The 57,671-nt window shown below is 70.3% G+C and carries 49 protein-coding genes, 3 tRNA genes and 1 other RNA gene (1 of these 53 only partly in view); 14 read left to right on the top strand and 39 right to left on the bottom strand.

Annotation, left to right across the window (positions count from 1 at the left end; all coding sequences use genetic code 11):
- The 5 genes from nrdF to ykgO all read right to left on the bottom strand — a co-directional run.
- Positions 1–545, bottom strand: partial view of a class 1b ribonucleoside-diphosphate reductase subunit beta gene (gene nrdF / locus ACWIE7_RS03270; protein WP_230930312.1) — the 5' portion only. The gene continues 472 nt to the left of window position 1, outside the view; the window shows 545 of its 1,017 coding nt (coding positions 1–545); it begins with the start codon at positions 543–545; its stop codon lies beyond the left edge, outside the window.
- Between the two features lie 55 nt (positions 546–600).
- Positions 601–2,751, bottom strand: coding sequence for a class 1b ribonucleoside-diphosphate reductase subunit alpha (nrdE, locus tag ACWIE7_RS03265; protein WP_452099275.1), 2,151 nt, complete (start codon positions 2,749–2,751; stop codon positions 601–603).
- Complete coding sequence (gene nrdI, locus ACWIE7_RS03260; protein WP_452099274.1) at positions 2,748–3,194, bottom strand: class Ib ribonucleoside-diphosphate reductase assembly flavoprotein NrdI; 447 nt, start codon at positions 3,192–3,194, stop codon at positions 2,748–2,750. The genes nrdE and nrdI overlap by 4 nt, the downstream gene beginning before the upstream one ends.
- A gap of 50 nt (positions 3,195–3,244) precedes the next feature.
- Positions 3,245–3,475, bottom strand: coding sequence for a redoxin NrdH (locus ACWIE7_RS03255; RefSeq protein WP_230930366.1), 231 nt, complete (start codon positions 3,473–3,475; stop codon positions 3,245–3,247).
- Between the two features lie 667 nt (positions 3,476–4,142).
- Positions 4,143–4,265 (bottom strand): type B 50S ribosomal protein L36, encoded by a 123-nt coding sequence (gene ykgO / locus ACWIE7_RS03250; RefSeq protein WP_010541956.1) that lies wholly within the window; start codon positions 4,263–4,265, stop codon positions 4,143–4,145.
- 175 nt (positions 4,266–4,440) lie between these two features.
- On the opposite strand from ykgO, the gene nadE reads away from it, so the two are divergent.
- Positions 4,441–5,310, top strand: a complete 870-nt coding sequence (nadE, locus tag ACWIE7_RS03245) for an ammonia-dependent NAD(+) synthetase (RefSeq protein ID WP_454068572.1) — start codon at positions 4,441–4,443, stop codon at positions 5,308–5,310.
- Positions 5,311–5,350: 40 nt separating this feature from the next.
- Here the strand turns inward: nadE and ACWIE7_RS03240 are convergent, their stop codons facing one another.
- From ACWIE7_RS03240 to prfB, 11 genes are all read right to left on the bottom strand, one after another.
- A complete protein-coding gene (locus tag ACWIE7_RS03240) occupies positions 5,351–6,448 on the bottom strand; it encodes a serine hydrolase domain-containing protein (RefSeq protein ID WP_454058238.1) in 1,098 nt (365 codons plus the stop codon).
- Positions 6,449–6,547: 99 nt separating this feature from the next.
- A tRNA-Ala gene (locus ACWIE7_RS03235) sits at positions 6,548–6,620 on the bottom strand.
- Positions 6,621–6,768: 148 nt separating this feature from the next.
- On the bottom strand, positions 6,769–7,506 hold the full coding sequence (locus tag ACWIE7_RS03230; protein ID WP_454068571.1) for a DsbA family protein: 738 nt from the start codon (positions 7,504–7,506) through the stop codon (positions 6,769–6,771).
- Positions 7,507–7,728: 222 nt separating this feature from the next.
- Positions 7,729–8,102: a transfer-messenger RNA gene (gene ssrA, locus ACWIE7_RS03225) on the bottom strand.
- Positions 8,103–8,225: 123 nt separating this feature from the next.
- A complete protein-coding gene (locus ACWIE7_RS03220) occupies positions 8,226–9,059 on the bottom strand; it encodes an EamA family transporter (protein ID WP_454068570.1) in 834 nt (277 codons plus the stop codon).
- Between the two features lie 11 nt (positions 9,060–9,070).
- Entirely contained in the window at positions 9,071–9,580 is a 510-nt protein-coding gene (smpB, locus tag ACWIE7_RS03215) for an SsrA-binding protein SmpB (RefSeq protein ID WP_230930305.1), read from the bottom strand.
- Positions 9,581–9,688: 108 nt separating this feature from the next.
- Entirely contained in the window at positions 9,689–10,591 is a 903-nt protein-coding gene (gene ftsX / locus ACWIE7_RS03210) for a permease-like cell division protein FtsX (protein WP_230930304.1), read from the bottom strand.
- Positions 10,591–11,280, bottom strand: a complete 690-nt coding sequence (ftsE, locus tag ACWIE7_RS03205) for a cell division ATP-binding protein FtsE (RefSeq protein ID WP_454068569.1) — start codon at positions 11,278–11,280, stop codon at positions 10,591–10,593. The genes ftsX and ftsE overlap by 1 nt, the downstream gene beginning before the upstream one ends.
- A gap of 202 nt (positions 11,281–11,482) precedes the next feature.
- Positions 11,483–12,085, bottom strand: a complete 603-nt coding sequence (locus tag ACWIE7_RS03200) for a hypothetical protein (protein WP_454068568.1) — start codon at positions 12,083–12,085, stop codon at positions 11,483–11,485.
- A complete protein-coding gene (locus tag ACWIE7_RS03195; protein ID WP_454058244.1) occupies positions 12,085–12,981 on the bottom strand; it encodes a mechanosensitive ion channel family protein in 897 nt (298 codons plus the stop codon). Before ACWIE7_RS03195 ends, ACWIE7_RS03200 begins: the two co-directional genes overlap by 1 nt.
- Positions 12,978–14,099 carry a peptide chain release factor 2 gene (prfB, locus tag ACWIE7_RS03190; RefSeq protein WP_230930300.1) on the bottom strand — a complete coding sequence of 374 codons (1,122 nt, stop codon included), beginning with the start codon at positions 14,097–14,099 and terminating at the stop codon, positions 12,978–12,980. Before prfB ends, ACWIE7_RS03195 begins: the two co-directional genes overlap by 4 nt.
- A 167-nt stretch (positions 14,100–14,266) precedes the next feature.
- Between prfB and ACWIE7_RS03185 the strand changes: the two genes are divergently transcribed.
- The 3 genes from ACWIE7_RS03185 to ACWIE7_RS03175 all read left to right on the top strand — a co-directional run bounded on the left by ACWIE7_RS03185 (position 14,267) and on the right by ACWIE7_RS03175 (position 17,855).
- Positions 14,267–15,076: an inositol monophosphatase family protein gene (locus tag ACWIE7_RS03185; RefSeq protein WP_454058245.1), complete on the top strand. Its 810-nt coding sequence runs from the start codon at positions 14,267–14,269 to the stop codon at positions 15,074–15,076.
- A gap of 117 nt (positions 15,077–15,193) precedes the next feature.
- Positions 15,194–16,600 carry an acyl-CoA dehydrogenase family protein gene (locus ACWIE7_RS03180; protein ID WP_454068567.1) on the top strand — a complete coding sequence of 469 codons (1,407 nt, stop codon included), beginning with the start codon at positions 15,194–15,196 and terminating at the stop codon, positions 16,598–16,600.
- Between the two features lie 49 nt (positions 16,601–16,649).
- Positions 16,650–17,855: an acyl-CoA dehydrogenase family protein gene (locus tag ACWIE7_RS03175; RefSeq protein WP_230930297.1), complete on the top strand. Its 1,206-nt coding sequence runs from the start codon at positions 16,650–16,652 to the stop codon at positions 17,853–17,855.
- 180 nt (positions 17,856–18,035) lie between these two features.
- Here the strand turns inward: ACWIE7_RS03175 and ACWIE7_RS03170 are convergent, their stop codons facing one another.
- Positions 18,036–18,746 (bottom strand): peptidase S1, encoded by a 711-nt coding sequence (locus ACWIE7_RS03170; protein WP_452099264.1) that lies wholly within the window; start codon positions 18,744–18,746, stop codon positions 18,036–18,038.
- Between the two features lie 132 nt (positions 18,747–18,878).
- Entirely contained in the window at positions 18,879–19,493 is a 615-nt protein-coding gene (locus ACWIE7_RS03165; protein ID WP_452099263.1) for a TetR/AcrR family transcriptional regulator, read from the bottom strand.
- A 143-nt stretch (positions 19,494–19,636) separates the two neighbouring features.
- On the opposite strand from ACWIE7_RS03165, the gene ACWIE7_RS03160 reads away from it, so the two are divergent.
- A complete protein-coding gene (locus ACWIE7_RS03160) occupies positions 19,637–20,797 on the top strand; it encodes an acyl-CoA dehydrogenase family protein (RefSeq protein ID WP_452099262.1) in 1,161 nt (386 codons plus the stop codon).
- A 96-nt stretch (positions 20,798–20,893) separates the two neighbouring features.
- Here the strand turns inward: ACWIE7_RS03160 and ACWIE7_RS03155 are convergent, their stop codons facing one another.
- From ACWIE7_RS03155 to ACWIE7_RS03120, 8 genes are all read right to left on the bottom strand, one after another.
- Positions 20,894–22,066 (bottom strand): FAD-dependent oxidoreductase, encoded by a 1,173-nt coding sequence (locus tag ACWIE7_RS03155; protein WP_454058248.1) that lies wholly within the window; start codon positions 22,064–22,066, stop codon positions 20,894–20,896.
- 46 nt (positions 22,067–22,112) lie between these two features.
- Positions 22,113–22,925, bottom strand: coding sequence for an enoyl-CoA hydratase/isomerase family protein (locus tag ACWIE7_RS03150; RefSeq protein ID WP_452099260.1), 813 nt, complete (start codon positions 22,923–22,925; stop codon positions 22,113–22,115).
- 12 nt (positions 22,926–22,937) lie between these two features.
- A complete protein-coding gene (locus ACWIE7_RS03145; RefSeq protein ID WP_454068566.1) occupies positions 22,938–24,410 on the bottom strand; it encodes an aldehyde dehydrogenase in 1,473 nt (490 codons plus the stop codon).
- 165 nt (positions 24,411–24,575) lie between these two features.
- Positions 24,576–25,673 (bottom strand): NAD(P)-dependent alcohol dehydrogenase, encoded by a 1,098-nt coding sequence (locus tag ACWIE7_RS03140; protein ID WP_454058250.1) that lies wholly within the window; start codon positions 25,671–25,673, stop codon positions 24,576–24,578.
- A gap of 224 nt (positions 25,674–25,897) precedes the next feature.
- Positions 25,898–25,974: transfer RNA gene (locus ACWIE7_RS03135), tRNA-Met, on the bottom strand.
- A gap of 386 nt (positions 25,975–26,360) precedes the next feature.
- A tRNA-Met gene (locus tag ACWIE7_RS03130) sits at positions 26,361–26,437 on the bottom strand.
- A 199-nt stretch (positions 26,438–26,636) separates the two neighbouring features.
- Entirely contained in the window at positions 26,637–29,720 is a 3,084-nt protein-coding gene (locus ACWIE7_RS03125) for a UPF0182 family protein (protein WP_454068565.1), read from the bottom strand.
- Between the two features lie 66 nt (positions 29,721–29,786).
- Entirely contained in the window at positions 29,787–30,848 is a 1,062-nt protein-coding gene (locus tag ACWIE7_RS03120; RefSeq protein WP_454068564.1) for a YlbL family protein, read from the bottom strand.
- Positions 30,849–30,927: 79 nt separating this feature from the next.
- Between ACWIE7_RS03120 and ACWIE7_RS03115 the strand changes: the two genes are divergently transcribed.
- On the top strand, positions 30,928–32,340 hold the full coding sequence (locus ACWIE7_RS03115) for a zinc-dependent metalloprotease (RefSeq protein ID WP_454068563.1): 1,413 nt from the start codon (positions 30,928–30,930) through the stop codon (positions 32,338–32,340).
- A 138-nt stretch (positions 32,341–32,478) separates the two neighbouring features.
- On the opposite strand, the gene ACWIE7_RS03110 is transcribed toward ACWIE7_RS03115, so the two are convergent.
- Complete coding sequence (locus ACWIE7_RS03110; RefSeq protein ID WP_454068562.1) at positions 32,479–33,114, bottom strand: M48 metallopeptidase family protein; 636 nt, start codon at positions 33,112–33,114, stop codon at positions 32,479–32,481.
- A 123-nt stretch (positions 33,115–33,237) separates the two neighbouring features.
- Between ACWIE7_RS03110 and ACWIE7_RS03105 the strand changes: the two genes are divergently transcribed.
- Together ACWIE7_RS03105 and ACWIE7_RS03100 are read left to right on the top strand one after the other, a co-directional pair.
- The gene (locus tag ACWIE7_RS03105; RefSeq protein ID WP_454068561.1) at positions 33,238–34,209 is read left to right on the top strand and encodes a hypothetical protein; all 972 of its coding nucleotides are present in this window, start codon (positions 33,238–33,240) and stop codon (positions 34,207–34,209) included.
- A 7-nt stretch (positions 34,210–34,216) separates the two neighbouring features.
- Positions 34,217–35,533: an ABC1 kinase family protein gene (locus tag ACWIE7_RS03100; RefSeq protein WP_452099252.1), complete on the top strand. Its 1,317-nt coding sequence runs from the start codon at positions 34,217–34,219 to the stop codon at positions 35,531–35,533.
- 50 nt (positions 35,534–35,583) lie between these two features.
- On the opposite strand, the gene ACWIE7_RS03095 is transcribed toward ACWIE7_RS03100, so the two are convergent.
- The gene (locus tag ACWIE7_RS03095; protein WP_454068606.1) at positions 35,584–37,797 is read right to left on the bottom strand and encodes an ATP-dependent DNA helicase UvrD2; all 2,214 of its coding nucleotides are present in this window, start codon (positions 37,795–37,797) and stop codon (positions 35,584–35,586) included.
- A 95-nt stretch (positions 37,798–37,892) separates the two neighbouring features.
- Here ACWIE7_RS03095 and ACWIE7_RS03090 point away from each other — a divergent pair, with 95 nt between their 5' ends.
- Positions 37,893–38,171, top strand: a complete 279-nt coding sequence (locus tag ACWIE7_RS03090; protein ID WP_230930284.1) for a mycoredoxin — start codon at positions 37,893–37,895, stop codon at positions 38,169–38,171.
- Between the two features lie 11 nt (positions 38,172–38,182).
- On the opposite strand, the gene nudC is transcribed toward ACWIE7_RS03090, so the two are convergent.
- The 8 genes from nudC to ACWIE7_RS03050 form a co-directional block, all read right to left on the bottom strand.
- Positions 38,183–39,109, bottom strand: a complete 927-nt coding sequence (gene nudC, locus ACWIE7_RS03085; protein ID WP_454068560.1) for an NAD(+) diphosphatase — start codon at positions 39,107–39,109, stop codon at positions 38,183–38,185.
- A gap of 59 nt (positions 39,110–39,168) precedes the next feature.
- On the bottom strand, positions 39,169–40,248 hold the full coding sequence (locus ACWIE7_RS03080) for a potassium channel family protein (RefSeq protein WP_454068559.1): 1,080 nt from the start codon (positions 40,246–40,248) through the stop codon (positions 39,169–39,171).
- Positions 40,249–40,397: 149 nt separating this feature from the next.
- Positions 40,398–43,718, bottom strand: a complete 3,321-nt coding sequence (locus ACWIE7_RS03075) for an ATP-dependent DNA helicase (RefSeq protein ID WP_454068558.1) — start codon at positions 43,716–43,718, stop codon at positions 40,398–40,400.
- Positions 43,715–47,032 carry a PD-(D/E)XK nuclease family protein gene (locus tag ACWIE7_RS03070; RefSeq protein WP_454068557.1) on the bottom strand — a complete coding sequence of 1,106 codons (3,318 nt, stop codon included), beginning with the start codon at positions 47,030–47,032 and terminating at the stop codon, positions 43,715–43,717. Before ACWIE7_RS03070 ends, ACWIE7_RS03075 begins: the two co-directional genes overlap by 4 nt.
- Positions 47,033–47,132: 100 nt before the next feature.
- Positions 47,133–48,362, bottom strand: coding sequence for an MFS transporter (locus ACWIE7_RS03065; protein WP_452099247.1), 1,230 nt, complete (start codon positions 48,360–48,362; stop codon positions 47,133–47,135).
- Entirely contained in the window at positions 48,362–49,249 is an 888-nt protein-coding gene (locus ACWIE7_RS03060) for a TIGR02569 family protein (protein WP_452099246.1), read from the bottom strand. The genes ACWIE7_RS03065 and ACWIE7_RS03060 overlap by 1 nt, the downstream gene beginning before the upstream one ends.
- Before the next feature lie 26 nt (positions 49,250–49,275).
- Positions 49,276–50,511, bottom strand: a complete 1,236-nt coding sequence (locus tag ACWIE7_RS03055) for a ThiF family adenylyltransferase (RefSeq protein WP_454068556.1) — start codon at positions 50,509–50,511, stop codon at positions 49,276–49,278.
- A gap of 51 nt (positions 50,512–50,562) precedes the next feature.
- The gene (locus ACWIE7_RS03050) at positions 50,563–51,582 is read right to left on the bottom strand and encodes a DUF3152 domain-containing protein (RefSeq protein WP_452099244.1); all 1,020 of its coding nucleotides are present in this window, start codon (positions 51,580–51,582) and stop codon (positions 50,563–50,565) included.
- 149 nt (positions 51,583–51,731) lie between these two features.
- On the opposite strand from ACWIE7_RS03050, the gene ACWIE7_RS03045 reads away from it, so the two are divergent.
- Positions 51,732–52,385 carry a TetR/AcrR family transcriptional regulator gene (locus tag ACWIE7_RS03045; protein WP_344996432.1) on the top strand — a complete coding sequence of 218 codons (654 nt, stop codon included), beginning with the start codon at positions 51,732–51,734 and terminating at the stop codon, positions 52,383–52,385.
- Positions 52,386–52,447: 62 nt separating this feature from the next.
- On the opposite strand, the gene ACWIE7_RS03040 is transcribed toward ACWIE7_RS03045, so the two are convergent.
- Entirely contained in the window at positions 52,448–52,675 is a 228-nt protein-coding gene (locus ACWIE7_RS03040; protein ID WP_230930274.1) for a DUF3107 domain-containing protein, read from the bottom strand.
- Positions 52,676–52,962: 287 nt separating this feature from the next.
- Between ACWIE7_RS03040 and ACWIE7_RS03035 the strand changes: the two genes are divergently transcribed.
- A complete protein-coding gene (locus ACWIE7_RS03035) occupies positions 52,963–54,549 on the top strand; it encodes a DEAD/DEAH box helicase (RefSeq protein ID WP_454068555.1) in 1,587 nt (528 codons plus the stop codon).
- 152 nt (positions 54,550–54,701) lie between these two features.
- A complete protein-coding gene (locus tag ACWIE7_RS03030; protein ID WP_452099242.1) occupies positions 54,702–55,952 on the top strand; it encodes an Rv3212 family protein in 1,251 nt (416 codons plus the stop codon).
- A gap of 23 nt (positions 55,953–55,975) precedes the next feature.
- On the opposite strand, the gene ACWIE7_RS03025 is transcribed toward ACWIE7_RS03030, so the two are convergent.
- Positions 55,976–56,437: a hypothetical protein gene (locus ACWIE7_RS03025; RefSeq protein WP_454058763.1), complete on the bottom strand. Its 462-nt coding sequence runs from the start codon at positions 56,435–56,437 to the stop codon at positions 55,976–55,978.
- Between the two features lie 390 nt (positions 56,438–56,827).
- Between ACWIE7_RS03025 and ACWIE7_RS03020 the strand changes: the two genes are divergently transcribed.
- On the top strand, positions 56,828–57,076 hold the full coding sequence (locus tag ACWIE7_RS03020; protein WP_452099240.1) for a WhiB family transcriptional regulator: 249 nt from the start codon (positions 56,828–56,830) through the stop codon (positions 57,074–57,076).
- 124 nt (positions 57,077–57,200) lie between these two features.
- Here the strand turns inward: ACWIE7_RS03020 and ACWIE7_RS03015 are convergent, their stop codons facing one another.
- Positions 57,201–57,416: a biotin/lipoyl-binding carrier protein gene (locus ACWIE7_RS03015; protein WP_230930270.1), complete on the bottom strand. Its 216-nt coding sequence runs from the start codon at positions 57,414–57,416 to the stop codon at positions 57,201–57,203.
- A 107-nt stretch (positions 57,417–57,523) separates the two neighbouring features.
- Between ACWIE7_RS03015 and ACWIE7_RS03010 the strand changes: the two genes are divergently transcribed.
- Positions 57,524–57,598: a 50S ribosomal protein bL37 gene (locus tag ACWIE7_RS03010; RefSeq protein ID WP_370452405.1), complete on the top strand. Its 75-nt coding sequence runs from the start codon at positions 57,524–57,526 to the stop codon at positions 57,596–57,598.
- Positions 57,599–57,671 lie beyond the last annotated feature (73 nt).

Raw genomic sequence — 57,671 nt, 5'->3', positions numbered from 1 at the left:
TAGAACATGAACGACTCGAGCATCACCGAGGCGATCTTGCGCTTGAGCGGATCGTCTCCGGCGTAGTAGCCGAGCACGATCTTGGCCTTGCGCTGCAGGTACGGGTTCTCCTCGGCCCAGCGGAAGGCGTCGTCGACCTGCGGGGTCGAGCAGAGCGTGGAGAAGATGGTCGAGTAGCTCTTGGCGTGCACCGACTCCATGAACGCGATGTTGGTGAGCACCGCCTCCTCGTGGGGGGTCGAGGCGTCGGGGATCATGCTGACGGCGCCGACCGTGCCCTGGAGGGTGTCCAGCAGGGTCAGGCCGGTGAAGACGCGCGCGGTGAGCGTCTGCTCGTACTCGGTCAGGGTCTGCCACGACGGGATGTCGTTGGAGACGGGCACCTTCTCAGGCAGCCAGAAGTTGGTCGTCAGGCGACCCCACACCTGGTCGTCGACCTCATCGGGGATGCGGTTCCAGTTGATCGCCGACACCCGGTCGACGAGCTTGGGCTGGATGCCCGCGGCGGGGCTGTGTGAACCCGGAGCGTGCAGCTCGGCGGTCATCGGATCTCCTCCTGGTGACGGGTGGGGGTCGGGGCGGTGGCCTGCGGCCGCTGGATCAGAGCATGCACGAGACGCAGCCCTCGACCTCGGTGCCTTCCAGCGCGAGCTGACGCACCCGGATGTAGTACAGGGTCTTGATGCCCTTGCGCCATGCGTAGATCTGCGCCCGGTTGACCTCCCGGGTGTCCGCGGTGTCCTTGAAGAACAGGGTCAGCGAGAGCCCCTGGTCGACGTGCTGCGTGGCGGCGGCATACGTGTCAATGATCTTCTCGTAGCCGATCTCGTACGCGTCCTGGTAGTAGTCCAGGTTGTCGTTGGTCAGGTAGGGCGCCGGGTAGTAGACGCGCCCGATCTTGCCCTCCTTGCGGATCTCGATCTTCGAGGCCACGGGGTGGATCGACGAGGTCGAGTTGTTGATGTAGCTGATCGATCCGGTGGGCGGAACAGCCTGCAGGTTCTGGTTGTAGATGCCGTACTTCTGCACGTCCGTCTTGAGCGCGTGCCAGTCGTCCCGGGTGGGGATGGCGACCTCGGACTCGGCGAACAGCTGGCGCACCCTGTCGGTGGCCGGCTCCCACACCTGGTCGGTGTACTTGTCGAAGAACTCGCCGGAGGCGTACTTCGAATCCGGGAAGCCGGCGAACCAGCTGCCCCGCTCACGCGCGATGGCGTTCGACGCCCGCAGCGCGTGGTACAGCACGGTGTAGAAGTAGATGTTCGTGAAGTCGATGCCCTCCTCGGATCCGTAGTAGATCCGCTCGCGGGCCAGGTAGCCGTGGAGGTTCATCTGACCCAGACCGATGGCGTGGGACTCCGAGTTGCCGCGCTCGATCGAGGGGACCGAGTCGATCGAGGTCTGATCGGACACCGCGGTGAGGCCGCGGATCGCGGTCTCGATGGTCCGCCCGAAGTCGGGCGAGTCCATGGCCTTGGCGATGTTCAGCGAGCCGAGGTTGCAGGAGATGTCCTTGCCCACGTGGGAGTAGGTCAGGTCGTCGTTGTACGTCGACGGCGTGGAGACCTGGAGGATCTCGGAGCACAGGTTGGAGTGCGTGATCCGGCCGGCGATCGGGTTGGCGCGGTTCACCGTGTCCTCGTACATGATGTACGGGTAGCCGGACTCGAACTGCAGCTCCGCGACGGTCTGGAAGAACTGCCGCGCGTTGATCTTGGTCTTCTTGATGCGGCTGTCCTCGACCATCTCGTGGTAATGCTCCGAGATGTTGACGTCAGCGAACGGCTTGCCATAGATGCGCTCGACGTCGTACGGCGAGAACAGGTACATGTCGTCGTTGCGCTTGGCGAGCTCGAACGTGATGTCCGGGATCACGACGCCCAGCGAGAGGGTCTTGATGCGGATCTTCTCGTCCGCGTTCTCACGCTTGGTGTCGAGGAACTTGTAGATGTCCGGGTGGTGGGCGTGCAGGTACACCGCACCGGCGCCCTGACGCGCACCGAGCTGGTTGGCGTAGGAGAAGGAGTCCTCCAGGAGCTTCATCACGGGGATGACGCCCGAGGACTGGTTCTCGATGTGCTTGATGGGCGCGCCGTGCTCGCGCAGGTTCGACAGCAGCAGGGCCACACCGCCGCCGCGCTTGGACAGCTGCAGGGCCGAATTGATGCCGCGACCGATGGACTCCATGTTGTCCTCGATACGCAACAGGAAGCAGGACACGGGCTCGCCGCGCTGCTTCTTGCCCGAATTGAGGAACGTGGGCGTCGCCGGCTGGAAACGGCCGTCGATGACCTCGTCGACGAGCTGCCGGGCCAGCACCTCGTCGCCGGCGGCGAGCGTGAGGGCGACCATGCAGACGCGGTCCTCGTAGCGCTCGAGGTAACGCTTACCGTCGAACGTCTTGAGCGTGTACGAGGTGTAGTACTTGAACGCGCCGAGGAAGGTCTGGAAGCGGAACTTCTTGGCGTAGGCGTAGTCGAACAGCTCGCGCACGAAGTTACGCGTGTACTGGTCGAGCACCTCGCGCTCGTAGTAGTCCTTCTCCACCAGGTAGTCCAGCTTCTCGTCCAGGTTGTGGAAGAAGACGGTGTTCTGGTTGACGTGCTGGAGGAAGTACTCGCGTGCCGCCTGATGATCCTTCTCGAACTGGATGTTCCCGTCCGCGTCATACAGGTTGAGCATGGCGTTGAGCGCGTGGTAGTCCAGACGCTGCCCCTCGGTCGCCATGGTGCCGCTGCTCTCGGGGGTCATTGTTGGTGCTGCCAAAACTCTTCCAATCCTTCTCGGACGCGGATGACGTCCTCCTGTGTGCCCATCAACTCGAACCGGTAGAGATACGGGATCTCCAGCTTGTTCGCGATCACGTCGCCGGAGCGACCGAAGTCGGTTCCGAAGTTGGTGTTGCCGCCGGCGATCACGCCTCGGCAGAGACTTCTGTTGTGCGCGTCATTGAGGAACGCGACCACCTGACGCGGGACCGCAGCCCCGTTCTTCCCGGTGATCTCGAGGCTTCCCCCGTAGGTCGGGACGATCAGAACATACGGGTCCGACACCGCCGGCATCGGTTCGGTCCTCCGCACCGGTATGCGCACCGCGGGAAGACCGAGCCGATCGACGAATTTCTTCGTGTACTCGGACACGTTGGAGAAGTAGACGATCCTCACCGGCGTATCGGCCGGATCCGGAGCCGCCATGGCTGCCCCCTAGTCACATGAACTCTGGTGTTGCTGTTCTTGTCGGAAAGTCAGGCCGCGACCGAGGCGAGGGCCTTGATGCGATCCGGGCGGAAGCCGGACCAGTGGTCGGAACCGGACACCACGACCGGCGCCTGGAGGTAACCCAGGGCCATGACGTACTCGCGCGCCTCGTCGTCGACCGAGATGTCGATGAGCTGGTATTCGATGCCGTGCTTGTCGAGCGCCTTGTAAGTGGCGTTGCACTGGACGCAGGCGGGCTTGGTGTAGACGGTGACCATGAGTGTGGGGACCTCTTTCGGCACAGGCGCCGCGGCGGCGCGAGGGGCTCTTCTCGTGGTGGCGATCCGGTCCGACGCTTCTGGCGCGGACGGCGGGTCGCCGTAATGTCTGCTGATGGTCATGGCCCCGAATCACATGGTTGGCATTCTTCGGTGCCGCAACGCCTCTAGACACTACCCCTAGTGTCTGGAAGGTCAACCGACCACAACATTTTGGTCTTACATAGCTGGAATTCCCAGGTCGTGATCCCGCCTTGTGGGACGCTGTCGGCCCCCGTCTGGAACCGACCGCGCCGGGGCCCTCACGGCGGGTGCACCACACCATCGTTGCACCCCGAAGAGCATTGCGAAACACCGTTCGGGCAACCCACAACAAGCTCCCAACGCCCCCACAAAGCCCTCACAACCCGTCCCCATTTCATCCACAGGTTGACCACTTTTCCGCCGATCCGGGACCCCACGCGGCCACCCCCGCCCGACGCATCGAGGGACAATCTCGCCCCTGTCCGAGAGCCGGCCCCGGGGGCCGGAAACGAACCAGGAGGGGCTGCCGGGAGGGGTCCCATCGGCCGTGGAACCCACTGCCCCGGGGACGACGACAAGGGCCCGTCACCGGCGAACCGGTGACGGGCCCTTGAGGGGTGCGTGAGAATTCACGCGACGCTGATCAGCCCTGGCGGGCCTTGAACCGGGGGTCCTTGCGGTTGATCACGTAGACCTTGCCGCGACGGCGGACAACCTGGGCGCCCGGCTTGTTCTTCAGCGACCGAAGGGACTTACGGACCTTCATCTGGCGCTCCTTAGGCTCTCGGGGCGGCCGCGATGGCCGCCGACACGACTGGGATTCACTGTGCGACACGTCCGTCCCGAGGGTCGGATGCACGACACACAACTGGTCCATAGTAACGGACGGGCCCAGCAGAACTCCAAATGGCGTGAACGAGGCCGCCGCATATGCTGGCCCCATGGACTCCTCCCCCACCGGAACCCCTACCGGCCTCCGTGCAGAGATCATCGCCGAGCTCGGGGTCCGCCCCGGGATCGACCCGGCCCGTGAGGTCGAGGACCGGGTCACGTTCCTCGTGGACTACCTGCGTTCGACCCCCGCCACGGGCTTCGTCCTGGGGATCAGCGGAGGCCAGGACTCTACCCTCGCCGGCCGGTTGTGCCAGCTCGCCGTCGAGCGCCTCCGCGCCGACGGGATGACGGATGCCCGCTTCGTCGCCATGCGTCTGCCGTACGGAACCCAGGCCGACGAGGACGACGCGCAGACCGCCCTGGCGTTCATCCGGCCCGACGGCTGCGTCACGGTCGACGTCAAGGCCGCCACCGATGCGTCCTCCGCGGCCGCCGCAGCAGCCCTCTCCGAGCTGCCGGAGCAGGCGGGTCCGCTCCGCGACTTCGTCCGCGGGAACGTCAAGGCCCGTGAACGGATGATCTCCCAGTATGCGGTCGCCGGGCAGCTGAACCTCGTCGTCGTCGGCACAGATCACGCCGCGGAAGCGGTGACGGGCTTCTTCACCAAATACGGCGACGGCGGCGTCGACCTCACCCCCCTGACCGGTTTGTCCAAGCGCCAGGGCGCGGCGCTGCTGCGCCACCTCGGCGCCCCCGAGTCGACCTGGCGCAAGGTCCCCACCGCGGACCTCGAGGACGACCGCCCCGGACTGCCCGACGAGGTGGCGCTCGGCGTGACGTACGAACAGATCGACGACTACCTCGAGGGCCTCGACGGCGTCCCCGGCGCGTCCGCGGAGCGGATCGAGCAGCTCTTCCTCAATTCGCGCCACAAGCGGAATACCCCGGCGTCCCCGCTCGACACGTGGTGGCGCTGACCCGCCGCCTGCCTACCTACGACGTGCGTGGGCGGAACAGCTAGTCAGCGAGCAGTCGCCACACCTGATCCAACGCCTCGGCAGTTCCCGGCATGTCGAAGGACTGCGGGGTGAACACCGCCGCAGACCGCCCCGTGCGCCGGTCGACGTAACCGATCGTGCCCAGACCTCCGGCCCAACCCACGACCCCGCCCGGGCGGACCTCCACCTGGAAGCCGTAACCGCACCCCGGCTCGATGATCCCCTGCGCCACCTGACGTTGAGGCTCGGTGAGGTCGTCGGTCGCCAGGAGCCCGACGCTGTCCCGGCCGAGCACCCGGCCGCCGTCGACGAGCGCTTCGAGGAACGTGAGATAGTCGCCGACGGTGGAGACGAGGCCGCAGGCAAGTGACTCGAACGCGGGCGGCCCGACGAACCTGCTCGCGGTGTCCAGAGGCGCGCGACGGCCGCCCTCCCCCGCGCCGTACGAGGTGGGCAGGCGACTCGGATCGGCGGTGAAGCCCGTATCTGCCAGCCCCAGCGGCCCAGTGACGTGCTCGGCCATCAGGTCGGCCACCGCCCGGCCCGAGGCGCGGGCGAGCAGCACCCCGAGGACGTCGCTACTCGTGTGATACCACCAGCCCTCACCCGGCTGCCCCGCGAGCGGAAGCTCGGCCAGGCGGCCGAGGTAGGTTCCCGGCTCGAGGGGCGGGGCGTACGGCCCCGGTCCGACGTCCCGCGCGGACATCGCCTCGGCCAGCGCGGGGTTCTCGTCCACCCAACCGAAGCCGGCGGTCATGGTGAGCAGGTGACGCAGTGTGATGGGCCGGTCCATCGGGACCGTCTGATCCAGTGGCCCGTCCGGGCGGGCCAGGACACGGAGCTCACGCAACTCGGGCAGATACCGGTCGACTGACTCATCGAGGCCGACGACGCCCTGCTCCACGAGCGCCATCGCGAGCGCACCACCCAGCGGCTTGGTGTTGGAGGAGAGCGGGAAGAGGGTCCCCGGGTCCATCTCCGCGCCGCCGATCGCGCTCGAACCGCCGGCGGCGATCCGGGACCGCCCCGCTTCCCGGATCCCGCACACGTAGCCGATCAACCGGTCGTCGTCGACGGCCTGATCGAGAGCGTTCCTGGCGGCGGCAAATGCGTCCACGCCCCGACCCTACGAGTTCGTCCCATCACGGATCAGCAATATGCCTGCGAAATGACGAATCCCGGGCCGTCACGATGACGACCCGGGATCCTGTTCCGGTGGAGCTAAGGGGACTCGAACCCCTGACCCCCACACTGCCAGTGTGGTGCGCTACCAGCTGCGCCATAGCCCCGTATTCGATTTCTCCGCCGTTTCCCTCTCGGTCACCGGCCCGATTTAAGTTACACGACCACCCGCACAGGTTCCAAATCGGTGCCGGCCCCACCCGTGCGGGCGGGGCCGGCATACCGATACGCGCAGGTCAGTACCCGCGCGGAGACCTAGCCGATGATGTCGACGAGCCAGCTGGCGTTGCTGATCTCCACGACCTCGCCGTTGTGCGCGACGGTCGGGGTCGACACCTGACTGGTGATGTCGCGGATGCTCTGCTGGGCGTTGTCCGCGCTGTCGGCGGCCTTGTCCATCCCGCCGTTGGTCTCGACGTTGCTGATGCACTCGACGGCGTCGCCGTTGGCGCCGGCGTCCTCGGCGAGGGAGGCGAGCTCGCGCGTGCTGAGGTCGCCGCCGCCCTCGCCCGGCTGGTTGGTGAAGAACGACGCCTTGACTTCGAAGAACACCGGCAGCGTGTCCTTTGCCGCCACGCACTGGGTCGCGGCCAGTGCGCGGGTGGAGTACTCGCCGGAGCCGGACTGGCCGTTGAGGAAGTTCAGCGTGTGGAACTCGGCCCGCAGGTCGCCGTTCTGGACCGCCTCGGCGATCGATGCGCCGTACTGCGCCTCGAAGCTGCCGCAGGCGGGGCACATGTAGTCCTCCCACACCTGGATGGTCGGCGCGTCCGCCTCGCCGACGGCGATCACACCCGCGTCGGTGATCTCGATGAGCTCGTCCTGGGTCTCACCGAAGGTGATGGGGTTGGCGTCCGACCCCCGCTGCGCCATCCAGACGACACCACCCAACACCACCACGGCCACCGCGATGAGCGCGATGACGGTGATGAGCATCCCGTTGTTCTTTTTCGTCTGGAGCACCTTGGCGCTCTTGTGGGGCTTGGCGTTCACGTGTGCGTGGGCCTTTCTCTGCTGGGAGATCCGCGGCCACTCGCGGCGGCCGACTCTATCGAGAGGGTACCGAAACCCGGCCCCACACCCTCTTTGCAGGTGGTGACGCCCCTGGATTCCCCGTGCCGCGCCGTGGGCGGTGCTTCCGTGGTCGCCGCCGAGCGGGCCCCCCGAAATGAACCGCGTCCCCGGTCGATGATCGACCGGGGACGCGGGCCCGAATTGTGGAGCTGCCGGGAATTGAACCCGGGTCCTCCGCAGCTTCGGCAGGGCTTCTCCGTGCGCAGTCCGCCTTGGCCTCTACTCGGATCTCACCCTCATGCGGACGTGTTGGTGATGACGATCCCAGTCACTGTGTGATGTCCCGACCCACCCCGTGACCGGGTGAGCCGGTGATCCCTCTAGATGATGCCGGGGACCGGGGCGAGGGCTACCCCGGGCCGACAGACTACGGGCTCGCTATCAAGCAGCGAGGGCGTAGTCGCGCTGATTGGTATCGGCGCGTAATTGGTTGCCACGACGCTCACGGTGGTCTCTGGCCTGCACCGGCACGCTTCCCCTGCGTCAACTCACGTAGTCGAAACCACATCAGCCCCTCAGGGTCCACCGGTTCTCACCGGCGGACTCTCAACCATACATCCACGCCCCGGGCTGCGCCAGGGTGATGCGCATCTCCCCTACTGCTCTCCCGACGGGCACGATTCCGACCGAACCGCTACTCACGCCAACGCGAGCAGGACGATTGCCACGGCGGCCAAGGCGAGCCCGACCATCTGGACCGACCTCAGCCTCTCGCCGCCGTGGGTGACCGCGAGGGCGACCGTGAACGCCGGATACAGCGCGGCGATCACGCTGACGAGTGCGAGCATCACGGATTGCGCCGCGAAGTAGAAGGCGCCGTTGGCCACCGCGTCGAAGACCGCGATCACCACGCCGATCGCGATGAGGCGCCGTGAGAAACGGAAGGACTCCCCGGCCGCGACGGCGGCGGCGAGGAGGATGACCGTCGCCCCGACCCGCGACGCCGCCACCGGCCACAGCCCCTGACCGGCCGGCACCTGGGCGAGCAGGACGAAGAAGGCGGCGAACGCCAGGCCCGAGACCACGGACAGCACCAGCAGGTGCCGGGTCAGCCGACCGTGCTGCACGGACGATCCGTGCTCCCCCTCCATCGAGGCCAACACGGTGGCGACGAGCGCGATCGCCATACCGGCCATCGCGACCGACCCCGGCTGCTCCCCCGCGGCCAGGCCGAACGCCAGCGGCCCTGCCGCGGCGAGGATCGCGGTGATCGGCGAGATCACGCTCATCGGCCCCCGCGAGAGCGCCACATAGAACGTCCATACCGCGACCCCCGAGGCCACCCCGGACGCCAGGCCCCAGGCGAGGCCGACGAGGCCGGGGGAACCGCCGGCGACGATGGCGGCGACCGCAACCAGGGCGATCGATACCGGGTAGGAGATGCTGACGACCCGGAGCGCACGCGCCCGCCGGGAGGCCACGCCGCCCAGATAGTCGCTGATGCCGTACGCCACCGCTGACGTCGACGCCAACGCGACCGGCATCATCCCCGCATGCCCTTGATCTTCCTGCCCAGCTCGCGGACCGCCTCGCGTTCCGCGGTGCGACGGGCGAGATCCTGCCGCTTGTCGTGCGCCTGCTTACCGCGCGCGACGGCCAGCTCGACCTTCACCCGGCCGCCGACGAAGTACAGCGACAGCGGGACGAGGGTCGCGTTGCCGTCGCGGACCTTACCGATCAGGGAGTCGATCTCGCGGCGGTGGAGCAGCAGCTTGCGGGCCCGCTTAGGCGCGTGATTGGTCCAGCTGCCGTGCGAGTACTCGGGGATGTGCAACCCGCGCAGCCAGACCTCTCCGTCGTCGACGGTGGCGAAGGCGTCGACGAGCGAGGCCTTCCCCTCGCGCATGCTCTTGATCTCGGTTCCCACGAGCGCGATGCCGGCCTCGTAGGTGTCGAGAATCTGGTACTCGTGCCTGGCCTTGCGGTTGCTGGCGACGATGCTGCCGTCGGTACCGAGGGACGACGCACCCTTCTTCTTGTTCTTCTTGGCCACGCCGGCTCACCTCCTGGTTTTCCGCGGTCGGGCAGACCCCACAGTGTAGATGAGCAGGCTCTCGGAGCAGTAGCTACCCCGAGACAGGACCTGCCTCGCCGGCGCGGGTCAGTGCCGGACGGACAGCCGCAGCGTCACCATGGCGGTCACCGCCGAGACCACGGCACCGGCCACCACCAGAACCGGGGCGAGCAGCAGGATGTCCGAGGTGGTGATGCGTTCGATCAGGTTGGCGCGGTAGGCCTCCGCGAGCACCCGGTCAAGGAAGACGCTCTTCGCCCCGAGCAGGCCGCCCACGGCCAGCACCGACCCGATCAGCGAGGCGACCACGGCCTCGAGGACGAACGGTAGATCGGTGTACAGACGACTCGCGCCGACCAGTCGCATGATCCCCACCGCCGTGCGGCGGGTGAACGCGGCGATCTGCGTCATGTTGGCGATGAGCAGCACGGTGGCCAGCAACTGGACCACGGCGATGGTGAACGCCGCGTTGCGGATCCCGTCGAGGATCGAGAAGACCCGCCCGACCAGTTCGCCCTGCCCCTGCACGACCTCGATGCCCTCCACCTCGGCCAGGCTCGCGGCCACGGACTCCGCTCGCGTCGGATCGGCCAGCGTGAGGGTGAATCGCGAACCGAGTGCGTCCGGCGAGGTCGACTCGACCAGCACCGGGTCGGTGGAGGCGAACAACTCGACGAACTCCGAGTAGGTCTCGTCCGGGTTCTTGTATTCCACGGACGCGACACCGTCGGTCGCCTCGAGCTCCTCCCGGATCGTGGCGCATTCCGCTTCGCAGCCCGGGTCCTCTGCGGAGATCGACCGGTCCACGTAGACGCGGAACTCGTTGAGGTAGTCGTACTTGGCCTGGCTCGCCGACGCGGTCATCACGACGAGCACGCCGGCGCCCAGCATCCCCAGCGCCACCGCGGTGGTGATGATCATGGCCAGCGTCATGGACAGGTTCCGCCGCAGCCCCTGGGCGACCTCGGAGGCGATGAACTTCGCGGCCATCATCGATCAACCCCGTAGGTCCCGCGGGCGTCGTCGCGCACGACCTCACCGTCGACGAGTTCCACGACCCGCCGCCGCGACCGGTCCACGATGTGTCGGTCGTGGGTGGCCATCAGCACCGTGGTCCCCATCCTGTTGATCCTGTCGAGCAGGAGCATGATGTCCTCGCTGGTCTCCGGGTCGAGGTTCCCGGTCGGTTCGTCCGCCAGCAGCAGCAGCGGCCGGTTGACGAACGCGCGCGCGATCGCGACGCGCTGCTGCTCGCCTCCGGACAGCTCGTGCGGCCGCCGGTTGGCCTTGTTGCCGAGCCCCACCATGTCGAGGGTCTCGGGCACCACCTTGTCGATGGTCTGGCGGGACTTCCCGATCACCTGCAGGGCGAACGCAACGTTCTCGGCGACGGTCTTGCCCTGCAGCAACCGGAAATCCTGGAACACGACGCCGAGAGAGCGCCGCAGCAGCGGAACGTTCGACGGCTTCATCCGAACGAGATCGTGGCCGGCGACGGCGAGTGAGCCGGTGTCCGGCTTGTCCTCCCGCAACAGCAGCCGCAGGAACGTGGACTTGCCGGAGCCGGACGCGCCGATGAGGAACGCGAACTCGCCCTTGTCGATCTCCACGCTCACGTCAGACAGAGCCGGGCGCGCCGATGACGCGTACGACTTGGTCACATGAGAAGCACTGATCACACGCGTAGCCTAGCGCCACATCCGTCACACGCCACCCCCCGGCGGGAGAAACTCGTCTCTGGTGCCGGAGACGTCAGGACGACGAGCCCCGCCGCGCGAGGGACGTCGGCGAGCTGTCACCGCTGCGCCACTGGACATGTGACGACGACGACGCCACCGCACGGGCAATCATCACGGGACGCGGGCAGGCCCCGGACAGCTGCTACTGCGCCGGGACCTGCGTCTGCGGCTGGGGCAGCTGGGGTTGCTGTGGTTGCTGCCCCTGCGGTGCCTGTGTGACCCCCGGTGCCGACTGCTGGGGCTGCTGCCCGTCGGTGCCCTGAGCGCCCGTTCCCTGCCCCGGCTCGACCAGACGCGAATCTCTCGGCACGGACGTCTGCGGAGTGCCGGTCCCGGAAGTCTCCGCGGCGTCGGTCGTCGCTGTGGGCTCGGTCGACTGGTCTGTGGGTGACGGATCGGCCGTCTCGGTGGCGTCGGTCCGCGTGGTCTCGGACTGCGTGGTCTCCGACTGGGTGGGGGCCGGCCGGGGCGGCGAGTTGATCGCGACGACCGGGTCCTGACGCACGAAGCTGTACAGCGCCGCGATGAGGACGAACGCGACGAGCAGGACCAGGGTGGAACGCGACATCGTGAAGAACTCGATCACCACGGACAGCCACTCGGGGCGGGCCCGGTGCCGGGCCGCGTGCGACTGGGCGTGCTGGCCGGGAGCCGACTGCTCAACATCGTCGACGGAGGAATAGCTGACGGACGTGTGGTCGGCCATCTCGGGTTCGTCGGGGACGTCACTCGGCTTCTCGGACATCAACTGTCCCCCTCCCCGTCGTCGGGTCGCACCATTCCGGCGCGGATCGCGGCCATCGCCTCCGGTTCCAGCACGATGCCCTCCTGGCGGAACCGGCGCAGGATCACCGCGCGCATGCGGCGCCCTACCTCCCACTGCATCCCGGGCTTGGTGCGGGCGAGGAGACGGAGCACGGTCTGCTCGAGTTTGATGGACTGGACGCCCATGACGCTCGGCTCGTCGAGGATGTAGACGCCCACCTCGTCGTCGTGCACGATGTCGCGACAGACCTGGGCGAGGATGTCGTGCGCTTCGTCCATGTCAGCGCTGTTGGGAACCGGCACGTCGACGATCGCGCGCGCCCAGTCCTGGGACTGGTTGACGGCGGTGACGATCTGCCCGTTGGGCACGATGACCGCCTCGCCGTCCAACGTTCGCAGGCGGGTCACGCGCAACGTGACGTCCTCGACGGTGCCCGCCGCGACACCGGTCGAGGTGGTGAGCTCCACGATGTCGCCGTAACCGTACTGACGTTCGGCGAGCGCGAAGAAACCGGCGAGGAAGTCCTGGACCACCCGCTGGGCGCCGAAGCCCAGCGCCGCACCCAGCACGGTGGCCGGCGCGACCAGCGTGACGAGGTTGACACCGAACCTCAGCAGGATCTGGATCCCGAAGACAACGTAGAGCACACCGATCGCGACATAGGAGACCACCTGGACCACCGAGTGGAGATGCTTCGAACGCTCCGACCACAGTTCCTTGTCGGCGTTCTCCGCATCGATCCGGGCCAGCCACATCCGGCCGGCCTTGCCGATGGCCCTCGTGAGCAGGGCCGCACCCAGGACGAGGAGGACGACCTCGAGTCCCTGGTTACTGAGCCAGTCGAGAATCCCACTGAAGTCGGTGCGTAGCCTCACTCGGCGCCGGCCCCCTCCCGCATCCGCCAACGGATACCGGCCTCGATGAAGCCTCCGATCTCCCCGTCGAGCACCGAGGAAGGGTTGTTGACCTCGTACTCGGTCCGCAGGTCCTTGACCATCTGGTACGGGTGCAGCACGTACGAGCGCATCTGGTTACCCCAGGACGCGTTGCCCCCGGCACCGAGGGCGTCCATCGCGGCGCGCTCCTCCTGGCGCTTGCGCTCGAGCAGCTTGGCCTGCAGCACCTTCATCGCCGCCACCTTGTTCTGCAGCTGCGACTTCTCGTTCTGACAGGTCACCACGATCCCCGTGGGGACGTGGGTGAGACGGACCGCCGAGTCGGTGGTGTTGACCGACTGACCACCCGGGCCCGAGGAACGGTAGACGTCAACCCGGACGTCGTTCTCCGGGACCTCGATCGAGTCCACCGTCTCCACCACCGGCAGCACCTCGACCTCGGCGAACGAGGTCTGGCGGCGGCCCTGGTTGTCGAACGGGGAGATCCGCACGAGACGGTGCGTGCCCTGCTCGACCGACAGCGTGCCGTACATGTAGGGGTCCCGCACGACGAAGGTGGCCGACTTGATGCCGGCCTCCTCCGCGTACGAGGTGTCGTACACCTCGACCTTGTGCCCGGCCTTCTCGGCCCAGCGGATGTACATCCGCATCAGCATCTCGGCGAAGTCCGCGGCGTCAATGCCGCCGGCGCCGGCGCGGATGTTGACCACGGCCTCACGCTGGTCGTACTCGCCGCTGAGCATCGTCTTGACCTCCATGGCCTCGACGTCCTCACGCAGGGCGGCACGCTCGGAATCCGCCTCCTCGACGGCCGAGGAATCCCCCTCCGCCTGAGCCTCGTCCGCGAGCTCGTACATGAGCGGCAGGTCCTCGATCCGCTGACGCAGATCGCGGCACCGGCGGAGGTCGGCCTGCACATAGGACAACTCGCTGGTGACCTTCTGGGCCCGGTCCTGGTCGTTCCACAGGTCGGGGTCGGCGGCCATCTGCTCGAGCTCATCGACCCGTCGGGCGAGCTCCTCGATGTCGAGGACCTTCTCGACTGTGGTCATGGTGGCGTCGAGGGCGGCGATATCAGCGGAGACGTCAGGATGCACGGTATCCAACTCTACGCGGCCCGGACGTCTTCTCGCGTTCGCACACCCGTCTCCCACCCGTGACCCGCCCCACGTCCGATCGTCGCCCGGCGGGGGTAGCGTCGGGTCCGGACGCCCGCTGCCGCCCGAGGTCAGCGGGCCGACACGGCCCCCAGCGGAGGTAGCTCATGGCAATCGACACCCGCACTCCCCGACATACGCCCGACACGTCATCCGCGGAGATGACCGACGCGGACCTGGCGGCCCGCCTCGTCGTCGACGCCGGCGCGCTGGCCCGACGCCTGCGCGAGGACGGCCTCGACGTCCACCACAAGACCTCCGTCTCGGACGTGGTCACCCAGGCGGACAACGCCGCCGAGCGCCACATCACCGACCTACTCGCGCGACACCGCCCCGACGACGGTGTCCTCGGCGAGGAGGGCACCCTCGTCGCCGGAAGCCACGATCGGCGCTGGGCCGTCGACCCCGTCGACGGCACCTACAACTTCGTCAACGGCTCGGACTACTGGTGCTCGGCCGTGGCCCTGACCGGCCCCGACGACTACCTGCTCGGAGCCGTCCACCGCCCCGTCACCGGCGACACGTTCGTCGGTGGCTCCGACGTCCCCACGCGCCGCAACGGCGTGCCCGTCTCCCGCCTGGCCCCCGGCGATCTCGCCGCGGGCAGCCTCGCCACCTACCTACACCCGCCGTTCTTCGACGACCCCGACCTGGCCGACCCCTTCCACCGCGTCAGCCGGGGCGCGGCGACCATCCGGATGCTCGGCTCCGGCTCGGTCGATCTCGCCTCGGTCGCCTGCGGCGTCCACACGGTATGGGCCCAGCACTCCTGCCCGGAATGGGACTGGCTGCCCGGCCGCGCCCTCGTCGAGGGCGCCGGCGGCAGCTGCACGACCGTCGAGGTCAACGGGTACGACTGGTTTGTCGCCGGACGCCCCGGTGCGGTCGAACAGGCCGTGTCGCTCCTACGCGGCTGACCTCGCCTTCTCATCCTCTCGGGAGCGGGTTCGGGGGAAGGTCTGGCGCTCGTAACTTACTGCGGAGTAAGGTCTCCATCAACCACACCGTCCACTCCGTCACGAGAACAGCTGGTGATGATGAGCAAGAACTCCACGACCCCGTCCGCGACCGGGCGCGGTGAGAACTCCACACCGGGCCTGAACCCGACCAGGATCGACGCGATCGGTGCCGCCATGCGCGCACTCACGACCATCACCGGGTCCGAGTTCGCCGAGCGCTTCGGTCTTCGACAGAAGGTCGACCGGGTCACCTACGAGGCCACCAGGACCGGCTTCAAGACCCTCGGCGCCGCGACCAAGTCGTTCAAGAAGGTCTCCGGCGGCGGCGCCCCCAAGCGCCTGCCCGACGCCGACACCGGCTCGCGCACCGACCTGTTCGACCTGACGCTCGAGGACGAGCAGCAGATGATCGCCGAAACCGTGCGCGATTTCGCCGCCGAGGTCCTCCGGCCGGCCGCCCACGACGCCGATGCCGCCGCCGAGGCCCCCGCCTCGCTGCTGGAGCGCTCGGCCGAGATCGGCGCCACCATGCTGAACGTGCCCGAGGAGTTCGACGGCATCGCCTCCGAGCGCGGAGTGGTGACCAACTCGCTGGTCGCCGAGGCCCTCGCCTACGGAGACATGGGGCTCGCACTGCCGATCCTCGCCCCGTCCGGCGTGGCCACCACCCTGACCCAGTTCGGCTCCGACGCGCAGCAGAAGTCCTACCTGCCGGCGTTCGCCTCCGAGAAGGTCCCGGCCGCCGCCGTCGTGGTGACCGAGCCGCGTCCGCTGTTCGACCCGTTCGCACTCGCCACCACCGCCACGCGCGTCGCCGGCGGCTTCACCCTCAACGGCGTGAAGTCGATGGTGCCCACCGCCGGCAGCGCCGAGCTCTTCATCATCGCCGCGACCCTGGACGGCGCGCCGACGTTCTTCGTCGTCGAGTCCGACACGGACGGCCTGGTCATCGAGGCCGATCCGTCGATGGGTCTGCGCGCCGGCGGCCTGGGCCGGATCGTCCTCACCGACGTCTCGGTGCCCGCCGACGCCGTTCTGGGCGGCCCGGAGGTATCCGCCGAGGATCGCGCCAACGCCTACGCCGACGTCATCCGGCTGTCGCGTCTGGGCTGGGCCTCCCTCGCCGTGGGCACCTCCCACGCGGTGCTCGACTACGTCACCCCGTACGTCAAGGAGCGTCAGGCGTTCGGCGAGCCCATCGCGCACCGTCAGGCTGTCGCGTTCGCGGTGGCCGACATGGCCACCGAGCTCGACGGAATGCGGCTGGTCACCTGGCGCGGCGCCTCCCGCGCCGAGCAGGGCCTGTCCTTCGCCCGCGAGGCCGCGCTGGCCCGCAAGATCGCGGCCGACAAGGGCATAAAGATCGGCCTCGACGGCGTCCAGCTCCTCGGCGGCCACGGCTTCACCAAGGAACACCCCGTCGAGCGCTGGTACCGCGACCTGCGCGCCGTCGGAGTGGCCGAGGGCGTGGTGGTCCTGTGACCACCCACCGCCCCGCCACCCACCCGACCCGGACCAAGGACTCCACGCGATGATCAACCTCGAACTGCCCAAGAAGCTCCAGGCGGGTGCGAACCAGGCCCGCCAGGTGGCCACACAGATCTTCCGCCCCGTCTCCCGCAAGTACGACCTCGCCGAGCACGAGTACCCCGTCGAGCTGGACACCCTCAAGGCCATGATGGAAGCCATGGAGGACGCCGGCCAGGCCGCCTCCGGCGCCACCATGGGATCCGGCGGCGCCCCCAAGCGGGAGGGTGTGGCCAACGGCGGCAACATGAAGTCGCTGCTCAACATCATCGAGACCTGCTGGGGGGACGTGGGCCTGACCCTGTCGATCCCCCGCCAGGGGCTCGGCAACTCGGCCATCGCCGCGGTGGCCGATGACGAGCAGATGGAGAAGTTCGGCCGCGTGTGGGCCTCCATGGCCATCACCGAGCCCGACTTCGGCTCCGACTCGGCCGCGGTGTCGGCCACCGCCCGACTCGACGGCGACGAGTACGTCATCAACGGCACCAAGATCTTCGTCACCTCCGGTGAACGCGCCGACCACATCGTCGTGTGGGCCACCCTCGACAAGAGCAAGGGCCGCGCCGCCATCAAGTCGTTCGTCGTGCCGCGGGACCACCCCGGCGTCTCGGTCGACCGGCTCGAGCACAAGCTCGGCATCCGTGCCTCCGACACCGCCCAGATCTCGTTCACCGACTGCCGGGTCCCCAAGGAGAATCTCCTGGGCGATCCGGAGATCCGCGTGGACAAGGGCTTCGCCGGCGCCATGCAGACCTTCGACAACACCCGTCCGCTCGTGGCCGGGATGGCCGTGGGTGTGGCGCGTGCCGCGCTCGAGGAGATCCGCACGCTCCTCGAGGAGGCCGGGCTGGAGATCGATTACGACCGTCCCGCCACCAGCCAGCCCGCCGCCGTGGCCAAGTACCTCGAGCTCGAAGCCGATTGGGAGGCGTCCTACCTCCTCACGCTGCGCGCGGCCTGGATGGCGGACAACAAGATGCCCAACACCAAGGAGGCATCGATGTGTAAGGCCAAGGCCGGGCGAACCGGCTCCGCCGTCACCCTCGGCGCGGTCGAGTTGGCCGGCACGTACGGCTACTCCGAGCGCAGCTTCCTGGAGAAGTGGTCGCGAGACTCCAAGATCCTCGACATCTTCGAGGGCACGCAGCAGATCCAGCAGCTGGTGATCGCGCGTCGCATCCTGGACCTGTCGAGCGCCGAGCTCAAGTGAGCTGACGCGGGCGCCCGCCCGCATCCAGATCGCAGAACGCCCCCACGGACCACGAGTCCGTGGGGGCGTTCCCCGTTCGGCGCTCGGCGTTCGACGTGAAGGCGCTCGCTGCAGGCGCCTCAGACGCGAAGACCCGGCACCGTGAGTCCGGTGCCGGGTCCTGGCGGTTCCGCGGACGTGTCAGGCCATCTGGAAGCCCTGGCCGGGCCAGCCGCGGGCCGTGGCATCGTCGACGATCGCGTCGAACGAATAGCCGAGGGCCGGCAGGAAGAACGGCGACTGGGCGGGGTGGACGCACGACGGCAGGATCGGGCCGACGCTTCCGACCGCACCGGCGGCCGGGGGCATGTGGCCACCGGAGACCAGACCCACCAGACGGCCGTCATGGGTGATGGGACCGCCGGAATCGCCGTAACCGGCGCACGCCTGGCTCCAGAACCGAACGCCCTCACGCTGCCACGTGATGCCGCAGGTGTGCCCGGTCGACAGTCCGTCCTTGCAGACGATGTCGCCGAACTGCGGCGCCGGCCCGCGGCCCGTGACGCCCTGCTGTCGCACCGGGAAGGCGGTGCCCGGGTTCAGGCGGATCACCGAGTAGTCGAGGATCTCGTTGCGGGTGACGATGGTGCCGATCACGCCGGCGCCCTCGTTGCCCTTGAGGATGACCGGGGAATCGATACGGTCACTGCAGTGGGCAGCGGTGAACGCGACCGGCGCGCCGGTGGAATCGAACCCCGCGGCGGTGATCGTGCAGCCCGCCGTTCCGCCGACGAGGACGGGCGTGCCGCCTCCGACCGGGGCCGCAGCCTGTGCCGCGGCAGGAGCGACCAGGGCGGTGGCGCCGGCCATCACGGTCGCCGCGGCGAACCGCGCCAGACGGGTGAACCTCATGAGCGTGTCCTTCCCACCCCGGCCGAAATGACGGGGTCTACGCTCCCGACAGCGTAGCGGCAGGTCGGCCGGTATGCACAGCGCACAGCGTCACTCCGTCCCGCTACCTCCGTCTGACAACCGCTGCGGGTGTCACGAACCCTCGACGGTGATCCGGATCGTCGGCCGCAGTGCCGGGTCGCCGTCGATGTGCGCCCAGATGGCGGAGACCACCGGCTCGAGGAACAACTCCCCGACCTGACCCATGAGGGTTCGTACGACCTGCACCTTGTCCGAGCTGCGCGTGGACGCCAGGCCCTCGGTGCGCAGCCCCTCCACCACGCGGGTGGTGAGGTCCACGATCGCCTCGAGCAGCGGTCCGCCGCGTCCGTCCGGTTCGAGGAGCGCCCGGTTGAGGTACTGCACGATCACGGGGTTCCGCTCGAGCATCTCGCGGACCGCCGCGTCGCGGGCCGCCACGACCTCCGCGGCCGGCCCCGAGTGGTCGACGGTCGCCAGTGTCTGGACCACGCTCTCCACCACCACCTCGTCCACGGCCCGTCGGAGCCCGTCCTTGGTCCCGAAGTGGTGCTGGATGAGGCCGATCGTCACCCCGACCTCCGCGGCGACCCTACGCATGGAGACGCGGTCCTCGCCGTACTCCGCGTACAGCTCCAGGGCGGCCCGGCGGATCCGCGACCGCGCGGTGGCATCTCCGGCGGCGGCGCTCGTCCAGGAAGCCGCCTGCTCGGCTTCGTCCCCGGCCACGGTCCCCACCTCGTCTCCCCTGTGTGTCCCGGCGCCGACGGCGCCACTCGCACACCGACCATACACTTGCATGCCATGCAGTTGTATAGTGGCGGCAGTCAAGGCCGCAACGGCCCCGATACGCATCACTCTGGAGTCGCCCCGTGTTCGAGCCCGCCCCCTTCCGCTCCCCCTGGATGACCGAGGACCTGGACGCTCTGCGCGCCCACACCCGGGCATTCCTCGAGAAGGAGACCGTCCCCAACCTCGAGCGCTGGGCCGAGCAGGGCGCCGTGGACCGCGAGTTCTGGAACAAGGCCGGCGACGCGGGCCTGCTGTGCATCTCGATCCCCGAGGAGTACGGCGGGGGCGGCGGCACCTTCGCCCACGAGGCGGTCATCGCCGAGGAGCAGACCCGCGCACTGGACGACGGCTGGGGAAACTCGGTCCACTCGACGATCGTGGCGCACTACATCCTCCAGTACGGCACGGAGGAGCAGAAGCAGCGTTGGCTGCCCAAGCTCGCCACCGGCGAGATGGTCGGCGCGATCGCCATGACCGAGCCGGGCGCCGGATCCGATCTGCAGGCGCTGCGCACCACCGCCACCCGTGACGGTGACAGCTTCGTGGTCAACGGTTCCAAGACCTTCATCTCCAACGGCATGCACGCCGACCTGGTCATCATCGTGGCCCGCACCGGCGGCGAGGGCGCCCAGGGACTGTCCCTGGTGGTCGCCGAGACCGCCGACCTGCCCGGGTTCGATCGCGGCCGCAAACTCGACAAGATCGGCCTGAAGTACCAGGACACGATGGAGCTGTTCTTCAACGACATGCGCGTGCCCGCCGGCGACATCCTCGGCGGCGAGGCCGGCGAGAGCCAGGGCTTCATCCAGCTCATGCAGCAACTGGGCCAGGAACGCCTCATCATCGCCGTGACCGCCGTGGCCGCCGCCGAGACCGCGGTCCGGCTGGCCACCGAGTACGCCAAGGATCGCGAGGCGTTCGGCAAGCCGATCCTCAAGTTCCAGAACCTGCGCTTCGAGCTGGCCGAGTGCAAGACCGAGGCCATGGCCGCCCGCACGCTGCTCGACCACTGCATCGGCCTGCACCTGCGGGGCGAGCTGGACCCGGCCACCGCCTCCATGGCCAAGTACTACTGCACCGACAAGCAGTGCGAGATCATCGACCGCAGCCTGCAGGTCTTCGGCGGCTACGGCTTCATGACCGAGTACCCGATCGCCCGCATGTACGCCTCGGCGCGCGTGCAGAAAATCTACGGCGGCACGAACGAGATCATGAAGGAACTGATCTCGCGCACTCTCTGATCCCTCCCTTCGCCCGCCAGAGCCGCTGCCCGGCTGCACGGTCCGCTTCCCGCCATCGGGGAGCGCATCGCCCAGCCGGGTAGTGGATCTGCTACGTCAGGGGCGGGTGTCGGCGACGATCGCGCGTACGGCGTCACGGCCCGCCCGGTTGGCGCCCACGGTCGACTGGGACGGGCCGTAGCCGATCAGGAAGAGTCTGGGCTCGTCGAGCGCCCGCCCGGAGTCCACGCGGATCCCGCCCTCGGGGGTCCGCAGGCCGAGGGGCGCGAGGTGCGCCACCGCCGGCCGGAACCCGGTCGCCCAGAGGATGACGTCCGCCTCCTCGAGCCGCCCGTCCGGCATCCGGACGCCGTCGGGCTCGATGCGGGTGAACATGGGGTGGCGCACCAGGACACCGCGCGCCTCGGCCCGTTCGATCCAGGGGCCGCGGAACTGGCCGGTCACGCTGATCACGCTCTCCGGCGGCAGCCCCCGGCGGGTCCGGTCGGCGACACGGTCGATCGCGGCCGAGAAGTTCGCGGGCGCGGGCCCGGTCTCCCACTCGATGGGGCGGCGGGTCACCCAGAACGTGTCGGCGACCAGCGAGATCTCCTCCAGCAGCTGCGTGGCCGAGATACCAGCGCCCACGATCACCACCCGCTGGCCGGCGAACTCCTCAGCGGCGACGTAGTCGTGGACGTGGAGTTGGCGGCCGCGGAACGTCTCCTGGCCCGGGTAGCGGGGCCAGAACGGCCGGGACCAGGTGCCGGTGGCGTTGATGACGTGCCCCGCCGCCCAACGCTCGGCGCCGGAGCCGGAGCCGGAGCCGCCGGGGCGGTCCGTGCCGGCGTGGATGTCCGAGCCGTGTTCCGCGACGACGACGAGGTGCTCCCCCGCCCCGCCATCGGGCCCGTCACCGCCCCGCCGTACCGATCTGACCCGGACCGGCCGCCGGACGTCCAGGTCGAAGTACTTCTCGTAGTCGGCGAAGTAGGCGGGCAGTGCCCAGCGACTCGGGACGGTTCGGTCGACGCCCGGGACGGCCATCCCGGGCAGTTCGAAGATTCCGTTGACGGTGGCCATGGTGAGTGATTCCCACCGGTGCCGCCAGGCGCCGCCGGGGCCGTCCTCGGCGTCCAGCACCACGAAGGTGCGCTCCCCCGGCCTCGCCCGGCCCACCGGCACGAAGTCCCGCCGCTTCAGGTGGTAGGCGGCCGCGAGTCCGGCCTGGCCTGCGCCGATCACCACCACGTCGACCGGGCGGGGCGCGGGCGGGTGCGAGGTGGTCACCCCGCCATCCTGGCCCACCCGGGCCGCCCGGGGACTCTCCTGCCGGTCAGGCGCCGTCCGGCAACGAGGTGAAGTCGGGCTTTCGACCCTCGGCGAATGCCGCCAACGCCTCCGAGTTCGCGGGTCCACCGAGCAATTCCGCGAACATCCGGTTCTCCCGCTGCCGCGCCTCGGTGACCTGGCGGGCGATCGGCTCGGTCATCGCCTTCTTGACCGCGCGCAAGCTCGAGACCGGCAGCGCGGCCAGGCGGGTGGCGTGCGAGGTGGCCTCGGCCATCAACTCCTCCGGCGCGCACAGCCGCCAGACCAGACCCATCTCGTGCGCCTCCTCGGCCGAGATCCACTCCGAGGACAGCAGCACCCAGGCGGCGTTCTGGTGGCCGACGAGCCGCGGGATCAGGTAGCTCGAAGCAGCCTCAGGAGCCACTCCGAGACTGGTGAAGGGGCACTTGAGCCGGGCCCCCTCGGCCATGAAGGCCAGATCCACGAACCCGAGCAGGGTCACCCCGATGCCCAGGCCGAGACCGTTGACCGCCGCGACGAGGGGCTTGTCGAACGCGATCAGCGCGTCCACCAGGAGGTTGAAGCCGTGTTCCTCGGTGCTCGCCTCGGCGTCGGCCCCCGGGACGGCCACCTGCTCGGCCAGTTCCATCAGATCCGTCCCGGCGCTGAACGCCCGGCCTGTGCCGGTGAGCAGGACGACCGCGACCGTCGGATCGACCGCGGCGTCACGGAGTGCGGCGGCCACGGCGGTGTACAGGGCGCCGTTGAAGGCGTTGAGCGCCTCGGGGCGGTTCATGGTGAGCGTGCGGACACGGTCCGCGTCGTGCACCTCGAGAATGTCGGCGTGCGTGGTCACGTGGAGAGCTCCTCAGCTGTCGGCGCCCGGGACGGGCTCTCCGAGGTAGACGGACTTGAGTTCGGTGTACTGCGCGAGCCCCTCGGGTCCGAACTCGCGGCCCACGCCTGAGGCCTTGAATCCGCCGAACGGTGCGGCGAAATCCATGGTGTACGTGTTGACGCCGTAGGTGCCGGTCCGCACGCGGCGGGCCACGACCAGACCCGCGTCGCGGTCACCGGTCCACACCGTGCCCGCGAGGCCGTAGTCGGAGTCGTTGGCGATGCGCACGGCGTCGTCGACGTCGTCGTAGGCGATCACCGACAGGACCGGACCGAAGATCTCTTCCTGCGCGATACGCATGGAGTTGTCGACCCCCGCGAACACTGTGGGCCGCACGTACCAGCCGCTCTCCAATCCGTCCGGCCGCCCGGTTCCGCCGGTGAGCAGCCGTGCCCCCTCCTGCCGGCCGATCTCGATGTAGGAGTTGACCCGCTCCTGCTGCCGTCGTGCGACCATCGGGCCGATCTCGGTGGCCGGGTCCAGCGGGTCGCCCACGACCATCGAGCCGATGCCCTCTGCCAATGCCTCGGCGACCTCGTCATGGCGCTCCCGGCTGACCAGCACCCTGGTCTGGGCCACGCACGCCTGGCCGGAGTTCATCACGCCCAGGAACTTCATGCCCTCGACGACGGTCGTCAGGTCGGCGTCGTCGAGAACGATCGCCGCGGACTTGCCGCCCAACTCGAGTGAGCACCTCTTGAGCTGCTCGCCGCAGATCGCGCCGATCTTCCGGCCCGCCTCGGTCGAGCCGGTGAACGCGACCTTGTCGACCCCGGGGTGTCGCACCAGGTGCTCGCCCACCTCGCGGCCGCCGGCGACGATGCTCACCACCCCCTCGGGCACGCCGGCCTCGATGAGCAGGTCGGCGAGTAGATAGCTGTCGAGCGGTGTCTCGGGTGCGGGCTTGACCACGATCGTGCAGCCGGCGAGCAACGCCGGGATGACCTTGGACAGCACCGTGAACTGGGGGACGTTCCACGGTGGGATCGCCGCGACCACGCCGACCGCCTCACGGCGCACCATCACCTCGCCGCCGAGTGCCCCGGCGCGGGTCTCCTCCCAGGGGAACTCGCGCGCGATCTTCGTGAATGCCTCGATCATCATCCAGGGGGCCGGCGCCTGGGCGAGGTTGCTGAAGGAGATCGGTGAGCCCATCTCCGTGGAGATCACGGTCGCCATCTCCTCGAGTCGCGCGGCGTACAACGCGGACAGTCGCGCCACCACCTCGATCCGCTCGTCCGGGGTCATCCGTGGCCACGGCCCGTGGTCGAAGGCCTCGCGTGCGGCGGTCACCGCGGCATCGATGTCCGCGACAGAGCCGTCGGGCACCCGGGCGACCACGTCCTCAGAATGAGGGCTGATCACCTCGATCATCGCGTCGGTCTCCGGCCGGCGCCACTGCGTGCCAATCAGCAGGGCGTCGCGGTCGAGTGAGGTGGTCATGGGCTTCTCCTGCCGTCACCGGACGTTCGTCCATCGCATCGGACATGCGGACAGACACCTGTCCACCATAGGAGGTGGCCGCCGTGCGCGGCGCGGTTTCCGGCGGCCGCACCGAGCCGGGCCGCGTCGAGCGGGCCGCAGCGAGGGGCGCAGCGAGTGTGCGCGTCAGAAGACGAGTACGGGTTTGACGACCTTGCCCGCCGCGACGTCCTCGACCGCCTCGTTGATCTGGTCGAAGCGATAGGTGGTGACGAGCGAGCCCAGCGGGAGGTCGCCGGCACGGTACATCCCCAGCAGCTCCGGGATCATGGTCCTGGGATCCGAGTCGCCCTCGATGCAGCCCCGTACGATCTTGCCGTTCTGCATGAGGTCCACCGCGTCGAGCTCGATCTCCGGAGCCCCCAGGCCCACCACGACGAAGGTCCCGCGCGGTGCGAGCGCCCGGACGGCCTGCTTGATGACCTGCGGCACCGCGGTGGTGTCGACCCCAGCGGTCGCCCCGCCACCGGTGAGCTCGCGGATACGCTCGACAAACGACCCGTCGGGCAACTCGGACGGATTGACGCCGACAGCACCGAGACCTGCGGCGGCCTCCAGCCGGGAATCCTTGGTGTCCACGGCGATGATCGTCTGCACTCGCCGAGCTCGGGCCGCGGCGACCGCCGACAGCCCGACCGCCCCGGCGCCGTAGATCACGAGACTCGAGGCCGGATCGGGGTCGATGGTGTTGAGCACCGCGCCGGCGCCCGTCTGGAAACCACAGCCGAACGGGGCGGCTATCGACAGGTCCATGTCGGGGTCGACCACCACGACGTTGTCCGGGGAGGCGATCGTCAGCTCGGAGAAGCTGGACTGGCCGAAGAACGAACCGGCCACGGCCGCGCCGTCGCGGTGGAACGTGGTCGACCCGTCCCCCCGGTAGCCCAGGTAGTTCAGCGCCATGGCCTGCCTGCAGTAGCCGACCTCCCCGGCCTGACAGCGATCGCACTCGCGGCACGAGCGGAAGCTCATCACCACGTGATCGCCCACCTTCACGCCCTGGACATCCGCGCCGACGGCCTCGACGACTCCGGCGCCCTCGTGGCCGAAGACCCGGGGGAACATCTCCTCGGGAAGCATCATCTTCATCGTGATGTCGGTGTGACACAGACCCACGGCCTTGACGCGAACCAGAATCTCGTCGGAGCGGGGCTCGTCGATCTGGAGCTCGGACAGCTGGAAGGGCTGCCCCGGGCCTTCGACGACTGCTGCACGGGTCTTCATGAACGGGGCCTCCGAGTATGGACGCGACAGTGTCGACGGACTTCTGTCTAGACGTCTGTCCACGTTATGGGGCACTCCACCCGGCCACAAGGCTTTCCCTCGCAGGGCGGCAGCGCACCGCGCAGGCGGGAAGGCGTGGGAGGTCCGGCGACATGGTGGCCGAAGCACGCGGGGCACAAATGATCTCAGGCCCGGCTCCCTGTCGGGAACCGGGCCTGAGTGCGTGGTAGCGGGGACAGGATTTGAACCTGCGACCTCTGGGTTATGAGCCCAGCGAGCTACCGAGCTGCTCCACCCCGCGTCGCCTGTCCGCCATCACCTGGCAGACATTCCAACAGCTTCCAACCTGGTTGCTATCAGCCACTTTCCCGGTTGCTGTTGGAGTTCTGAGGCTACCAAAGCCCTCGACGCATCACTAATCGCCCGGAGCCTCAGCAGTCGCAACGCCCGCCCACCCGCCTGAGGAGCTCTATCGCCCCACCTGTCGGATAGCGCTTCACCTGCTGGACTGCGGCTCACCTGTCGGATCGGGAGTCACTTGCCGGGTCCGACGGGCGAATCACAATCGGAAGAGTCAACTGTCCACGGGCGGCCGTTGACCAGCGCCCTCTAAGGAAAGGAATGGCGAATCACGGGCCAACGACGACGAAAGCCGGCGCGAGGAATTCTCGCACCGGCTTCGTTCAGTGGTAGCGGGGACAGGATTTGAACCTGCGACCTCTGGGTTATGAGCCCAGCGAGCTACCGAGCTGCTCCACCCCGCGTCGATTGCGTGTATGACACTACGTGCCACTTGGCGAACAAAGCAAATCGGTGAACGCGAATCGACGAGAACGTGACCGAACGCACACCAGAACCTGAATCGCCGCAGGTCAACGCGCTGGAATCGGGCCCGCCAACGACGACGCCCGGGTCGGCCTCCGTGAGGTGGACCGACCCGGGCGGGCCCGAGTGCCGCGTCAGCTACCCGTTGCCGAGTGCCTGATAGGCGTCGACCGCGGCCTGCAGGTCGTCGAGCGCCTGACCCAGATCGCCGAGGTCGCCACTGCTCTGCGCCGACCGGACGGCCGCCAACGCGGAGTTGAGTTCGCGCACCGCGGCGCCGCGGTCAGCGCTGCTGCCCTCGCCCCCACCGGTCGTCGGCGGAGTGGACGGACGGGGCGCTGAGCTCTCATTGCCGCTGCCGGGTCGGGACGTGTTCTCCTCGGCCTCCGCCTCGGCCGCGCCGCTCTCGTCGATACGGACGGCGTTCGGGTCGGTCTCGATCCCCACCTGCTTGAGCGCCTCGTACAGGGTGGGCGCGTAGCCGACCGCGCGGTCATAGGTGACCATCACGCGCAGCAGACGCGGGAACGCCGAGTCCTGGTCCTTACGCTGCGTGTAGATCGGCTCCACGTACAGGACCGAGTCCCCGGCCAGCGGCAGCGCCAGGAGATTGCCCTCCGTGATCTCCGCGGTCTCGCCCCACAGACGCCGGTCCTGGGCGATGGCCGGCGAGGCGATCATGATGTCCTGCGCCTGGTTGGGGCCCTGGGCGAGCGGCTCGGTGGGCCGCTGCACACGGACCGTGATGTCGCCGTACGTCTCCGGGTCCGAACTGGCCGACATGTGCGCGGCCAGGAACTCGCGCTCGTACCCGCGGAAAGCGGAGATGAGCTGGAACGAGGGCGTGTCCGAATCCGGTTCGGACGGGTCCGAGGCCACGACGTAGTACGGCGGCTGGCTCGGCCCTTCGCGCTCGGCGGTCTGCGTGCCGCCTCCCGCACCACCGGTGTTGCCGCCGGCGGGCCCGCCGATGGGACCGCTCGCGGGCGGCGTCTGCGGGTTCTGGATCGACGAGGTGACCGTGGGATCGGACGGCACCGACCAGAACGCGTCGTTGGTGAAGAACTGGCCCGGGTCGTCGACCTGGTACTTGGCCAGCAGTTCACGCTGCACCTTGAACAGATCCTCCGGGTACCGGAAATGCTCCCGCAGTTCCTCGGAGATCTCGGACTCGGGCTGGACGATGCCAGGCAAGGCCTTCATCCATGTCTGCAGCACCGGGTCGGACTCGTCGAACGCGTACAGATCCACCGTGCCGTCATAGGCGTCGACCGTCGCCTTGACCGAGTTGCGGATGTACGAGACCTTTTCGTCCGGCAACGCCCGGCCACCGCCGTCGCTGAGCGAATCCGAGGTCATGGCCTCGAGAGAACTCAGCTCCGCGTACGGGTAGGTCTTGAGGGTGGTGAAACCGTCGACGATCCACTTGATGCGCCCGTCGATCACGGCCGGGTAGGTGTTGGTGTCCGTGGTGAGCCACGGGGCCACCTTCTGCACGCGGTCCCGCGGATCGCGGTCGTAGATGATCTTCGAGTCGGCGCCGATCAGACCGGACAACAGGATGTTGCGCTCGGCGAACTTGAGCGCATAGGCAGTGCGGTTGATCCAGCCACCCAGCGGCACGCCGCCCTCACCGGTGTAGGTGTACTGCTCGGTGTCCGTGTCGTACTCGCGCGGGCCGTCGCCGTTGTTCCCCACGATCGCGTAGTCCGGATCCGACTGGGCGATGAGCTCACCGAAGTAGATGCGCGGCTGCGTGACCGGGATCATCATCTCTTGGTCGTTGTTGATCGCGTCGAGGTCCGAGACCTGGTAGTTGGGCAGGCCACCCCGGTCCGAGCCCGCGTCGTCCGCGATCTCGTTGACCCGGTTGGCCGGCGCCGCCACGAAGCCGTTGCCGTGTGTGTAGACGGTGTGCCGGTTGATCCAGTCCCGCTGGTTGGCCTGCAGTGAGGACGGGTTGAGCTCGCGGGCCGCCACGAGGAAGTCCTGCATCTCGCCGTCGATCGTGTACCGGTCGATGCTCAGCGTGTCGGGAAAACCGTAGAAGTTGCGTAGCTGCTGCTGCTGGGTGAACGTCGGGGACAGCACGTTCGGATCGAGCACGCGCACGTTCGACAGCGTGGTGATGTCCGAGGCCGCCTCGCGCGGGTTGGGGTTGGCCGCGCCCCAGTTCTCGATGTAGGTGACCCGGTCGTCGCCGATGTCATACGCCGCCCTGGTGGCCTCGATGTTCCGGGCGATGTACTCGCGCTCCTTCTCGGCACGGTTGGGCTTGACCGAGAACTGCTCGACCGCCAGCGGCCACGCGGAGCCGACCACGAGCGCGGAGAACAGCAGCAGCACCGTCGCCAGCGCCGGGATCCGCAGATCCTTGATGACGATCGCCGAGAAGAACGCCACCGCACAGACCAGCGCCACGGCGAACATGAAGATCTTGGCCGGCATGACGGCATTGACGTCGGTGTAGCCGGCGCCGGTGAAGGTGGCGTTCTCGCGGAACAGCAGCTCGTACCGGTCGAGCCAGTACGCCGCCGCCTTCGTCAGGACGAAGATGCCGGCCAGCGTCACCAGCTGGATCCGGGCCGCGCGCGTCAGCGCACCCTCACGCGCGCCGGGCCGCAGCCCGCCGACGATGTAGTGCGTGAGCAGGTTGGCCAGGAATGCCAGCACCACCGCGACCATCACCCAGGTGACGATCGAGCGCCACATCGGCAACTGGAACGCGTAGAAGGAGATATCGAGCCCGAACTGCGGGTCCGTCTGACCGAACGGCGTGGAGTTGAAGAACGCCAACACGGTCTGCCAGCCGGTCTGTGCGACCGCACCGGCCAGGACACCGAGCACGATCGGGATCCAGATCACGGTCTTGGCCGGCGAACCGCCCATCGCGGCCCGGTAGCGGGTCAGCGGGTCCGGGAGGCCCGCCTGCGCGAGGAACACCGGCCGGAAGCGGAAGGCCAGCACGATGCCGGTCGCCACCGCGATACCGATGAACAGGCCCACCACCACGAAGAGGCCGAGCCGCGTGAGCAGTTCGGTACGGAACACGCTGGTGGCGTCGACGCTTCCGAACCACAGCCAGTCCGTGTAGGTGGAGTTCAGCCTGGGTAGGACCTGGATGAGGATGATGAGGACGACGACGGCGATGGCGACGGCACGGCCGCGACGCGAGATCGCGAGAGGCCGGCCGGGCGAATTGCCGGGTGGGCGGACGGACACAGGTGTTGCTCCTGGACTGCTGGGGCGGACATGCTCGTTGGTCCCACCTTACGGAAATGCCACGCCTCAGCCGCAGGTCGGTGGCTCACCCCCGGAAGCCGCGGTCTCCAGCGCCTCCAGCGCGCCGGAGAGCGTGGAGACCTCGATGAGCCTTATGCCGTCCGGGGGACTCTGCACAGCCTCCCCACAGTTGGCCGCCGGAACCAGGAACTCCGTGGCCCCTTCCTCGCTGGCGGCCCGGATCTTGTGGCGGATCCCGCCGATCGAGCCGACGGTGCCGTCCGGTCGGATCGTGCCGGAACCGGCGACGTCCGCACCCCCGGTCGCCTCACCCGGCGAGAGCCGGTCGACGATCGCGATCGCCAGGATCAGTCCGGCGGAGGGGCCGCCGACGTCCGGCGCCACCGAGATCTGCACATCCGTGCCGTCGGCAGGGGTGTCCCCGACGAGGATGCCCAGACGGCCCTGCTCGGGATCACCATCCGGACCGGCCGGGGCCAGTGTCGTCGTCGTCATCATCTCCTCGTCAGCACGGAGGAAGCCGATACCCACCTCGTCACCCGGGCGGTGCGCGGACACCTCCTCCACCACCTCGGCGGCATCGGACACCCGCGCGCCGTCGACCGAGGTGAGGATGTCGCCCGGCTCCAGGCGGCCCCCCGCCGGACCGTCCGGGTCCACCCCCTCGACCCGCGGCTGCATGGGGATCCCCAGGTAGCGGTAGGCCGCGGCCTCCGCGCTGTTCTCCGACCCCACCATCTCCGCGACGTTGGACTCACGTACCTCGTCGCGCGAGCGGTCCGGCGGGAACACCTGATCCCGCGGGACCACGACCTGCGCCGGATCCAACCAGAAGCGCATCGCGTCCATCAGGGTCAGGCGGTCCCGCACCGCGACCGTGGTCATCCGCAGCGACCCGGTGGTCTCATCCGTCTGACGCCCGGTCACCTCGATGACCGGGACCTCCTCGACGCCGCCGCCCTCCGTCTCCACCTGCGCCCGGCCGAGTGTGTCGTACGTCGGGCCGGGTCCCATCGAGACGAGGGGCACCGTGGCCGACGTCGCGAGGACGAGCAACAGCACCGCCGGGACCAACGCGGCGAACAGGGTGAACAAGCGGCGACTCACCCAGCACAGGGTAGTCCGCTCCCCCGTCCGGTGGCGTCGCGGCCGGACCCCGCGCCCCTGCACGCTGTACCGTTGTGGCATGAACCAGCCCTTCGGTTTCTCTGCCTCCGACGACGACGGGCGAGGCGACGACCGGGACAAGAACCCGGGCGGCTCCGACGGCCCGGGTGGGCCCGGTGGCTTCGGCTTCGGTGGCCCCGGCGGCTTCGACCCCTCGCAGTTCGGCGACCTCGGCAAGATGATCTCCCAGTTCGGACAGATGCTCGGCTCCATGGGCTCGGCCATGTCCGGCCCCGGCAGCTCCGGCCCGGTCAATTACCAGTTGGCACGGACCGTCGCCCTTCAGGCGCTCGGCCGCACGCCCGTGGTCACCGACGCCTCGCGCACCGCCGCCGAGGAATCGGTCCGGCTCGCCGAGCTGTGGCTGGACGACACCACCGTGTTCCCCACCGGTGTCCACCGCACCGAGGCGTGGACTCCGCAGCAGTGGGTCGAGCAGTCGCTGCCCACCTGGGAGAAGATCTGCACCCCCGTGGCCGAGCAGATGAACTCCGCCACCAAGGGCGCGATGCCCGAGGAGGCGCGGCAGATCGCCGGTCCGCTGCTGGGGATGCTCGACCAGATGGGCGGCATGGGCTTCGGCATGCAACTCGGGCAAGGGCTCGGCAAGCTCGCGCCCGCCGTGCTGTTCTCCTCCGAGGTGGGCCTGCCGTTCGGTGACGACGGAGTGGCCGCGCTCTGCCCCACCGCGATCGACGCGTTCGCCGACGAGCTCGAGCTGCCCCGGCAGGAGGTCGTGGTGTTCCTCGCCGCCCGTGAGGCCGCGCACCTGCGACTGTTCGCCGGCGCTCCGTGGCTACGCGCCCGGTTCCTGGCCACCGTCGAGGAGTACGCCCGCGGGATCCGCGTGGACACCTCCGGGCTCGACGATCTGGCCTCCGGACTCGACCCGTCGATCCTCCAGGACCCCGCCAAGCTGCAGGAGCTGTTCTCCGGTGGTGAGGGCGCGATCGGCCCCAAGGTGACCAACGTCAACGAGGCGGCGCTCGGCCGGCTCGAGACGCTGCTGGCGCTCGTCGAGGGCTGGGTCGACGCGGTGGTGACCGCCGCGGTGGGCGACCGGCTGCCCAGTGCCGACAAGCTGCGCGAGATGTGGCTGCGCCGCCGCGCCACCGGCGGTGCCGCCGAACAGGCCTTCTCCACCCTCGTGGGGCTCGAGCTGCGGCCGCGGAAGGCCCGCGAGGCCTCTGAGCTGTGGCGTCGTGTCGGCGAGGCCGTCGGCACCGAACGTCGTGACGCCCTGTGGCATCATCCCGATCTTCTGCCCGTCGGCGAGGACCTCGAGAACCCGGCAGCCGTGATCGACCGGCTGCTCGACGAGTCCACCGGCGATTCGAGCGGCGTCGACGAGATCGAGCGGTTCCTGCGCGAATCCGGCGGTGACGCCGGTGACGACGCCTCCGACTCCGAAGGGCCGCAGGACAAGGCCTGAGAGGTGACGCCCCGCGACGGGCCGGCTGCCGGTTGGCGGCCGGCCCGTCGTCGTGGTGTCGTCGTCGTGGTTCTCCTCTGCGTTCCGGGGCGTCGGCGCGGGGCGTCGGCGCGGGGCGTCGGCGCGGGGCGTCGGCGCCTACTCCGCGCTGTCGTCGACGAGATCTCCCACGCCCTCGCCCGGCTCCTGGTCCCCCTCGCCAGCTGATCCTCCGCCGGCCGCACCGGACCGCAGCACCCGCGAGTACGCCTCGAGATAGCCCATCGCCCGCTCTGTCCGGGGATAACATCGCACCAGCTGCCAGAACTCCGGCGGATGCCCGCCCGGAACCACCAGGTGCGCCAGCTCGTGCACCACCACGTAGTCGAGGACGTACGACGGCACGTCCCGCAGCGACTCACTGATCCGGATCTCCCGCGAACCGGGCGAGCACGACGCCCAGCGCGTGCTCATGGCCGGCACCCACCGCACCGACGCCGGCACCGCCCGCCCGTCCAGCCACTTCTTCGACAGCTCCCCCGCACGCTCCATCAGTTCGGCGTCCGAGGACCGCGTCCCGCGTCGGCGACCCGACCGGGCCAACTTGACCAGCATCTGCGCGATGAGACGATGCTCCTCCGACCTGGGCAGACCTGCGGGCATGAGCACCACGACCGTCTCCCCCTCGACCCGCGCCGACACCGTGCGCTTGCGGCGCTTCGACCGACGCACGTCGATCCGCGGATCGTCGGGGCTCGTGGGCAGTCCGGTGTGGTCAGCGGGCGTGGGCGGCACGGCGACCACCGTAGACGACCTCTCCGACAGCACGAATCCACAGGCCGGACAGGGACCGCGCGCCTGTGGATAACCTGGTCTCTCCGAGGCGTTCCGCGGGCGGCCTCGTGCCACGATGGCCGCATGAGCTCTCCGCCTGCGCCCTCGACAGTGGCAACCCCCGTCCGGGCGCGCCTGCGGCCCGGGACCGTCGTGGTGGTCCGCGACCCCGGGTCGGTGCAGGTCGGCCTGGCGCCCGACCGCGCGGTGGTCGTGCGCGCCCCTGCCCGCCTGGGGGCGCGCGGGTTGGCCGCGGTGCTCACCGGGTTGAAGGGTGGCGGCACCATCGAGTCGGCGGCCGCCCGCGTCGGGGTCGACGACGACGAGACGGCCGAGGTCGCCCGGATCCTCCTACGTCTGGCGGACCTCGGCCACGTTCGGCTCCACCGCGCCGGCCGGCGGGCCTCCCGCGACAACCCCGCAGCGCCAGACGGCCCGATCCCGTCCGGCGAGGGGCCCAGACCCGCGCCGGTACGGCGAGTGCATATCCAGGGAGCGGGTCAGATCTCTGAGATCCTCCGCGGACCGCTGTCGGTGAACGGCTGCCGGGTCACCACCGGCGCCAGCCCGGGTCTGACCCTCGACGCCGACCGGCCACCGTGGCTTCGCCGCGGCCCCGCCCCCGACCTGGTGATCCTCACCGACACCGTCGCCGTGGACCCGGTCGTGACCGCTGTACTCAACCGGTCCGGGCAGACGCACCTGCACGCGTACTGCCGCGACGGACGGGTGGTGGTGGGCCCGACGGTGGTACCCGGGGCCAGCCCCTGTCTGCGGTGCACCGACCTGTTCCGGGCGCGGCAAGACCCGCGGTGGCCGTTCGTCGCCGCCCAGCTCGTCGACCACGCCTCCGAGGCCGGGGTCCCGGCGCTCACCGCGGCCGCCGCACTGGTGCTGGCCGAGGTGTCGGCGACCCGCCAGCCCGACGCGCCGCTCCAGACGGTCGGCGCCACCGTCGAGATCAATCCCGCGGAAGGTCTGTGGAAACGTCGGGAATGGCCGGTTGACCGGGGCTGCGACTGTGGGGCGACGACGCAGGCGCGTCCTCTGTCATGATTGTGTCGTGTCAGAACTTCCCCGCACCTCATCCCGACGTGCAGCAAGACTCGCGGGGCTGCCGCTGGGCATCGCCGGCCGCGCCGCAAGTTCCCTGGGCCGCCGCGCTCTGGGCCGCGGCGAGGGCGACCTGACCGAGGAACTCGCCGATCAGGCCGCCGAGCAGGTCTTCGCGGTCCTGGGCGAGCTCAAGGGCGGCGCCATGAAGGTGGGGCAGGCACTGAGCGTGTTCGAGGCCGGCATGCCCGACAGGTACGCCGAGCCGTTCCGGGAGGCGCTCACCAAACTTCAGGCCGAGGCACCGCCGCTTCCCGCGGACGAGGTCGAGAAGGTCCTGGACGCCCAGCTGGGCCTGAAGTGGCGCGACCGCTTCACGGAGTTCGACGGCGAGGCCGCGGCTGCCGCGTCGATCGGCCAGGTGCACCGCGCCGTCTGGTCCGACGGCCGCGAGGTGGCCGTCAAGGTCCAGTACCCGGGCGCCGACGAGGCGCTGCGATCCGACCTGCGGCAGCTGCGCCGCCTCGCCCCACTGCTCCGGCCGCTCAATCCCGGTACCGACGTCAAGGGCGTGATCGACGAGCTGTACGACAGCGCGGTCTCCGAACTCGACTACCGCCACGAGGCCGACACGCAACGCGTCTTCGCCACCGTGTTCGCCGACGACCCGCAGATCCGCGTCCCCTCGGTGCTGGCGTCCTCCCCCAAGGTCCTGGTGACCGAATGGGCTGACGGCCGTGCGCTGAGCAAGATCTCCGTGGCGGGTTCGCAGGAGCAGCGCGACCGGGCCGCGGCACTGCTCGCGGAGTTCCAGTTCAGCTCCCCGGCCCGGGTCGGATTGATGCACGGCGACCCACACCCCGGGAACTTCCTGCTCGACGACGACGGCCGGATGGTCGTGCTGGACTTCGGCGCGTCCATCCCGCTGCCCGAGGGGTTCCCTCCGGCCCTGACCTCGATGATGCGGCTCGCTCTCCAGAACCGGAGCGACGACCTGGTCGCGTTGATGACCCGGGCCGGCTACGTGGGCCGCGGGGGGCTCGAACCGGAGGACGCGATGGCGTTCCTCGGCCCGTTCATCGAGCCGATGCGCGAGCCGACGTTCCACTTCGATCGCGCCTGGATGCAGGGCATCCTCGCGGTGTACGGCGACGTCTCGGGACGGGAGTTCCGCACGTCGCGCTCATTCACCCTGCCGCGCGAGTATGTGCTGATCCACCGGGTCCTGTCGGCATCAGTGGGCATGCTGTGCCAGCTGCAGGCGACCGCCCCGTACCAGCAGATCGTGCGGCGCTGGATGCCGGAGATCTTCGCCGACGAGGACTGAGGCGGGTCTCTGACCAGCCCCGGCCCGTGGTGACAGCGATCGCCGCCGCGTCAGCCCTCGCGGATCAGTCGCAGCACATCGTCGCCGTACTCGCCCAGCTTGTGGGCCCCGATCCCGCCGATCCGGCCGAGAGCCCGGGTGTCGGCCGGCCTGTCGCGCGCGATCTGCACCAGGGTGTCATTGGTGAAGACCGTGTAGGCGGGCTTGCCGATCCGCTCCGCGGTGTCCTTGCGCCAGTCCCGCAACCGCTCGAACAAGCCGGTGTCCACCTCCACGGCGCAGTCCGGGCACAGACCCAGCGCCCGATGCATGGGCCCGGTGAGCTTCTCCCCACAGGTCCGGCACCGGCCCTTGTCCGAGGAGTCCGAGCTGCGTCTGGGCGCCGCCGGGACCCCTGCCGGGCGGACCGGGTCGAGGAAGCGACTCGGTCGCCGGGTCGCCCTGCCTCCCGCGCGTCGGCTACGGCTCCACGACAGCGACAGGTGCTCCCGGGCCCGCGTGATTCCCACGTACAGGAGCCGGCGTTCCTCCTCGATGGCATCCGGCCCGGCGTTGATCGCGTGGCTGATGGGCAGACTGCCCTCGTGGACCCCGATGAGGAACACCGCGTCCCACTCCAGGCCCTTGGCCGCGTGGAACGATGCCAGCGTGACCCCTCGCTCGTCGGGGGCGTGACGTGCGGCGGCCCGCTCGCGGAGCCCGGCGACCACCGGCAGCACGCCGGGCCGGGACTCGGCGGTGGCGATCTCCTCGGCCAGCCCGACCAGAGCGGTCAGGGCGTTCCAGGTCTCGCGGGCCTGGGCACCGGACGGCTCGGCGGCGGTCAACCCGAGGGGTTCCAGTGCCTGCCTGATGGCCGCCACCACCTCGGTGGGGTCCGTGAGCCGGGCGCCCGCCTGCACGGTCGCCTCGTCGGAACCGTCGACCATCCGGTCGATCGTCGACATGGCCCGTCGGATCACAGGCCGCTCGAAAAAGCCCTCCCCGCCCTTGAGCCGGTAACCGATTCCGGCCTGCTCGAGCGCGGCCTCGATCCGTTCGGACTGGGCGTTGACCCGGTACAACACCGCGATCTCCGACGGGTCCAGGCCGCCGTGGACGAGGTCCGCGACCGCGCCAGCCACGGCCTCCGCCTCCGAATCCTCGTCGGCGTACTCGTTCAGCTGCGGCTCGGGGCCCGGTGGCCGCATACCCGTCAGCGTCAGCCCGGCAGTGCGGAAACGTCCGGCACCGGCGCCGATCACGACGTTCGCCAGGTCCACGACCTGCGGAGTCGACCGGTAGTCCGACTCCAGCCGGACCACGGTGGCGCCCGGGTACCGGTCGGCGAAGCCCAGCAGAAAGTCCGGCTCGGCCCCGGCGAACGAGTAGATGGTCTGGTTGACGTCCCCCACCACCGTGAGATCGTCGCGTTTGCCGAGCCATGCGCTCAGCAGGCGCTGCTGGGCAGGGGTGACGTCCTGGAACTCGTCCACGACGAAGCAGCGGTAGCGATCGCGGAACTCCTCCGCGATCGCCGGGACGTCCTCCACCAGATCCGCCATGTGCCCGAGGAGATCGTCGAAGTCCAGCATCCGCACCGGGCCCGAGACCTTGAGATCCTCGTACGCCCGGAACGCGCGCGCGACCTCGGGAGCGGGGACCGGCAGGTCACGCCCCAGCGCTAGCGCCTGCTCGGCGTAGGTGCCCGGGGTGAGCAGGCTCGACTTGGCCCAGCCGATCTCCGTGAGCACGTCTCGGATGGTCTCTGTGCTCGGATCCAGGCCCACCCTGCGCACCGCCTGGGCCACGGCCCGGAACTGCCCGTCCAGCAGCTGCCACGGCTCCTCCCCGTACACCTGGGGCCAGAAGTACGACAGGTTCCGCAATGCCGCCGAGTGGAAGGTCCGCGCCTGGACGGGCCCGGTTCCCGCGTCCGCGATGCCGAGCCCGGCGAGCCTCATCCGGAGCTCCCCGGCCGCGCGAGCCGTGAACGTCACCGCCAGGACCTGGTCGCCCCGCACGTGACCCGTGTTGACCAGGTGCGCGATACGCCGGGTGATGGTCCGGGTCTTACCCGTGCCGGCGCCGGCGAGGATGCAGACCGGTCCGCGCGGCGCGAGCACCGCGTGACGCTGCTGGGGATCGAGGCCCTCGAGCACGGATCCGGCGCCACCCGGGCGTGACCCGGCCCGCCCGGCGTCACCGTGCGGGCCGGGCTGCTGCCCTACCCGCTGCCCGGCCAGCTCCCTGTCGGCCCCGCCTCCCCCACCTGCCCGCTGCATGTCACTCACGCCCCCATCGTGGCATCCCCGTCCGACATCACGCCCCCGGCCTCCCCCGGGGATGATTCGCCGGGGCGCGGGCGTTGGATCCGCACATGAGCGAAGTGACGACACCCGAGACCACCGGACCGTTGACCCTGTTCACCACCACGTGGTGCCCCTTCTGCACGCGGTTGAAGAAGCTGCTGGACGAGAAGGAGATCGGCTACGCGGAGATCGACGTGGAGTCCGACGCCGAGGCCGCCGCGTTCGTCGAGAGCGTCAACGACGGAAACCGGGTCGTACCGACCGCCCTGTACTCGGACGGCACCACCGCCACCAACCCCCCGGCCTCGCAGGTGCGGGCCAAGCTCGCCGAGCTCGCCGGAGCCTGATCGAGGAGCGGTCAGGCGCCGCCGTCGCGATCGACCGCCGCGACCCAGGAGCGCAGCATCACGTGCGCGATGGAGACCGGCGGCGCCACCATCAACTGCCCGTGGCCGTCCAGCGCCGCGCGCACCTCATCCACGTCGAACCACCTGGCCTCGCTGATCTCCTCGTCCTCGAGGGCGATCGGCGCAGCCGGGTCCGCCAGGGCCTGGAAGCCCACCATGAGCGAGCGCGGGAACGGCCACGGCTGGCTGCCGAGGTAGCGGGCCCTGTCCACCGCCACGCCCACCTCTTCGGCGACCTCGCGGCGCACGCAGCCCTCGAGTGACTCGCCCGCCTCGACGAACCCGGCGACGTGCGAGTACATCCCGGCCGGCCAGATCGGTTGCCGCGCGAGCAGGACCTGCCGGCCCCCGTCGTGGACGAGACAGATCACGGCTGGGTCGGTCCTCGGGTATTCGGGGCCGCCGTGGAAGGCGTCTTCGATCGCCCACCCCGCGTCGACCCGCTTCGGATGGTGCTGAGGTTCGCGCCCGCGGACGTTGTCGCGGTGCCAGCCGAGGACCGCGACGGCCTGTGAGGCCAGCGATCCGTGCCCCTCGATCAGGTCGGCTCCGCATCGACGGAGGTTCGTCACCGCCGGGTCGTCGGGCAGGTCCTCGGCGTTGACCGCCCAGATGTGGCGTCCCTCATCGGTGGAGCCGAGAAAGACCGCATCGTCGGGAAGCGCCTCGGCGAACAGCATCGCCGGTTCGAGCAGGATGCGTTGCCGGCCCTCTCCGGCGGGTTCGACCGCGAACCGGTTGCGCTGGTCGATGCGCATCACCCGCGCGTCAACCCAGCCGCCGGCCAGCGCTTCGGCGTTCTGTCGGAGGTTCGCGGCCCGTTCGGGAGCGGCCACGGACAGCACCGGGTCGGAGTCGAGCATGAAGTCCAGTGGCATCGCAGATGAGTCCTTATCACGGGTCGAGGGGCTGCGACGAGCCTAGTCCGCGACCGGCGTCAGCCGGAGACCATCCGGATGTAGAGCAGCCTGTCCCCGGACTCCAGCGCGTCGGCCTCCGGCTCGTTGACCTTGATGAGCTGCCCCTTGCGCACGACCCCCAGGACGAGCTCGGCCAGATGTCGCGGTGAGCCGCCGATCTCCGCCTCCTCGACGCGGCGTTCCGCGATGGAGAAGCCCTCGTCGGGGGTCAGCAGGTCCTCCATCATCCCCACGACGGTCGGGGTGATGGTGGCCAGGCCCAGGAGTCGTCCGGCGGTCTCGGCGGAGACCACCACGGAGTCCGCGCCGGACTGTTTGAGCAGGTGCTTGTTGTCGGATTCGCGGACGGTCGCGACGATCTTGGCGTTCGGTGCGAGCTCGCGGGCGGTGAGGGTGACCAGCACCGCGGTGTCGTCCGTGTTGGTGGCCACCACGACGGCCGCCGCCCGGCTGACACCAGCGAGTTTGAGGATGTCCGATCGGGTCGCCGAGCCCTGGACGGTGACGAGCCCGCGGGCGGCCGCGGCCTTGAGCGCCTGGGGGTCGGTGTCGACGACGACGATGTCCTCCGGCGAGATCTCATCGGCGAGCATGGCGGCCACAGATGAACGGCCCTTGGTGCCGTAGCCGACGACGACGGTGTGATTGCGCACGAGACTCCTCCAGCGCTGGATCTTGAATGCCTGTCGGGATTGTTCGGTGAGCACGGACAGTGTCGTACCGACGAGCAGGATGAGGAAGACCAGGCGCAGCGGGGTGATGATCACCGTGTTGATGAGCCGCGCCTGCTGGGTGATCGGGGTGATGTCACCGTAGCCGGTGGTGGACAGGGAGACCGTCGCGTAATAGATCGAGTCGATGACCGTGAGGTGGCCGTCGGCTCCCCCGCCGCCGTCGTACCCGTCACGATCGAGGTAGACGACCACGGCCGCCAACAGCAGTGCGAGAACGGCGATGAGGATCCGCTTGCCGATGAGCCGCCAAGGGCTTTCCGTGTTCTCGGGGATGCTCACCACACCGACAAGGATGTGGTCAGGACTCTCATCAATCGGGTCGTTGTCACGGAACCGCGACGCGAGACCGCGCTTCCTCACCATCGGCTACTCCGTTTCCACGACGGTCTCTTTCCGAGACGCCTCACTCTAGACGGACAATCGTTTCCTATGGCTCGCCCCCGGACAATAACCGGGTCGGCCCCGTCGCGAAGCGGCACCGCACGTCGACCTCCGGAGAGCCGGCCCCCGCCCTATCGCTGCCCCACCCCCGGCGCGCGGCGCGGACCGTCGGACAGCAACCGCAGGAGTTCGTCGGCGCCCGGCAGGTCGGCGGGCTCGATGGTCCGGCCCGGCCGCACATAGTGGAACGCGGCGCGCACTTTCTCCAGAGGCACCTCGCGCCCCTGCCTCCCGGAGAGGATCTGCGCCCACGCGAACCGATAGACCGCCAGCTGCAGGGCGATGGCGGGCATGTCGGCCTCAGCGGGGACCCGCCCGGTCTTCCAGTCCACGACGACCCACCCGTCACCGTCGGCGAACACCGCGTCCATCCGACCCCGCAGCAGGTGTTCACCGAGACCGACCTCGAACGGCACCTCCACCACGTGCGGCGTCTTCCGGGCCCATCGCGATCTCTCGAAGGCCTCCTGGAGTGCGGTGAAGTCCGCCTCGGACAGCCCGTCGTCGGCCCCCTGGTCGCCCGCCCCGGGCAGGTCGTCGACGTCGAGCAGATGGGTGGCACCGAACCGGTGCTCGAGCCAGGCGTGGAAGCGGGTCCCCCGGCGTGCGAAGCGGTCGGGTCGGAACGGCACGGGTCGGCGTAGGCGGTCGGCGAACGCCTCGGGGTTCGCCGCCATGGCGACGACCTCCCCCGCGGTGAGGCGCCGGGGCAGGATCACCTGGTCGCGCATTTCGGCGGCGCGCCGGGCGTCGGCCAACAGCGGCGCGGCCTCGAGGTGCCAGCGGCGCGCCGGCCCGGCGTCGGGCGGGTCCTGTGATTCCGGGTCCACCGGCGCCGCGGCGTCGACTGCCCGGGCCGTGGCCAGGAGGTTCGGAGCCACCTCCCGGGGCCAGGTCGCCTCGATCCTCCGCGAGGTGGCGGGGTTGGTGGGGCTGGGGGCGACGACGACGTGGTCGATCACACCCACCGGCCGGTCACCGCGACACGCCCCCAGAGCCTCGTCGAGGAACTCCGACGGCCCGCGGGGCGCGGCTGCTGCGCCGACCCAGTGCGACCCGGACAGCAGGAGTGTCTGCTCGGCCCGGGTGACCGCCACGTAGTACAGACGCCGGTCCTCATCGAGCGAACGCCGCCTGACGCGGTCGATGTGGCCGCCCAGCGCGGTCTCCAGGAGCTTGCGGTCGGTGACGTCGTCGAGTCGTGGCACCGGGACCCCGCCCGGGTTCTCCTCCGATTCCCTGTCCCCGCGAAGCTGTTCGGGAAGCTGCGTCGCGGTCCGGAGCGACGTCTCGGGCGCCTGGCCGGAGGGGAAGATCCCGGTGGACAGGTGGGGCACCCCGACGATCTCCCACTCGAGCCCCTTGGCCGAGTGGACGGTGAGGATCTGAACGCGTCCGGGAGCCGCCACCACCTCGCCGCGGGCGAGCCCTCCGTCGACACTGCGAGCGAGATCGAGGTACGCGAGGAACGCGTCGAGGCCTGTTCCGCTCTCGGGCCGGAATCCGGCCGCGATCTCCTGCAGTTGGTCGAGCTGTTCTCTGGCGTCTCCTCCACCCGTCCGCTGACGCAACCGCACCTCGGCGTCGAGACCGAGGGCCTTCTCGGCTGCGGCGGCGAGTCGGGCCGGTGGTGCGGACGCGCGCGAGCGTAGCGCGGAGACGATCCCGGCGAGTTCGTCGATGCGGGCGGCGCCCGCAGCGCTGTAGTCCTTCTCCGGGCCCGGGTCTGCCAGGGCATCGGCCAGTCCGGCGGTGTCGATCTCCTCGCCGCGCGCGATGTCGTCGAGGATCTCCTCGAGCGCGCGCAGGTCCGTCACGACACCTGTCGCAGGCGCGGAACGGCGCAGGGACAGAAGCGAGGCGCGGCGCGCGAGGGCCGCGAGGTCGGTGGCGCCGAGGGCGAACCTGGATCCGCTAAGCAGTCGCAGCAGCGCGGCCCCGGCTCCGGGCCGCGCGACCACGGTGAGAAGTGCCACCACATCCGCGACCTCGGGGATGTCGAGCAGTCCGCCCACGCCCACCACCTCGGCGGGGATGTCGCGGTCCTCGAGGGCGTCGGCGATCGCGGCCGAGTCGCCGTTGCGCCGCACCAGCACAGCCGCGGTGGGTACCCGCCCGGCGTCGACCGCGGCCCGGTAGCGCGCCGCGATCTGGTCGGCGAGCCACGCGCGTTCGTCGTCGACGGTGTCGTGTACCGCCACCAGCAGGTCGGCCGGCTCGGCGCCCGGCCTGGCTTTGAGCTCCGGCACGGGGATCGAGCCGGGGCGTCCGCGTAGCGGTTCGGTGATCCGGTTCGCCAACTCGAGGACCTCAGGCGGGTTCCGCCACGAGGTGGTCAGCTCCCGCAGGTGCGACCCGCTGCCGTCGGGCAGGGGGAAATCCTCGCGGAACCTGTCGAGATTGGAAGCCGACGCGCCCCGCCATCCGTAGATGGACTGCATGGGGTCACCGACGGCCGTCACCGCCGGCACCGGATCCGCCCCCTCCCCGAAGAGCGAGGACAGCAGGACTCTCTGGGAGTGCCCGGTGTCCTGGTACTCGTCCAGCAGCACGACCCGGAACGCCCGCCGCTCGGCGAGTCCCACCTCCGGATGGTCCCGCGCGACGGTGGCGGCCAACGCCATCTGTGAGGCGTGGTCCAGCGCCGACTCCGAGCGCATGCGCGCCGCGACGGCATCCACGAGGTCGGCGAGCTCGTCGCGGTGGCCCTGCACGTCGGCGCAGCCACTCAGCCAGGCCGTCGGGGTGTCCTTCTGCCGCGGCCCGGGCGGGAGCGTGGCGATGAGGGTCGTGACCAGGTCCGGGTGGGCGCGCAGATCGTCGGTCGTCACCAGGTGGTCGGACAGCTGGCCCGCGAGGGCGAGCACATCACGGGTGATCTTCGCCGAGCCGGAGCCGGTGGTCAGCGGGCTCTCCCACCGCGAGACCACGTCATGGGCCAGCTGGAACGCGGCCGTCGGGGTGAGCAGCCGGGAGTCCGGCTCGACCGGCACCAGCAGTCCGTAGGAACCGAGGAGCGTCCCGGCGAAGGCGTGATAAGTCGAGATCTGCGGGTCCTCGGTACGAATGGCCTCGGCGATCGCCGGATCCGCTCCGGGCCCCGCGCACAGCTGGCTCCTCGCGAGCGCCTCGAGGCGTCGACGAATCCGCCTCGACAACTGTTGCGCCGCCTTGCGGGTGAAGGTCAGGCCCAGGATCTCCCCGGGTCTGGCGTAACCGTTGGCCACGAGCCACACCACCCGGGCGGCCATGGTCTCGGTCTTGCCGGCTCCGGCTCCCGCGAGTACCAGCGTGGGCTCGGTGGGGCCGGCGATCACCTCGGCCTGTTCCGGCGTCGGCCGGTGGATGCCGAGGGCGTCGGCGATCGCGGCGGGGCTGATGCGGGCGCTCATCCGGTGACCTGCTCTCCCTGGGGTAGCGCGGGGCAGCTCGATTTCACGTCGCAGTGGTCACACCATGAGCCGACCCGGGCGGTGTACTCCGGCCCGACGGTGGAACGTCCGGCTTCGACGACCCGCTCGTCCAGGGCGGCGGCGGACTCGGGGCCCAGCGGGTCCTGGACCCGGTCGGTGGGCAGCTTGTCCTCACGCCCGGCGAGGTACAGCAGGAGCCCCCCGCCCGGTTCGCGATCGCCGGCGGAGGCGACCGCGCCGCGCGCGACGGCGAGTTGGTAGAGCGCCAACTGCGGATGGGCTGCCGCCTCGGCCTTGGTGACAGCGCTTCGGCCGGTCTTGATGTCGACCGGGACGACCTGTCCCGCCTCGGTTGCCTCGAGTCTGTCGATCCGTCCACGGACCCGGACGTCACCGGGAACGTCGAACTGGAACGGCTCCTCCACCCCGGCGGTCGTGTACTCGCCGCGGGTGGCGCCACGCCAGCGGCGGAACGTCTCGGCCATCTGGGCCATCTCCTCGGCTCCGCGTTCCGCGAACCAGCCGCGTGCGAGCGTGAGTGCCTCCGCCCGTCGCCGCACCACCGCACGGATGGCGTCCTCGGGGACCCCGCCCTCGACGGCCTGGGTGAGGGCGTGGACGGCGGAGCCGCGCACGAGCGCCGCCGCGGAGCCCGAGTCGGTGGAGTCGCCCTTGATCTTCTGCAGGAACCAGCGCAACGGGCACTCCTCGAGCGTTCCGAAGCCTGAGGGGGACAGCACCGCGAGGGACTCACCCTCCGCGGCCGGGAACGCCGGGGTGCTGGTGGAGGACTCGGCGGCGCCGAACCAGGCCCCCGGGTCTGCCTCGGCCACCCCCGCATCCCGCAGGCCCGCGAGCAGTCCCGCGGCATGCGTGGCGTCGGCGGGATCGGTGGCCGGGTCGAGCAGGGCCGCCCTGAGGTCGACCACCAGGTGCGGGAGGGTGAACACCGTCGGTGCGTGCCGGGCGGGGCCCGGCAGCGGCCCGAGTTGGCCGGACGGGTGCCCCGCGGTGGCCAGGTCGGCGATCTCGTCGACGAACCGGGACGGCGCCACGTCCCCCTCGTCCGGAGATTCCACGGCGGTCACCAGGAGGTGGTCGCGGGCGCGCGAGCACGCCACGTAGAACAACCGGCGTTCCTCGGCCGACCTCGCGGCCGAGGAGGACACCGCACGCTCGGCCTCCGAGGGCAGGGGCCCGCCGCCCGCGAGCTCGGTGAGGTCCACCAACTCGTCGACCCCGAGCAGGCCGGAGCGACGGCGGGGGGCGGGCCACACCCCGTCCTGGACGCCGCACACCGCGACCGACCGCCACTGCCTGCCGACGGCGGCGTGGGCCGACAGGATGCTGACCGCACCGGCCCGGCCCCGGGTGTCGGCGCGGCGGGGCGCGGGCAGATCGGCGCCCGAGACGATGTCGCAGAAGAGCAGGACGGAACCGCCGGGCACCCGATCGACGAAGTCCGCTGCGTGATCGAACAGCGACACGACCGCGTCGAGCGAGCGGTCCGCGGACCGGGACCACGCGTCGGCGGCGAGCGCCTGGCGGACGAGGCGGCGTTCCAGACGTGCCGACGACCAGGCCTCCCAGAGCACCTCCTCCGCGCTTCCGCCCGCGCGCAGCCGCTCGGTCACCGCGGCGCGTGCGTGCCGGATCCGCGTGATCGGCGCGAGTTCCACCACGGTCAGTCCCGGGGGTGTCTCGTCCCCGTCCGCGAGAACCAGCCGCCGCAGCGTCGTGGCGCTCGGCTCCGCCCCGCCGATGCCCGAACGACGGATCCCGCGCCGCAGGCGCCGCATCGCCACGGCATCCGCCCGGCCGATCGGTCCCGCGAGCAGGGTGAGGATCCGCTCCTCGTCGGTGAACTCGTCCCCCTCCGCGACCGAGCGCAGGAGCAGCAGCAGCGCCGCGACCACCGGGTCGTGCGCGGGCGGGAGCTCGGCCCCCGCGTCCACGACCGGCACCCCGGCGGCGTCCAGGGAGGCGAGCAGCGCATCGGCCACCCGCGGCAGGGAGCGGGTCACGACCGCCATCTCCGAGTAGTCCACCCCGTCCAGGACGTGCCGACGACGCAGGAAGTCCGCGACCAGTGCGGCCTCCGCCGCCGCCGACCCCGCGACCGCGACCTGCACGGCCCCGCCCCGCCCGGCCGCTCCGGACGAACCGACGGCCCTGCCAGGCCCGACCCCGTGCTCCCGCGGCCGGTGCCGGGCCGAGCCGGGGAGCCGGGAGGCGACCCGCGCGGCGACCGCGGCCACCTCGGGCTGCATCCGATGCCCGACGGCGAGATCGACCGCGTGGCCGCCCTGGTCGATCACGGCCCGGGCCAGGCCGCCGTCCGCGCCGCGGAAGCGGAAGACCGACTGGTCCCCGTCCTCGGCCACCACCAGCACGTCCGCCCCACCGCCGATGGTTGCCACGAACTCGGCGGCCAGCGGATCGAGGTGGTGCGCGTCGTCGACCGCCACGAGGCGGCGGGAACGGAACAGATCACGCAGGTCCGGGTCCGCGGTCAGGGCGTCCAGCGCGGCACCCACCAGTTCGGCGGCGTTGAGCGCTTCAGGCACGTCGGACTCGCCCCCGCGCACGCCGGAGCGCAGCGCCATCTGTTCCTCGTGCCGACGGAAGAACCCGGCCGCGGCGACCCACGTGGGCCGGCCCGCGCTCCTGCCCAGCCGGGCCAGCTCACGCGGCCCGATCCCGCGCTCCAGCGAGCGCAGCAGCAGGTCGCGGAGTTCGCGCGCGAACCCGACCGTGGACAGCGCCGGGCGGATCTGTTCGGGCCAGTGCGGCGCACCGTCCGCCAGCTCCCCGAGCAGGGTCTCGCGGATCACCGCGTCGTGCTCCGCGCCCGTGCGCAGCCGCGGCGGCGGGGCGTCCACCCGCGCCGCGGCCAGGCGCACGACCGCGTGGGCGAGCGAGTGCACCGTGCGAACCGGGGTGTCCGTTCCCACGACGAGCCCCGGCGGCAGCCCGCGGGTGGTCTCGTCGAGCAGGTCGGACGCCGCACGCGCGGAACCGGCGAGGACGAGCACGCCGTCCAACCCCACGCCTGCGAGGACCGCCTCACGCAGCATGTCGACGATCAGCGAGGTCTTGCCGCTCCCCGGCCCGCCGCGCACGACCCAACGCTCCTGCCGCCCCCTCGGAACCGACCAGTCGCGGCCGACGAGCTCCGCCACCTCCGCTGGCCACGAGCGCTCTCCGCCCACGGCAGGACTCGACCGGTCGAGGGCGCCGGGCGCGTCAGAAGCAGTGGGCGCGTCAGGGGCGGTGGAGGCGGTCTCTGTCACGGCTCGATGAGACCACACGCCTACGACATCCCCCTCGCCCCACGTCCGTGACCCCCGACCCCTGCCCCGCGGTCCCGGCCCCGCCGCGCACGACGGCGGGTCAGCGCAGCGTGTCCTCGAGCATGACCGGGCGGCAGGCGGTGCGCGCGACCACGGTCATGACGGCCAGCACGGCCGTGAGGAATCCGAGTCCCGCGGCGAGGCCGGGGCCGTCGAGCAACATCCCGAACACGATCGGGCCCAGGCACGCGGCGGTGTAGCCGACGCCCTGGGAGAAGCCGGACAGCGCCGCCGAGCCGGCCTGGGTACGGGTGCGCAGGTTGATGAGCGTCAGGCACAGCGGGAAGGTGCTGGGGCCCACGCCGAGCAGGCAGATCCACAGCCACGGCGCGACGCCGGGCGCCCAGAGCAGGCCGGCGAAGCCGGCCAGGTAGGCCACGACGGAGACGACGACGACGGCGTACGGATCCTCGAAGCGACCCGCCACCCAGGGCACGACCAACGCGGCTACGAGGCCGATGGCCGAGTACACGGCCAGCGCGAGACCCCCCTCGGCACGCGACATCCCGATGGATTCGGCCACCGCGGGAAGCCAGGTGAAGAACGCGTACGTGCTCAACGAGTTGGTGCCGAAGAACAGAGCCAGGGCCACGCCGACCGGCGAGCGCCACGGACGGATCCGCTGCGGCTGCCCGGTGGAGCCGGCGGCGGACGCCGTAGGACCGCCGGTGGGCGTTCCGGGCCGCAGGATCTCGATCATCCAGGGGATCGCGGCGACGACGGCGAGGACCGCCCACCACCCGATCGAGACCCGCCAACCGGCGGCCTCCTCCACCGGCACCGCCACGAGTGCGGGCACGACGGTCCCGAGCTGCAGGCCGGTGATGTAGGCCATGCTCACGGCGGCCACGTGCCGCGGGAAGTACTTCTTGACCAGGGGCGGGGCCACCACGTTGCCGATCCCCATGCCGGCCAGGGCGATGATCGACCCGGCGCCCATCACCCAGGGATCGTGGGCGACCGCACGCACCAGCTGACCGATGGCGGCCGCGGCCATGGCGAGAACGGTCATGGCCTCGAGGCCCATGCGACGGAGGGCCACCGGGGTGAGCACACCCCAGACCGCGAACATCGCGGTGGGGATCATCCCGAGCAGGCCCATGCCAGCGGCGCCGAGACCGATCTCGGCGTCGATCACCCCGAGAAGCGGGCTCAGGGAGGTGACGGCGGTGCGGAGGTTGAGTGAGACGAGGACGACCCCGACCAGGGCCACGACCGGGACGGCCACCGCGCGGGACCGACTGTTCGCTCGACGCGGATCAGTGGGCATCAGGCGGCGTCACCGACGAACTCGCCGACCTGACGGGCCATCGCCTGCAGGCCGTCCATGGCCGCCGGTCGCGAGCCCGGGTGCAGCGCGTGCACCGCCAGCCGGAACACCGCCGCCCGCAGCACCATCTGCGGCCACTCCTCGAGGTGACCCCACCGCAGGAGCACGCCGGAGTCGACGGTCCCCCATGACAGGTGGTCCACCGCGACGAGCGCGGCGGACCACGAGGCGGGCCGGGCGTACGGCACGACGTCGGTCAGTGCGGGCTCCGCGGAGGCGTCGAACAGCAGCCCGCGGGCGAGGTCCCCGTGCACCAGCCCGGGGGTGGCCACCTCGACGGGTCGGCGGTGCCGGATGAGCCCCTTGGCCCCGAGCAGGGCGGCCGCACGATGAGTGGCGAACGGTGTGCCGCGGTCCTCCATGCCGGGGGCGAGATCCCGCTCCGGGTCGCCGTCCCACGCCGCGGCCTCGGCGAAACCGAACAAGTCGGTCTCGACCCACGGCCTGGTCGACGGACGACGCACCATCCGGGGGCGTTCGACCTCGCTCAGCGCGGCGTTGATGCGGACCGACCACGCGATGGTCTCATCGGCCCGGGCCTCCGGACGACCGGAGACCGCCCGGTCCGCGCGCCACCCGCTGACGACGTGCCGCCCGTCGGTCGAGCGCACCGGCAGCGCCACGCGCAGGCCGGTCACCTCGAGGTTCTCGCGAACACGGGCCGCCCAGTTGGCCAGCGCGGTGTCCGCGACCGGACGCAACACCACCGGTCCGCCCGGCGCCGAGACGAGCCAGCCGGTCCCCGATCCGGCCACGACGGGGACGGCGCTGCCGTCCGTCGCACCGAATGCGCCCCGTACGTGCGCGGGCAGGCTCTCGTCGTTCACGTCGACCACGGTACCCACCTCCTCCGTCAATACCCGGGCAGGGACGGGTCGACGTCGCGCGTCCACGCGTCGATACCGCCCTCGAGGGACCGGACCCCCGCGAACCCCGCGGCCGCCAGCGTGGCCGCGGCGCGCGCGGACCGCATCCCCGACTTGCAGTAGATGACCAGCGGTCCCTGCGCGGCGGCCCGGCCGAGCACCCCGGTCGGGTCGACCGCGTCCTCGGCCACCGTGTCGAGCGGCACCCACACCGAGGGGTCGATCCGCGCGATCGAGCGTTCGCCGGCCCCCCGCACGTCGACCAGGACCGGGGCCACCGCTCCGGGTCGGCCGCCCAGCTCGGACCCGAGGTCGACGGCCGTCACGGTCGGGACCTCGGCGAGCTCCGACGACCGCACCTCACACGAGGCGTCAGCGGAGCCGTCGGGCAGCTCGGTCACCGGCTCCCGCGAGGGATCCGGCCGGATCGTCACCGTGCGGTTGGTGGCCTCGAGCAGGTCCAGCAGCACCAGGCGGCCCAGCAGCGGGCGACCGGCGCCGGTGATGAGTTTGACGGCCTCCATCGCCATCATCGACCCCACCGTCCCGGGCAGCGCACCGATGACCCCGGCCTCCGCACAACTGGGTACCGAGCCGGGCGGCGGCGGCGAGGGGTAGAGATCACGCAGCGACACCGGTGCGGCGGGCGCCGGCGGACGCGACCAGAACACCGCCAGCTGCGCGCGGAAGCGATCGATGGTCCCCCAGATCAACGGGATCCCCGCGATCTCGCAGGCATCCGAGACGAGGTACCGGGTCGCGAAGTTGTCGCTGCCGTCCACGACCAGGTGGTGGCCCTCCAGCAGCGCCATGATGTTCAACGCGTCGAGACGGGTGTGCAGGGCATCGACGCGGACCCCGGGCGCCAGCCCGGCCAGCCGCTCCCGGGCCGACTCGACCTTGGGCTGCCCCACGGCCGCCACGGAGTGGATCACCTGCCGGTGGAGGTTGCCGAGATCGACCTCGTCGTCGTCGACCACCGTGATCCTCCCGACGCCCGCGGCGGCGAGGTACAACAGCACCGGAGCGCCCAGGCCTCCCGCACCAACCACGAACACCGAGGCGCCGCGCAGGCGGCGCTGCCCCTCGTCACCGATCGCGCCCAACAGCAGGTGGCGCGAGTACAGCGCCCGCTCGTCCGCGCTGAGCTCGGCGACCGGCTCCACCAACGGCGGCAGCCCCTGCTCAGCGGCTTCGCCCGTGATCCCACTTGCGGCATTCATCGCTCCACCTCTGCTCGTCCGGTCCGGTACTGAAGCCTGCCACGATCGACATCACGCGGCCGGGGCTCCATCCGGGAAGGGCCAGGCGTTGTAGCGGCAGGTGTCGTCGTTGTCCGGCACCACGCCCTCCGGATCCAGACGGTGGATCTCGCCGTTGTTCACACCGAACGTCTGCTGCATCATCACCGGCGCCAGGGCGCCGTCCGCCGGGCACGGCTCGTGCGCCGGGAACCCGATCGCGTGCCCGACCTCGTGGTTGACCAGGTACTGCCGATACGAACCGATGTCGCCCTGGAAGGAACGTGCGCCCCGCACCCAGCGGGCGAGGTTGAGGTACACGCGACCGGTGGTCGAGTTGTAGCAGCTGGACTCGAGCTCGATGTCGTACCCGCAGCTCTCGCGGACCGTCATGGGGCTGGCGAGTGTGACCCGGAACGACGGCTCGGCGTCCGAGACCCGCTGGAACGCCACCGCCCCGTCCGCCGTCCAGCTCTTGGGGTTGGCCAGGGTGGCGTCGACCATCCGCGCCACCGAGTCGTCGCCGCCGAACTCCACGGTGTCGATGCCGTTCTCGACCTCGACCGTGTAGGAGAACAGCTCCGCGGTGGGGCGCCCCACCACGTCGGTTCCGCCCGGCATGATCCGGAACTCGCCGGTGCCGGCGTCGACGAACGGGCCCCCCTCGGGAAGGTCGCCGCTCGGCGGGATCTCGCCGGGCAGGGGCACGCCGATGATCTCGGTGCTCTCCTCGGTCGCGGCCGGGGTCCCGTCGTCCGACGGGCGCGAGGACACCACGGCGTCGGCGATCACGAGCGCGGTGAGCACCACCAGGACCGGGATGGCGTAGGCGCGCCAGCCCCAGGTGGACAGGAACCGCCCCAGCGCGGACTGGCGGCGCAGGTGGTCCCGGGAGCCCGGAACGGAACGACGGCGACCCGGGGTGGACTCCTCCGGATCCCAGGGCGCACGCAGCGGCTCCCCGTGCGGCGGGTAGTACGGCGCACGGTCGGTTCCGCGCGCCCCGGGATCAGAGATCCCCTCACCCGTACCCGGGCGACGCCCGTCGCTCATCCGTTCACCCCTCGCGTCCCGTTCGATTCAAGGCCTCCACGATCCCACACGCCCGACGACCGCCTCATCCGGCACACTGCCGATGCGGGTATTGTCCGTCTGGCCCGGACGCCTGTCGACTTCCGACCGGGCGGAGTAGGAGCCACCAGATGACCAGCCCGGACGGACCGTTTCCCACGGGAACGGCGCGCGCCAGGGCGGCCCGGCTCCCCCGCAGCGCCCGCCGACGCCAGCTCATCGACACCGCTGGCGTGGTGTTCGTGGACCAGGGTTTCCACGCCGCCGGGATGGACGACATCGCGGTCCTGGCCGGGGTCTCCAAGCCGGTTCTCTACCAGCACTTCGACTCCAAACGGGACCTGTATCTCGAGGTCCTGCGACATCATGTCGACCAGTTGCTCGCCAGGATCCGCGCGGCGCTCGACTCGACCTCCGACAACCGCCGCCGCGTCGAGGCGGCGGTCGACACGTTCTTCGCCTATGCCGACACCGACACCCGCGGATTCCGGCTCGTGTTCGCCTCCGAACCGGGCGACGAGACCGTGCGCCGGGAACTGGACCGGGCCACCGAGGGCTGCACCGACGCCGTCCACGACCTCGTGCGGGGAGACTCCGGTCTCGACGCGCACCGCTCGCGGCTGCTGGCAGTGGGCCTGGTCGGCGCGAGCCGCGTCAGCGCAGGGCACTGGCTGGACGCCGGGCGGCCCATCCCCCGCGCGGATGCGGTGGCCATGACCGTCGCCCTCTGCTGGGGCGGGTTGTCCAAGATCCCGCGGCAGAACGGCGAACGCCCGGGCCCCTGAGGGCCCGGGCGAACCGCACACCGGAGGTACCGGCGTCGCTCACGCCGACGCTCCCCGTCCCGTCAGGACAGGAAGCCCACGGGACGCCTGGCCGACTCGCCGATCTCGACGTACGCCACGCGATCGGTGGACACCAGGTAGCGGCGACCCTTCTCGTCCTCGAGCTCGAGGACGGCCTTGGCCTCGGCGGTGAGGGCGGCCTCGACGCGGCTATGCACGTCCTCGGGCGTCATCCCGGTCTTGAACACGAGCTCACGATTGCTGTCGGCGATGCCGATCTTGACCTCCACGGTGCCTGCCCTTCTCATCGTCGGCGCATGCCACGCCGTCCTCGGTGATACTCGCGGTCAAGGCTAGCCCGATCCCGGGGTTCGGCGGCGGGACGGGATAGGATGTGTGGACGTGGATCACACCCGGGTCCGGGCCGTACAGGCGCCCGCGACCGTCTGATCCCCGTGGAAATGTGCGCGCCCCGCTCGCGAGGCCGACCTGTTCGGCCCGACTCACTCCAAGCGCGCGAGACGAGAAAGGCACCGCCCTGTCCACCACAGATGTCACCACCACCGAGGTCGACGGCATGGCCACGACGACCGCCGTCGTCGACGCCCCGTCCACCGACTCCTCCCCCAGCTTCGCCGAGCTCGGCGTCCGGGAGGAAATCGTCACCGCGCTCGGCGAGCGCGGGATCACACACACCTTCGCCATCCAGGAACTCACCCTCCCGCTGGCGCTCGGGGGCTCCGATCTCATCGGTCAGGCCCGCACCGGCATGGGCAAGACCTACGGCTTCGGCGTCCCGCTCCTGCACCGCATCTCCACCGGTGAGGTCACCCGCCCACTCGACGGGACGCCCCGCGCGCTGGTGATCGTCCCCACCCGCGAGCTGTGCATCCAGGTCACGCAGGACCTCAAGATCGCCGCCACCGGCCTGACCGCCCCCACCGACTCGGGCACCCGCCCGCTCAAGGTGCTCTCGATCTACGGCGGCACCCCGTACGAGCAGCAGATCGAGGCCCTGGACAAGGGCGTCGACGTGGTGGTGGGAACCCCCGGCCGCCTGCTCGACCTGGCCAACCAGTCCAAGCTCGTCCTGGGCAAGGTCGAGGTCCTGGTGCTCGACGAGGCCGACGAGATGCTCGACCTCGGCTTCCTGCCGGACATCGAGAAGATCCTGCGCTCGGTGCCCGAGAAGCGTCAGACCATGCTGTTCTCCGCCACCATGCCGGGGCCGATCATCACGCTGGCCCGCACGTTCCTCACCAAGCCCACGCACATCCGGGCCGAGGCGGCGGACTCGGGCGCCACGCACGAGAACACCACGCAGCACGTGTACCGCGCCCACTCGATGGACAAGCCCGAGGTGGTTGCCCGCATCCTGCAGGCCGACGGCCGCGGCGCCACCATGATCTTCTGCCGCACCAAGCGCACCGCCCAGAAGCTCGCCGACGATCTGGCGGAGCGCGGTTTCAAGGTCGGCGCCATCCACGGCGATCTCGGCCAGGGCGCCCGCGAGAAGTCGCTCAAGGCGTTCCGCTCGGGTGACGTGGACGTGCTCGTGGCCACCGACGTCGCGGCCCGCGGCATTGACGTGGATGACGTCACGCACGTCATCAACTACCAGTGCCCGGAGGACGAGAAGACCTACGTCCACCGGATCGGCCGGACCGGTCGCGCCGGCCGCAAGGGCGTCGCGATCACCCTCGTCGACTGGGACGACCTGCCCCGCTGGGGCCTGATCGACAAGGCGCTCGGGCTGGACTTCGGCGAGCCCGCCGAGACCTACTCCACCTCGGCGCACCTGCGCGCCGACCTCGGCATCCCGGAGAGCGCGGGTGGCCGCATCGGCGCGCCGACGGGCACCGGCTCCGGCCGTCGCCGCGACGACCAGAACCAGCGTGGCACCGCCGGCGGCGACGCGGGCGGCGACTCCGGGTCGCGGCCGCGCCGCCGGCGTACCCGGGGAGGGCCCTCCGGCGAGAACGGCCGCCAGGGCCGGACCCGGGACCACGACTCCGCCCCCGCCGGCGACTCGGGGGCGGGGCCCGACTCATCGGACCCCGCCGCCTCGTCCGGTGAGGTAAGCTCCCCGCGGCGGCGTCGGCGGCGTCGTCGTCCCTCCTCCGGCGGTCAGGGTGGCGCCGGCGACCAGGCGAGCCAGGGCTGAGCTCCGCACCACCCCCGGGGTCGGGATCGGACCGCGCTGACGCGGACGGCCCCGACGCCCCGGACGATCCCACCCCCGCGGCGCGACGCCGCGTCCCCTCCGAGAGGCGGACTCGGCGTGACCTCGTCACCGCGGGGACCATCGCGCTCGTCATGGCGGTGACCGCCGGCCTCATCCTGGTCAACGGCTCGGCGGCCCGGTCCGAATTCGCCCCCGCCGACACCGAGCAACCCGTTTACGGTCCGGCCACCGCGATCCCGTCCACCCTCGAGCCGCTCTGGTCCCACGGCTCCGCGGGCACGGGCGCCCCGCTCACCACCAAGGGCAACCTCGTCACCGTCAGCCCCGACGGCACCCTCGTGGGCCGCGACGCCGGCTCGGGCGAGCAGCGCTGGTCCTACTCACACGTCGGCCATTTCTGCGCGGCCACCTTCTACTCTGACGTGCTCGTCGCGGCCTTCGACGGGGCGGCCGGCTGCAGCGACGTCACCTCACTGGACCCGACAACCCAACACTACGCCGGCACCCGCCAGAGCGCCTTCCCGGACACCATGGAGCTGACCAGCACCTGGCGACACGCGCTCGCGATGAGCCCCGAACGCCTGGAGATCTGGCGTGACGACCTGGTCCGCACGATCGAGTACGGGGCCGTGGACGCGCCGCAGGAGGCGGGCATGCAGCCCCGTAGCGGATGCACTCTCGGCTCGGCCGCCCTCACCGACCAACGCTTCGTCGTGGCGGAGCGCTGCCCCGATGACGATTCGGCGCGCCTGACGCTGTCCAAGACAGTGCCGGAGGACAACCGGAAGCCGGAGGACATCGCCTCCGATGTGACCGGGGCGGACGAGCTGTGGGTGCTCGGCACGACCGACGACGGTGCGCTGGGGCTGACACGCCGCGGCGACGACTGGGCGGTCGAATGGTTCACCTCACCGACGGACTACTCCCCCGTGTTGGCCCTCCCCGGCGAGCCGCGGCGTCTGCCCTCCCCGTCCGCGCTGGCGGGCGACGACAAGCAGCTCCGGTGGTTCGACGGCGCCGCCACGCACGCCTTCGACCTCGACACCGGCGCGTACGTGTGGACGGCGCTCGAGACCACGGGGCCCGGTCTGACGGGCGGGTGGTCGCCGGACCCCGGGGATCGCACCGCGCGCGACTGGGTGCTGGTCCCGCGGGCGGGCGGGTTCATGACCGTCGACCACGGCTCCGGGGTGGACATCCGGCGGCTGGACCCCTCGCCCGCCGACGACGGCGGTGACGACGGTGGTGATGACCACGGGGCCGGCGCGGCCCTCCAAAACGACGACGACGACGAGGCCGACATCACCGGCCTGTCACAGATCGGCGACATCCTCTACGAGCGCCGCTCGGGCGAGATCCACGCCTACAAGATGCACGCCTGAGGGCTGCCCACACGGCTCCGGGATCAGGCCGCGTACCACTCGACGGCCTCGCGCCGCAGCAAGGACGCCAGCGCGACCGCACACGACACCGCCAGGACGATGGCACCGGCATACAGGACGAGTCCCACCTCGCCGAAGATCGCCGACCCGGTGGCTCCGAAGACGCTCGACCCCACCGCGACCAGGATCAGCAGCTCGGCGATCAGCACCAGGCCGCGGCCCCAGCGACGACCTGTCAGGAGGCCGATCCCGGCGGCCATGAGACCGCCCCCGAGGATCACGAACCACCCGGCGGTCGCGTAGCCACTGATCACCACGGTCTCCTCGCGGTGGCCGCCGATCGCACGCACGATCAACGCGAGCGCCGTCACCAGCCCGATGAGCCCCTGGGCCGAGGAGATCCAGCCGGCGAGTCGGACCGGGGTCGGGATCGCGGTTCGCGGATCGGCCGGTTGGCCGTGGTTATCAGGTCGCCTGGTGTTCACCACCCAAGACTAAGCCGCCGCGGTTCGGGGAGGTCGTATCGGCCGGGTGGAGTGCGATCCGTAACACCGATTACGTGCTCTGTGGTGCGCTTTCTGAACGATTTGACAAACCGCGTGACCTTTACCACATCGCTGCCGAAGAGGGTTGACTTGTCCGCAAATCGTGGGACGATCATTCGTAACAGCGCAGACACACCGTGTTTGCCTTGCCTTAACCGGGAGCCTCTCCGAAACGGAGTGAGCCCGCGGAGCGGGTACATCCCCACCACCCCGCCGGGTGTCGACATCACGCTCGTCTACCCGTAGATCGTACCGGTCTGCGCGGCGACGACGGTGGTTTCGTGCTGCCCGGCGCATCCGACCACGGTCTCACACAACAAGGAGTTCCCCATGGATTGGCGCCATAAGGCCATCTGCCGCGACGAGGATCCCGAGCTGTTCTTCCCCGTCGGCAATTCCGGTCCCGCCCTCGCCCAGATCGCCGAGGCGAAGATCGTCTGCAACCGCTGCCCCGTGACCGCGGAGTGCCTCGCCTGGGCCCTCGAGTCCGGCCAGGACGCCGGCGTCTGGGGTGGCATGAGCGAGGACGAGCGTCGCGCGCTCAAGCGTCGCCGCGCCCGCACCCGCACCACCGTCTGATCCACAGACACAACCACCGAAGGCCGGTTCTCCTCCTCCGGGAAGGGGAACCGGCCTTCAGTCGTCTCCGGTCACCGGGCCCGCTGACACGCGCACGCGGCCCGGCGGCAGACCACCGACCGGGTCAGTCGATCACGGCGATGAGGTCGCCGGCCTGGATGACATCACCCGGGGCCACGGCCACCTCGGTCACGGTGCCGGAGGTCTCACACAGCACGGGGATCTCCATCTTCATCGACTCGAGAAGGACGATCGTGTCGCCTTCGGACACCTCGGCACCGACGGCCGCGACGACCTCCATGACGCCTGCGACCATCTCGGCACGGACCTGTTCAGCCATAAGATTGCTTCCTCTGCTTCTTCCACGACGGCCCCCGGACAACTCCAATGCAACCACACGGGCCCGGACGTGGGAGACTTGGACGCACAGAACGAAAGGAGCTGACCATGAGCAAGCGTGGCCGCAAGAGGCGGGATCGCCGCAAGAAGAACGCCAACCACGGCAAGCGTCCCAACAGCTGAGTTCGGACTACTGACCGCATGAGGGGCGGGCACGCTCCAGCTCCAGGAGCCGCGCCAGGTGCTCGGTGGCGTA

The organism is Dietzia sp. NPDC055343, assembly GCF_053645265.1.
This window is presented reverse-complemented; position numbering and strand designations above follow the sequence as displayed.

Coding starts and splice junctions, on each gene's coding strand:
- ACWIE7_RS03115 (WP_454068563.1), top strand. CDS start 30,928: ATGAACCAGCCCTTCGGTTTCTCTGCCTCCGACGACGACGGGCGAGGC.
- ACWIE7_RS03175 (WP_230930297.1), top strand. CDS start 16,650: ATGATCAACCTCGAACTGCCCAAGAAGCTCCAGGCGGGTGCGAACCAG.
- nudC (WP_454068560.1), bottom strand. CDS start 39,109: ATGCCACTGGACTTCATGCTCGACTCCGACCCGGTGCTGTCCGTGGCC.
- nadE (WP_454068572.1), top strand. CDS start 4,441: ATGGACTCCTCCCCCACCGGAACCCCTACCGGCCTCCGTGCAGAGATC.
- nrdE (WP_452099275.1), bottom strand. CDS start 2,751: ATGACCCCCGAGAGCAGCGGCACCATGGCGACCGAGGGGCAGCGTCTG.
- ACWIE7_RS03020 (WP_452099240.1), top strand. CDS start 56,828: ATGGATTGGCGCCATAAGGCCATCTGCCGCGACGAGGATCCCGAGCTG.
- ACWIE7_RS03035 (WP_454068555.1), top strand. CDS start 52,963: ATGGCCACGACGACCGCCGTCGTCGACGCCCCGTCCACCGACTCCTCC.
- ACWIE7_RS03105 (WP_454068561.1), top strand. CDS start 33,238: ATGAGCTCTCCGCCTGCGCCCTCGACAGTGGCAACCCCCGTCCGGGCG.
- ACWIE7_RS03145 (WP_454068566.1), bottom strand. CDS start 24,410: ATGACCACCTCACTCGACCGCGACGCCCTGCTGATTGGCACGCAGTGG.
- ykgO (WP_010541956.1), bottom strand. CDS start 4,265: ATGAAGGTCCGTAAGTCCCTTCGGTCGCTGAAGAACAAGCCGGGCGCC.
- ACWIE7_RS03045 (WP_344996432.1), top strand. CDS start 51,732: ATGACCAGCCCGGACGGACCGTTTCCCACGGGAACGGCGCGCGCCAGG.
- nrdI (WP_452099274.1), bottom strand. CDS start 3,194: ATGGCGGCTCCGGATCCGGCCGATACGCCGGTGAGGATCGTCTACTTC.
- ACWIE7_RS03200 (WP_454068568.1), bottom strand. CDS start 12,085: ATGTCCGAGAAGCCGAGTGACGTCCCCGACGAACCCGAGATGGCCGAC.
- ftsX (WP_230930304.1), bottom strand. CDS start 10,591: ATGGCCGCGAAGTTCATCGCCTCCGAGGTCGCCCAGGGGCTGCGGCGG.
- ACWIE7_RS03030 (WP_452099242.1), top strand. CDS start 54,702: ATGGCGGTGACCGCCGGCCTCATCCTGGTCAACGGCTCGGCGGCCCGG.
- ACWIE7_RS03185 (WP_454058245.1), top strand. CDS start 14,267: ATGGCAATCGACACCCGCACTCCCCGACATACGCCCGACACGTCATCC.
- ACWIE7_RS03065 (WP_452099247.1), bottom strand. CDS start 48,362: ATGCCCACTGATCCGCGTCGAGCGAACAGTCGGTCCCGCGCGGTGGCC.
- ACWIE7_RS03015 (WP_230930270.1), bottom strand. CDS start 57,416: ATGGCTGAACAGGTCCGTGCCGAGATGGTCGCAGGCGTCATGGAGGTC.
- ACWIE7_RS03050 (WP_452099244.1), bottom strand. CDS start 51,582: ATGAGCGACGGGCGTCGCCCGGGTACGGGTGAGGGGATCTCTGATCCC.
- ACWIE7_RS03140 (WP_454058250.1), bottom strand. CDS start 25,673: ATGAAGACCCGTGCAGCAGTCGTCGAAGGCCCGGGGCAGCCCTTCCAG.
- ACWIE7_RS03075 (WP_454068558.1), bottom strand. CDS start 43,718: ATGAGCGCCCGCATCAGCCCCGCCGCGATCGCCGACGCCCTCGGCATC.
- ACWIE7_RS03055 (WP_454068556.1), bottom strand. CDS start 50,511: ATGAATGCCGCAAGTGGGATCACGGGCGAAGCCGCTGAGCAGGGGCTG.
- ACWIE7_RS03170 (WP_452099264.1), bottom strand. CDS start 18,746: ATGAGGTTCACCCGTCTGGCGCGGTTCGCCGCGGCGACCGTGATGGCC.
- ACWIE7_RS03255 (WP_230930366.1), bottom strand. CDS start 3,475: ATGGTCACCGTCTACACCAAGCCCGCCTGCGTCCAGTGCAACGCCACT.
- ACWIE7_RS03090 (WP_230930284.1), top strand. CDS start 37,893: ATGAGCGAAGTGACGACACCCGAGACCACCGGACCGTTGACCCTGTTC.
- ACWIE7_RS03180 (WP_454068567.1), top strand. CDS start 15,194: ATGATGAGCAAGAACTCCACGACCCCGTCCGCGACCGGGCGCGGTGAG.
- ACWIE7_RS03095 (WP_454068606.1), bottom strand. CDS start 37,797: ATGCAGCGGGCAGGTGGGGGAGGCGGGGCCGACAGGGAGCTGGCCGGG.
- ACWIE7_RS03080 (WP_454068559.1), bottom strand. CDS start 40,248: ATGGTGAGGAAGCGCGGTCTCGCGTCGCGGTTCCGTGACAACGACCCG.